Here is a 56,663-nt window from a genome sequence, read left to right on the forward strand (position 1 = left end):
GGATTGAAAGTTAAGGGCCGCCCGCTGAGAGGCGGCCCTCTGAACTGGTCTTACTGCTTGGCGGCCTCGACATAGGCCGCCTTGTCTTCGTCGGACATGGCGCTGAAGGCATCCGCATCGGCCTACGCGAGATCAAGACCATCAATCAAATTGATAATGACCTGAGGTCAATTGAGAAGCGGATGTCAATCCAGCGCATCGCGCAAGCCTTGATGGATGTGCCGGAAAACAAAGGGACGGCCACTCCCCTAGGCGGTCTTTTGGGCTAGGGGTCGCCGCAATGGATGAACAAACTCCTTGAGCCGGATCGCCCATCCCGCCCCGCGGTCTTTCGCCCGGGGTTATGCTGGTTGAGCAGCCGCTGACAATCTTCGCATCCCCCTGCCCCGATCAGCGCGGCTATCTGGTCCATTGTCCCCAAATCGTTCAGCGGCGTCTAACAGTCAACTATGCTGTTCCAAGGAGGCGGGCCATGGTGCAGGGCGAACCGAATGGCGTTTGTGTCAAGTTTGTCGGTGAGCGATGGGCAGTGCGCGTAACCGAAGACGGGAACGTGAGGCAGGAGTTCTTCAACGACAAATCCACCGCCGAGCGATACGCTGAATACCAACGCGATCGGTTGAAACTGCCGGGGAAGCCTCCGGTTGCCGACACTCAGTTCTAACGCTGCCATCTCCTAAGCAGCCTTCCTTATGGCGCTTTCGCCTCATCCCTTCGCGTGATTGGAACTCGATTTGCATCCGCGAGTTTACGTGCGTTCAACTCACTGAGGAAACCATGAAAAAACTATTTCTCGCGTCCATGATCGCCGTTGCATCAATCTCGTTCGCCGGCATCCCTGCCGAAGCGAAGACCGTGATCAAGACCGACCACGGACGCGTTGTCATCAAGGATCACCATCGACGCCATTGCCGTACCAAGGTGGTCAAGCATTGGAAGCATCACCGCATGATTGTTGAAAAGATTCGCGTCTGCGGATGATCTCATTGGAACCCGCCTGATTACTGGGGCGGGTTCCCCTCCAAGCAGCTTTTGCTTCTGTGCTCGCTGAGGGCTGTCGACCAGGAGACGCCGCCATGAACTTGTTCCGCACTGCGCCGACCATCATTCTTGCCTGCGCGATCGCTCTTTCAGCCTGCGCCAATACCGTCCGCGGCGTCGGCAGGGATGTCAAATCGACAGCCAATGCAGTTGACGACACTGTTAACAAGCCCTGATCGACGCAGCGGACCGTCACAGTCATCGAGAAGACTACGGGCAGGGTGATCGGCGCGTTGCCGATCGACCTTTCCAACCAGGATCACCAGGTCTCGGATGATCAGTTGACTGAGGTCAGGTATTACGTGTCGAAAGACGCGGATCGATGGAAGGTCCGCTAAGACGACAAGGACTATCCCTTTGACTCGCAGGGTTCCGCCGTCCTGGCCGCCGTCAAGGCAGCAAACAGCGAAGCTTCTCTGGGACATGAGGTAGAGGTACTGGTCCAAGGAGTAGATGGGAAATGGCGCACCGAATGGCCTTCAGAGTGAAGTCCTACTTCTTTCGCTCATATGGAACGTGGCGTCGCCGTCCTCCTCGCCGGATATCACGCGAGGATTGGCGCTAGACACGCCGTCGCTCTGTCCACCTTTGTGGTTTTTCTCTGACTGGCCCTTGGCGTCCGCTTCGGGTCCAGGCTTGGCGGACGACTTTTTAAGGTCGTGATCGACTACCGAACGGCTGCCTTCGGCCGGGTCTTCATCAAGGCGGGTTCTTTTGGACATGGCTCTCTCTCCACTGAGGAAATCGCGCATGACGGGCAAAGTTCCCTTGATTATGCGGCTTTCCGCCTCTGCGCTTCTCTCTGTTGACGCAATTCTGAATTCGGCAGTGATGCAGCAAAAAGCCGGAACCTTGATGCAGTAGCGAAGTTCGAGGAGCTGAAAAGCTTCGAAACAGGCGCGCAGATGAACGGGGTCGTAAACGATATTCTAGCCGAGGTGGCAGAGATGCTGCCTACTCATCGGCCGGACGAAAAGGATTCGTTGCCGAGATTACCGGTCGACGACCCGAACTTCCCGAATGATTTAGAGCCGGTCATCCGCGCCAACCCATATGACATTGCTGCGTCGACGAGGGCGCGCAAATCCTGGAAGGAATTTCGATGAAAGAGGTCCTCTCTCGTAAACAAGAACAACAAGGTACTGGCAGGATCCTTATGTGGGGCGCCGCAGTAATCGCGGTCATCTTCCTATGCCTGCTAGCCTTCTTTGTATTTACGCCCTTAAAGAATGGTTCGTGGCAAACGGCGCCATTCAAGCGCGCTCCTGAGCAGAACCAAGGTGGAAATGCACCAGCGGAGACGTCACCTTCTCCGGGCGTGAATAAAAACCCCAAGGAAAATACCGAAATGCCTGGGTAGCAATAGGAGGTGCTTCCAAATTGCGCAATTACTGATCCGAGCCCACGAGGAGGAACAAAGTCCGCTGGCGGGAAGTTAATATTAGCGGATGCTCATATTCTTGCAGCGGCCTCCGCACCGTTGAGCACATGCGGGTGCTTTGCTGGTCTCGTCAATTTGGGAGGTACTATGTGGCTCACACTCACAGAGAAAGATCTGAACACACCTATCGCGGTCAACTTTGATCAAGCCATTTCGATGAACCCGCACCATAGCGGACGCGGCACTGAAATCTTTTGCGGGCCAGGAGTTGGATATCTTGTGGCCGAGCGAATGACGGACATCGTTAGTCGCCTTGGTCAACTTCGAGACCCATCAAAGGAGCGCCAGGAAGATTTCGGTGCAGGGCTTAACGCCGGGATGAACATGCCGAACGCAGAATACGAATAAACTTCGTGCGCGAACGGGGCGGTCATTCTCCCCTCATCGCCCCGGCTGGTGACTGTGGAGCCCCGCGCAGACAGGCAAAGCCGCCTTCCGGCTCTGCGCTTCCCGCCGCCGACGGCGATGTTCGGCGCCAGATGGACCGGGATCGGCCTGTCATTTCAGGGCGCGCAAATCCATGTCGGTGACCTGCCGCGACCTCGCACTCGTTGCGGAAGGGCAACAGGGCCTTCTGGATATCGAGTAGAGCGGACACTGCAGCGATCGGAAAGCGCGATTACAGGCTTTGAAGCTCTTGACGGTAAAGCGCGAGGTTCGGCTCCTTCTCCTTGATGAGGGCCATTAGAGTGCAGGCTCGTTCCTTTGTTGAAGAAAGCCGTGACCTCCCCAAGATTGCGCCGGCCGCGGTAAAACACGCCTTCGTTGATGTAGCTGATTGCGCCGGCCTGTTGGGCGGTCGCCTGCCAGATCGAATTTTCCGGGTCGACGCTTTCCGGAACCACAATGGTGGCGATATTCTGGATATCGGTCGTGCGGTCACCGCGGTCGGGGCGGATGTAATCCAGCGGATTGTAGCGGTGGGTTGGGTCCGACCCCGGCCACTTTGATTCACACCGCCAGCACGTCGGCGGAAGGGCATGTGGCACAAACTAACGAACCTCGCCCGACTGTGTCAGCAGTGAAACAAGCGAAACAATTCGGCGGCGTTGCGGAAAAACGGCTGAAACAGGGATGGCTTAAATCAAACAGCACCGCCGTTCGAAGCGGTCTCGATCAATGGAGTTCTGCAATGTCTTCGCTTACGCCGAGAATTCGGGCAGCTTGTCGCTCTTTCCAGGGCTACCAGGCCCGTCGTCTGGCGGAACGGACGCTCGCGGCAATGGAGGATGCTCTCCTGAAGGATATCGGGATCAGCCGGTCCGAGATTAGTTTGGTGGTCCGCGGCTTGAGGCATGGCCATGAAGATAAAACGGGTTAAAGCCAAGAAACGTCCCTTGCTGCTCCACCTCCTGGCCTATTCGAGCGTCGATACCGCCATGCCCGATCTGACCTGTGGCGGGAAAGGCAAATGATGCGGTCTTCTATACATACCATCGAAAGAGATTCCGATCATGATTATGGATCAGCAAGGCAATGTGTTGTCAGGATCGACAGCCGAGGCATCTAGGCTGTACGACCAGGCCGTCGAGGCCTTCAACATCTATCGCGGCGATCCTCTCGGATTGCTTGACCAGGCTATCGAAGTCGCACCCGACTTCGCGATGGCGCATATCCTCAAGGCGCATCTGTTCGGTCTCGCCACGCAGCCCGACGCGACACGGGATGCCAAGGCGATCCTGGGCACCGTGAAGTCGTTGCGGCTTTCGGACCGCGAGGCGTCGCATGTCACGGTGCTCGACCTGGTGGTCGAGGGGGAATGGACGGCAGCGGCCACAGCGCTCGACCGCCATAACGCCGACCACCCGCGCGATATCGTCGCGCTTCAGTCGGGCCACCTGATGGACTTCTTTCGGGCCAATGCGCGCAGCCTGCGCGACCGCATAGCCCGCGTGCTGCCGAAATGGTCGGAGGACATCCCTGGTCATTCGATCCTGCTCGGCATGCATGCGTTCGGCCTTGAGGAGACTGGCGACTACGGCCGCGCTGAGGAAATTGGCCGCCTCGCCGTCGCCCTTCAGCCGCTCGACTGCTGGGCTCACCACGCCGTCGCCCACGTCATGGAGATGCAAGGACGCGCTGAGGACGGAATCGGCTGGATGATCGCCCGCGAGCCGCACTGGTCCGCCGACGACAATTTCTTTAGGGTCCACAACTGGTGGCACCGTTCGCTCTGCCATCTCGATCTCGGCCAGGCCGACGAGGTTTTCGCGCTCTATGACGGGCCGATCCGGCAGGACCGCAGCATGGTCGCCGTCGACATGGTCGATGCATCGGCCCTGCTGTGGCGGCTGCATCTGTCCGGCCACGACGTCGGCGACCGCTGGAACGAACTGGCGGCGGCCTGGGACAGTCATGCCGACGGCCGCACCTATCCTTTCAACGACTGGCATGCGGTGATGGCCTATCTGGGTGCCGGCAGGCACAAAGAAGTCGACCACATCATCGACGCCTACCGCAGCAGCGCCGAGGTCTCCGAGGCCGCCGAATGGGGCCGGCGGACCGCCCTGCCTCTGGTGCAAGGCTTCGCGGCGTTCTGGCGTGGCGAGTATGAAGCGGCAGCGGGCCATCTGCATGGCGCGCGTTTCATTGCGAATTCATTCGGTGGCAGCCACGCCCAGCGCGACATCATCGATTGGACCTTAATCGAGGCGACGGTGCGCGGGGGCCTGACCGGAATGGCCGAAGCGCTCGCCAATGAGCGCCTTGCGCTGAAGCCGCACAGCCCGGTGAACCGTTCGTTCCTGCGCCGCGCCCAGACGAACGCGCCAGCAAGCCGGAAGGCGCCCTGAGCGATGCCGGTTTTCCTGCAATCCACGTTCGGCCGCTGGCGCACCATCCGCAGACGCAGGCGCGCCGCACGCGATCTGCGCGCCGCGCTCTTCGAGCTTAACGAACATCTCCTGAGGGACGCCGGGCTTCATCGCTCGCGATCCGCCGGCGATCCCTGGCCGTAAGCGCACCTTCATAGATCTCCCGGGCGGCCCTGCCCGGGGCGAGGGCAGGAGAACCGCATAAGGCGATTTCGGACTTGAAGTTGGTTTGCGAACGGATCGTTCGCGAAGGCAGTCCACGAAGGAGTGACTGCCACTTCCACCAGCCCTGAAGCGCTGGTCCAACCGGGCGGCCCGCTCAAGAGTAGAGGTAACCCATACCGCGGATTGTCCTGATCACCTCCGGCTTGGAGGGATCAACCTCGATTTTCTTCCGCAGGCGCGAGACGCGAATGTCGATGCTGCGATCGAAGGGATCCCACGCGCGGTCATGAGCGAGTTCGAGCAGTTGGTCGCGGTTGAGCACTCGTCCGCGATGTTCGTTAAATACTTTCAGAAGCCGGAACTCCATGGCGGTGATCGCTATTTCGACCCCCTCGGCGTTGTATAATTTGCGTGCATCCGGGTCGAAGCGGCACTTGCCGAACTGGACCTGGTGGCCAGGAGAGCTCGGTTTCTTCGCGGCACTTTCGCTCGTCGAGGTCCTGCGCAGCACGGCCTTCACCCGCGCCAGCAGCTCCCGCAGGTCTACGGGCTTGGCGATATAGTCGTCGGCGCCAATCTCCAATCCGACAATGCGGTCGACGATTTCCGCCGATCCGGTCAGCATGATGATGGCAACGTCTGAGTGCTCTCGCAGATATCGCGCCAGGGAGAGGCCATCCTCACCTGGCATTCGGATATCCAATATGACCACATCGACGTGCTGGTTATCAATAAGCTCACGCAGGGCAGGTCCCGCGTTGGCCGGCGTCACGGCATAGCCATGATGCTCCAGATATTCCGCCACCGTGTCGCGGATATCCGGTTCGTCATCGCAGACAACTATGTGTGCGTGCGTCGTCAAAATCGATCACCGAGCAACTCGCCAATGGACAAGTTGCCCCCTGAAGTGAGGTGCAAATCGATGGATCTGTCAAGTATTCTTGTTGACCAAATTCGAGACAAACGAACGGAGCTCGTTAGGTTTTATCGGTTTCTCAAGATAAGGCCGTTTCGCGGCGCGCAGGAACATCTGCGCGTTCGGGCTGATCGTGTCCCCCGTCAGGAAGGCTAACCTGCCAAGCTCGGCCGGATGGAGCTTGGCAATCTGGTTGAACAATCTCCGTCCATCCATGTTCGGCATTTTCAGATCGCTGAGGATCAGCGCGAAAGTGCGGTTCTGGAGGTGCAGCAGTGCTTCTTCGCCGGATCTGGCAATGGTGACGTTGAACCCGTCTCGCCTCAGCACCTCAGCGACCAGCTCACCCACTTCCTCTTCGTCGTCCACCACCAGACAAGCAATGCCGGTTGAATTCGGGAGCTCGTCCTCCGCCGTTTCGGCTCGTTCATCGAGACGGTCCGAAGCAGGCAGCGAAAGTATGAAGGTCGAGCCACCCCCCTCGGGCGATTCGACCTCGATGGTTCCTCCATGGGATTGGATGATCCGATGGCAGAAGGATAGCCCGATCCCGGTCCCTGCCCCAATCTCCTTCGTCGTAAAGAACGGCTCGAAAATGCGGGGAAGTATCTCTTTGGGAATTCCCGGACCGGTGTCGGCGACGCTGACGACTACGTTGCCGGTCGTGGAATGAAGCCGCGCTGAAACCGTGATTGACCGTCGCCCTTCCCAGCCGTGCTGCGCCTGTTCTGCATTGACAAGCAAATTGATCAACACCTGGCCAAGCTGATCGGGATCCGCCCAGATCGGCGGAAGCCCAGGTTCAAGATGAACTGAAAGCCCGATGTCCGACGATCGTATCGAATAGCTCGCCACTTCCACCGCTTCTGAAATGATGTCAGCGATCGCAACGTTTGAGGTTCGCGTCGGCTGCTGTCTGGCCATAGCGAGGAACGTCTTGACGATCCTGGCGCAGCGTTCGGCTGCCTTGCTCATCTTGTCGGCGCGTTCAACGACCTTGGCATCGGTTGCGGTCTCCTTCAACAGAGATGACAGGCCAAGCACCACCGAAAGCGGATTATTGAGCTCATGCGCCACTCCCGCCAGCAATCCGCCGAGCGCCGACATCTTTTCGTTCTGGTGCAGCGTCTCGCGCTGTCGCTCCAATTCCTGCTGCATTTCGATACGGTCGGTGAGATCATAGGTGTGGGAAACGATCACCTTCTCGCCGTGGTAATCGATCAGTCGAGACGAAATCGAACACCAGCAGGTTCCACCGTCCTTGCGTTTGAGCCGGGTCTCGAAATCGTCAACCAACCCCGTCGCGAGCAGCCGCTCAACATATCGCATCCGCTCTGACGGATCGACATGGTAGTCGACGGCGCTGGTGACGTCGCCCAGCAACTCGACGGTGGCGGGACTGCGGTAGAGCAGCCTCCCGTCATGCGCTCGGGTCATCTGGACGCTAACGGGGCAGGCTTCGAGGACTTTACGGACCATTTCATCCGCTTCCTTGGCGGCCTCCTCGGCCCGCTTGCGCTCTGTGATGTCGACTCGAGTGACCACGAACCCACCTTCGCGGGTCGGACAGTTCGAGACGAAAAACCATCCGCCGTCCGTATGTCGGAATTCCTGTTGCCGGAACTCGCGGCGGTCCCTTGCCCTTTCGGCAAGCCAGTCGTCGATTTTGTCCTGTGGAACCGGAAACTGGTTGCGTTTTGCGGTCACGCGAAGGAACTCGAGCCAGTTCACGCCGGGAACGAGCACATCCGCGCTTATCGCGTGCATCTGGCGGTATCTGCTGTTGGCCAGCACCAGACAATCGTTCTTGTCGTAGAGGGCAAACCCTTCAGCCAGAGATTCAATCGCGTCGATCAGCCGCTCGTTTGCCTTGCGTGTTTCTTCCTGGGCTGCGAGCATGTCGGTGATATTCGTCGTGTTCGACACGATCACCTGTCTTCCTTGGAAATCGATCAGGCGAGCGGAAACAGAAGCCCAGAAGACCCTGTTCTCGGTGTCGTACTGCTGGACCCGAAAATCATCGATCCTGCCCTTTTCGATCAGGGTGCGCTCCAATATCGCGCTATGATCTGGATCGACATAGTAGTCGGTTATTCGAGGGCGATCGTCGTAGAGATCTCTGGTAGCAGGATTGCGGTAGAGCGTTTCTCCCTCGAACGTGGTCATGCGTATAGGCGAAGGGCAGGCATCGAGCACCTTTTGCAGCAGTGCCGTGGCGTCCCGCTCGGCAGCCTCGGCCTTCTTGCGCTCGCTGATATCGGCGCGCGTTACGACGAAGCCGCCAAGATCGGTGGGATGTATCGATACCGAGTGCCATTTGCCGTCGGAGAGAGGGACCTCGATAGGGGAGTGGAACTCGATCCGACTGCGAATCTGTTCGTCAAGCCATTTATCCTCACGCCCAACCGCATTGCGGTACACGCCGCGCTTGGCGGATTCGCGAAGGAGATCGGCCCATTCCACACCCGGTTCAACGAGATCCCTCACCGGATGGTTCAACTCGCGGTAGAGGCTGTTGCACATGACCAGGCGGTGATCTTCATCGTACAGTGCGAAACCCTCGGAGAGTGATTCAACGGCGTCTGCGAGCATCTCCCGTGCCGCAGCGACTTCGCCGTCACGCTTCTTCTGCTTGGTCACGTCGGCGATGCCGGCGAGAACCACGCGCCGGCCCTGGAACTCGACGATCCTGAGATTGCCGGTGGCCCAGAACTCTTGGCCATCGGGTCTTTTAAGAAGCACCTCGCAATTTTCGACGGCACCCTTTTGCATGAGCTCCCGATTGATTTCCCGGTATTTCTCGGGGTCGACGAAATAGTCGTCGAGCCGCACCGTCTCGCGTTGCGCCTTTTTGCTCCATCCAAGCAGCCGTTCGGCAGCATTGCTCTGGTAGATGAGTTCACCCGAACCTGCATCGTTCATCCATACCGGCAGCGGATGATGCTTGATCAGGAAACCGAACAGGTCCTCGCGCTGCTTTCGTTCCGTGATGTCCAAAACCCCGATGATGAGCGAGGGGCGTCCGCCATAAACGCCGCGACGGCAGTTGGTCGAGCACCAGACGGTCGATCCATTTTTGTTTCTAAGCTGGATTTCGTGATCCCGCACAATGTCGCTGGTGTCGGCGAGAGAACTGATTTCATCGAAGTCGCCACTATTCACGAAATGATCCGGCAGGAATTGAGGTTCGTTCGGTGGCCATTTCCGGCCGAGCAGGTTCGACGCATCGAGGCTTTCATAGAGGATTTGCCCGCTTCCCGCGTCCACCACCCAAACGGGCAGCGGGTGACTGTCCGTGATGCAGCGGAATATCTCGGCGTTTTCCCGGTACGCGATCTGCGCTCGCTTCATGTCGGTAATGTCGACGCTAACCAGGGCCATGCCACCATCCGGCCGAGGATGTGCCGTGAGCAACTTCCATTGCCCATCCAAAGTCTCCGCCTCAACGGGCCCTTCGTCGATTTGCGTCCATCGTGCCGCAGCACTTTCAGCGAACGCGTTGCCTGGCTCGATGGGGCGGCCGTCGAAACTTTTTAGATATAAGAGGGCTTCGGCGACTGCGGCAATGGCGTCCATCGGCTGCGTCTCGCGGCGATCGAACCGCTGGCTTCCAAACATTTCCGGATTGCTACCAACGAGGACATTGTTGGCGTCGAAGAGGGCATAGCCTGTGTGTGTGGATATAGCCGGATTATCAGGCTGCATGGTCGTCCCTTTGTTCGCGTGATCTCCCAGGGGCGGATATTAGACCCTTTTTGTTTCAGCACGCATTCAGACGCTGCGTGATTTGTTTCAAGTGTTTCGACGCGTGGAGGTCTTTGGCCGGCGCTGACGTGCAAACAAGCTCTATCTGGTGCTCCAGAAAACGGCCGAGACACGAATGGCCTAGATCGGACAGTGCCGCCATGGAGCGGCTTCATCTGGCCGATGAACCCCGGACGAACGGAGTTCACCCGCTGAAACAAACGAAACAGTCCCATGGCACTACAGAAAAACGCCTGAAACAAAAGCGGTATATGACAATAAGCACCGCATATGCGGAAAAGCCAACGGGAAAACGCAAATATCCATCTCGCTCGGCGAACATCTATTCTTGGCGAGGTGCCAACGCGTCTTGCTCCGGAATCTGAGGTTAGAAATGCATAAGCCAGTTACTTCGTACGATTTCGGCCACCGGCTCCGCACGAGTCTTACCGACCAAACCATACGGCCTATGAAGAGGCTCGCGGCTCTACAACGCCATGATCGACAAAACGCAGACATTGACCCCACCACGCGACGGCTGATCGGGAACAGCCGTCATTCGTACGGGCCGCGTTGACGCAGCCCAACTGTGATGATTTCGGCTGCGATCAAGCAGCCCTCCGAACAGCGGACGAACGCAACGAAACGACCGTGCGCTGAACAACCTGCCGTCGCATATCCAGAAGGATAGCGGTTGGTCGGTTTGCCCAAAGGGCATGAAGAGACGGGCTCATCAATGCGGTGCGGGGCACGGCGCGGTGAGGCCAAATGCCAACCTTTAAAGATGGAGAAATTGAAATGAGAAAGATCGTTCTTACCACTGCCAGCTTCTTGTGTGCCTCCGGCATGGCTTTTGCAGGCAGCGACCACTACGGCTCGGACTTCAACCATGGCTCCGGCTATCAGAACAGCGGTTACCATGCGATGGTGTCCGACCACGGCTACGCGGTCGACCTGATCGGCACAGCGAGTGTCAACACTGCCGACAGCGCGCAGACCTTAAAAGGAAATTCGATCTTCGATATTCCCGGGCCCGGTTATGGACAGGGAATCTGGGGCCGCTGATAACAGCGTTCGGCCGGCACGATCGAGAATCGACCTCCAAGCGGCGGGCTCGCCCGCCGCTTGGAATCACCTCACGGCCACCGGCGGAAGTTCTTGCCGATCTCTAACTTGTGGCTGGAGCGATCTGGGCGCCCGTAAACGTCTTTCGCTGCCAAGCCCATCTGATGATAATGGATCGTCCCCAGCGTTTCTGGCGCAAATGCGACTTCTAGGGTGGCCGGCGCCTAATCCGCTTCAGGCGGTGGCAAAGCTGACCGTGACGACCGAAACGAAGGCGCATTTCGGACAGTCGATATTTTCGTTCCGCATGTAATCGTGACGTGCCGATGACAACGCCATTGGTGGCAATGCCTCGATTGAGGCAGGGTTGATCGACATGGCGTTTCGGCCAGACATTCCCTTCAAGGACCTGCCGCCGTCGTCCAAGCATGGCTACCGCCGACGCCCCCAATTACCGGCGTCCCTTGCCTTTTGTTGAATTGGCATGATGTTTCTCTCGGGGCCGAACAGTGGAACATGCAGTAAGATTCCCGTTGCGCAAGGCTTCACCGGGTCGTGACCGCTGCCGCGATCAAAACGGGCGACGCTGTTTTTTCAGGAATCGGGCTTCGCGCAGTAAAGAACTCCAGTTGGTGCCGATGAGCTTGATCAGGCCGCGCGCCTCTGCTTCGGGGATGCCGACCTCTTTAGCCAGCCGCCGGGCAAGGAACTGAATGCCCGGATCAGCTTCGCCTCCGTCGGCGGTAGTCATCGGAGCCTCCTTGAGCTCCGAACTTGCCTGAGATGGTTTCGTTACGTGGGCAAATAAAAAAAGCCCCGCTGGCCGAGCCAGCGGGGCAGATGCATCAGGAATGCGGCCCGGCGTCAGAACATTGACGCTGTACGCAAATTTAACGGCCAGGGAACAAGGCTAGAAGGCGCAAGTTCGGGCTGCCGTTATGCCACGCTTTTTCTTTGACACGATCGAGGATGGTCAGATCACCCCGGATGATCAGGGCCTCGAAATGTCCGTGTCCGACATGCGCGAGGCAGCGAAGCACCTTCTCCCAGAACTCGCGATAAACCATCCCCTTCCGGCAAACCGTCACGAATTCGTCGTGCGGGTTCGGGACGAGAATGGGCAGCATATCTACGAGGTGAAACTGACGCTGGCCGCGAGGTCGCGGTTGGTATCGATTTGAAGCCGGGCAGGATCACAGAGGCAGTCTCGTAGCTGCCCCAACGCGCACCACTGGACCGCTGGCCCGCCGCTCCATTCACGGCAGCGGCGGGCGTTCCCCCAGGGTTAGAGGGGACACAAATCGGGAGAGTTGGGTCAACCCGAGTTGCGCGGCGAACCATGTGGGATCGATGGAAGTTCCGCCACGCGCAAAAAAAGCCCTGGTCGGCCGGAGCCGAGACCCGCCTTGACCCGACGTCGCTTAGCCTCTTAGCCGTCGCCTCGTTCAAGATGTTGCTTAACAGCGAGATCAAGGAGGATCGCGAGAAGCAGTATACGAGCCGGGACAGGTGATGGGCAGTCAGGCATCGCCGGTATAACAAATGTTAAGCCGGAATGTTCTGTACTGGCGTCAGGCTGATTGAATTACCAGCTCGGCGGTGAGCCAAAAGCCGGCCGCCATAAACACCAAGATCACCGTCGCGAAGATAGATATGCGCATGTCCGCCCCCAGTTCACGGTCTGGCCTTAGCACACAACAAAAAAGCCCGCCACCGTAACCTAGCGGGCGAGTTCTGGAGTAGCTGGTAGAACCAGCACAGGTCAACTACGGGGCGGCGCGGTAGGTTCCCGAAGCGGGTAAGGCGCCGCCTCATCGACTTTGGGGCGGCGCCCCTTTTGTTTGTCACTGCGGCTGCACCTGCTTGCGCCGCAACGCGTCTATCTCCCGCTTCATGGCCTGGATGGCGTCGTGGGTACCATAGACCGCACCGAAGTTGTTGACTCCAGCTCTATGGAAAGCGTACGTCGCGGCTCGCTCCCCGCGTCCAGGGCGCTTTCCACCCGATAGAGGTCAAAAATGGACGACAAATACACCAATGCTCGTGAGCACTTCTTCGCCGCGATCCGAGCGCTAGCGGCTTCCGAACATAGCATTCAGGCGAGGCTGATCGAGGCGAATGGAACCATTCTGAATGTGACGATCGACGAATTCAACGGCGACCGCGAACTTAAAATCAAATTTGCAAAATTGCTGGACCTTCTGGCCATCGATCAGGATGATTTGGAAACCGTTGCTGTAGAGAACGCGGCGCACATGACTGACTTCGAAGCAGTGAAAGTCGCCGATCTGATCTGCGATTTCTATTCCGAGATAACCTAGCTTGGGTGCAATGCCTAGCCCCCCGCAGCTCGCGCCAGATGTCCGAGCAGTAGGCGACCTCGTCATCAAGTAACAGTGACATGTAACGCAGGGTAACATTTCTAGTACGCTTCCACCTGCTATGCAGAGAGTAGGACGCGGTGTGGTTCGACGGGAGATGGGGCATCACTCGGACGACCCGGGCTCAGGCGGCTACCGCGTCCGGCTCCTTTCTTCCGCCGAGGTTCGGCGGCAACAAATGCGGCGGACCTGCCTTACCTCCCAAGGAAACGGCCCGCAACAAACGACGTCCGGTCCCCCGCCGGGCGTCGTTTTTGCATTCGGAAAAGGCTCTCGACATTCATGCCGGCGGATCACCCTCCCCGCAACACGCGCCAGATATCGGCCCAGTAGGCGATGATCAGGGAAGCCAGTGCCGCCGCCCCATGCCGGTTACGCCCAAGGTATCAAGCCCCATCAGTTTCCAGCGCGTCACCTCAGCCGTGACTTCCTTGACGCTGGTCATGTCGGCGTTGAGCTTGCTGACCGCGCTTTCGGTGGCGGTTACACGCTCAACCAGCTCGTCGGTCTTCTGATACATTCTCGCCCGGCTGGAGGCCGCGCGCTGCTCTGACTGCTCATAGCTCAGAGCGGCTCGTGCATCGCTGTCCTTGATGTCGCGCCTGATCTCGGTAATGTCTCGCTGCATGTCCAGAGTGGCTGGCAGCTGGCCGCCGATCATCATTTCCAAGCTTTTCGTTTCCAATGTCGGCATGCCCCTGCCCTCGACGCGCTATTTCAGTTCGGCGGCGTTCCACGCTCGCCTTGGTGTGCCTGTCGCATTCAGCCGCGGTGTAGAGCTTGACGGCGCAGCCTCGCGCTATGGTGCCGTCGATCTTGTTCTGATCCTCGACTGTCTTGCCCTTGGCGCCGGCGAGGCTGCTACCGATCGCCGCCCGCAGGACTGGAACACCGCTGACGTCGGAAGTCGTACACCCCGCCAGCGGCCATGCAGTCGTCAAAAGACATGCGAGAATCGTTGCCCTTTTGAATCGCATCCTGGTTGTCCTTCTCAATCTGGGTGCGAACCTCGTCGGCGCCCCAATGTGTAATGTTTGATGAGTTCGTAGCCGCCCCAGACGGCTCCCGAGACGGCCACGGCAATGGTTGCCCATGCGATGATGCCCGCCAGCGGGCGCGGCACGCTCACCAGGCCGGCGACGAGGCTGATAAGCCAGGTTCATGCCGGCACCGTGCCAAGCGCTTCAGCGAGGCGCTTTGCCTTGGGTTCGTGTTATCAGCGATAGGCGGCGCCGCCGAAGACCAGGACCGCGCTTCCGATGGCGAGAACGACAACGACCCTCGTGATCCACTCGTTTGCGTAGGACAGGGGCGAGAGCTGGTTCTGAAGATCTGTCAGCGTGCCGGCGACGCCACCGCCGCCAATGCCCGCGCCGATCGCCACGTCTGCCGGCGCGGTCGACGGTGCTGTCTTCGCATCCTCGACCATCGCCTTTGCGTCTGGCAGGCTGAACTGATTGGCTGGTTCGCCTGGCCTGCCTGGCACTCATCCATGTCTACCTGCTCGTCGGTTTTCAGCACCGCGTTCAGGTCTCAATCCAGTGGCTCTGGCGCTACCTGACCTATGAGCGCGGCGCCCGGCTGATCACCGAGCAACGGATCGAGCCTGGTTCACCGTCGTTTCCTTCAGCGGAACTCTCAGCCCCAAGCGAAGCATCGCCGCCGCAGGACAGAGTTCTCCCCCAGCATAGCCCGCGCGCGCTGAGTAGATTGCGGGGTGCTCATTCGGTGACAATGGCGATCCGGGCGCTAAGCTTTGGATTCCGCGACGGCAGGGGGTCTCGTCGTCCTCGACTGCAGCCATGACCGAACTCCATTTCATCATCCACATTCGGCGAGACGCCAAGCGACACCTTGCCTGTCGTCCTACGTTAGCCCGCCCGAACCTTGATGGACGCGGGTGGTTCCCAGGTTTGTCCGGTGCCGACCTGATGGATCCGAATGGCACCAGCGACGTTGGGTCCCTATATGGAGGGAGGCTCTTCGAACGGGAGCGGTCCAGCCCTCCGCTTCAGAGCCAGCTTGTCATGACGTCACCTGCAACCGCTGAACAATCCCGATCCATTCAGATGCAGTTTCCCGCCCTGCGCAACAGCTATGCGCAACTGCCGGAGCGCTTCTTTGCGCCAACAGATCCGAAGCCGGTGTCCGCACCCCGGCTGATCCGGTTCAACCAGCCACTCGCCGAGGAACTCAGGCTTGACGCCGATCAGCTTACCAGCCGGGAGGGAGTGGAGATGCTTGCCGGCAACAGATTTCCGGAAGGCTTGCAAGCAATCGCCCTGGCCTATGCGGGCCACCAGTTCGGAAATTTCGTGCCTCAGCTCGGCGACGGACGCGCGCTGCTGCTTGGCGAAGTGGTGGACGTCAACGGCACTCGCCGCGACATCCAACTGAAGGGATCGGGACCGACGCGGTTCTCGCGCAACGGCGACGGCCGCGCTGCCCTCGGTCCTGTACTGCGCGAATATGTCGTCAGCGAAGCGATGGCCGCCCTGGGCATTCCGACGACGCGAAGCTTGGCGGCGGTGCTCACCGGCGACCCGGTCTATCGCGAGGTCCGGCTGCCCGGCGCCGTCCTGACCCGAGTTGCGGCAAGCCATATCCGGATCGGCACCTTCCAATATTTCGCCGCGCGCCACGACGCCGACGGGCTCAAGATCCTCGCCGACTATGCCATCGACCGTCACTTCCCGCAGTTGGCGGGGCAAGCACGCCCGTACCGCGCCTTGCTGGAGGCCGTTGTCACCGCACAGGCCGGTCTGGTGGCGCGCTGGATGCTGGTCGGCTTCATCCATGGCGTCATGAACACCGACAACACGGCGATCTCGGGCGAGACCATCGACTATGGCCCATGCGCCTTCATGGACGCCTATGACCCCAGCGCGGTGTTCAGTTCGATCGACCGCGCCGGACGCTATGCCTATGCCAACCAGCCTCGTGTCGCCACATGGAACCTTACGCGCTTTGCCGAGACGCTCCTGCCGCTCATGAGCACGGATGAGAATGATGCCGTGTCCGAAGCCGAGGATGTGCTGAGGTCGTTTCAGTCCTCCTATGAGGCTGTGTTGCAGCGCGGTTTTCGCAGGAAACTCGGATTGCTGACCGAGGCGGAAGGCGACCTGCAGCTCGCGGCTGATTTTCTGGATGTGCTGGCTCGCGGCGAAGCCGACTTCACGCTCGGCTTCCGGCGGCTTGGCGACGACCTCGACGCAGCGGAAGGTCAAGGCACGGCGCGGCCGTTGTTTCAGGATCCCGGCGCATTCGATGCCTGGTCGGCGCGGTGGCGCGAGCGCGTCGCAAGCGAGGCAGCCGACACAGCCACGCGGCGGGCCGCTATGCATGCCGTCAATCCCAAATTCATTCCCCGCAACCATCGCATTGAGGAGATGATCCAGGTGGCACTGGGCGGGGACTTCACACCTTTCGAGGAGATCCTGGGGGTCGTCAGCCGTCCCTTCGATGAGCAGCCGGAAATGGAACATTATGCTGACCCGCCACGATCGGACGAGCGCGTCCTGCAGACATTCTGCGGTACATGAGACGTTCATGACGGTCGCTTAACATGTGCGAATGCGGACGACCCATTTGCAAGCTATCGTCGAGAGTACTCTCGTAAGGGCTGAGCTATGACGATTATAGAATTAGCATTCGAATTGCTGGCACGGAAGCTGGTAGACCATACCGGAATATCCGACGAGGATGCTCGAGACCTTGTCGCAGCCATGGGCGCGGACTGGTCATCGCTCGTGCGAGCAGCGAGGGTGATCAAAGAGAATTAGTAGGTCTTTCGACATTCAGCTGCAGGCTGCTGCCGCGAGCGGCCTTTATCGCAGGTTCGACTGCGCGTCCTGTCGCAAACCTGCACGACCTGCGCGGTGAAATGAACTGCGTCGCTCGGGACGACTTCGATGGCGTAAAGTACGGTATATCGGTGATTGCCTCCACGCGCTGATCGCCGAGGGCGACGGGCGCAACACGGATGAGCATGGCACGGTGCGTTCTGCGGTATTGGCGGCGGCTGCAATCCGGTCATCGTTCGATCTGTGCCGAACGATCCTGCCCAATATCAGCGAACTAGGCATTACCATCGGTATTGAACTCGGCCCGACTCGAATTGCCCGGTTGGGGCTGGTGGGTGATGCCAGTGTCCGCTGCGCCTCAAAGCCGCGCCACATTGCAGGCGTGCCCGATGGCTCGCCATTCTGTCCCCGGGTGGCCTCGAAAGCTTTTTCCCCGTGGTTGCCGAACTGGGATTGGAGATTCCACGCGACCTCACGCAAATCAAAGCGACTGCGGCCCGGTTCGATATTAGGTCACCGGGCCACCCTTAGCCGTCGCTGGACGACAGGCGCCACGCTAAAGCGGCGGTTGCCGTCCTGGCCTTACCGGCCTTTCGGCTTGTCCTGTTTTAGCGGGAAGGTAGCGTCGCCGTCCTTTTTCTCCGAAATGACCCTGGGATCTGCGCTTGAGATGCCGTCGTTCGACCCACCTTTGTGCTTCTTTTCCGTTTGGCCCTTGGCATCGGCTTCGGGGCCCACGGAGGCGCGTTCTGTTTCCTTGGGCATGGTGTTCTCCTTCGAGAACAATTCAACACGCGACGCTTGCCGAAGTTCCTGATGGTGCAAGGGTCGCAACTGTCCTTTCACGGCTCCGTTCTCGAACTGGAGAGCCCGCAAGTGCGGTGACACCATCCACCTTACAACCCGGCTAGCACCGGGTCCCCGGCAAGAGCAGGTTGCATCGCAGCCCAATCCATGCGCATGCCAACGCTCATCGTCGCTCCATTTTCCAGCGGCGCCAGCCCCTCGCCCGCGCCATTGTGCGCGTCGACGCTGTGCGAGACCGGCTCGAAGCAAAAGAAGCCCGATCCAGGCGACGGCGAATAGAACAGGAACACGTCCAAACCCGGCGTGGCGGTGAGCGAGATGGAAATCCCCTCCTGAGGCTGGACGATCATGGCGCGCCGGTCCCACCCGTCGAAGCCGTTGTTCACCCAGCCTGTTGGCAGCGGCGAGCCCATCGAGAAATCCCATGCAGGGCGGTCGCTTACTGGTACCGCGCCAACGGGAAGATGGCGTTCATCCTCCAGCCAAACGCGCTCGGCCTTTGCCTGAAGCGTGGTCGCCGCATCGCGCGGGAACCAAGGGTGGAAGCCGAGGCCGTAAGGCAAGCGCATACCGGCACGGTTCTCCACTGTCAGGCGGGCCTCGAGGGCGCCGTCGCGCAGCGAATAGGAGACAGAGGCCAAATAGCGGTAAGGCCCGATCGCGCCATCGTCGAGCACCAGCTCCGCCTCGCCGGCGGTACGGGCGCCAAGCCGCCACGGCCGCTGGAAGCCATCGCCATGGATCGGAAAGGCCTCGCCTGGCACGTTAGGCTCGATGGCATGAAAGCGGCCGTCGAACGCGAAGCCGCCACCCGAGATGCGGTTCGACCATGGCACCAGCAACTGACAGCCGGAGGTGCCGCCTCCATCGCCAGGTCGAAGCAACGGAACCGGGGCGCCATTGGCGACAAGCGCGTCGAAGCGGGCGATCGCAGCCCCTTTCCCGGGTGCCAGGATGAGCCTCGACCGACCGTCGTTCACTTCCACGAAGTCGGCCATGGCCTCACCAGCCGCCGTCGACGGCGATGTTCTGGCCGGTGATCATGTCGGATGCCGGCGATACCAGGAACAGCACGAGTTCGGCGACCTGATGCGGCTCGATGCGCGCCTTGATGCTCTGGTTCTCAAGGATCCAGTCATTGTATTGCTTGAGCCGGTCGCCGAAGACGCGCTCCTCCGCTTCCGAGACGACCGCGCCGGGAGAGACCGCATTGACCCTGATGCCATGCGGGCCGAGTTCGCGCGCCAGCGATTTGGTGAGACCCAGCATCGCGCCCTTCGACGCGACATAGGGGACATAGCCGTCCCAGCGGCCGTTGAGCGTGATCGAGCAGAAATTGACGATCTTGCCATAGGCCTTGGCCTTCATGCCCGGCGCGCAGGCCCGCGCCAGCGCAAAGGCGGCCGACGAGTTGACGCGGATCTGATCCTCGTACTCGGTCAGTGAGAACTCCTCGAAGGGCCGGTTGATGATCAGCGCGGCATTGTTGATCAGGATGTCGATGCCGCCTTCGCTTGCCGCCAGCGCTGTCACGGCTGCTTCCGCCGCGGCGAGACTGTTGAGATCGCAGCCGACGAAGGCGATGTCGCCGCCCGCCTCCGCGGCGAGCTCCGCAACCGTCGCCGGTGCGCTCTCGATGTCGGGACGGTCGAGCACCAGCACGCGCGCGCCGGCCCGCGCCAGAGTCACGGCCTGGGCCCGGCCGAGCGAGCCGAGCCCACCCGTCAACAGCGCGATACGACTTGCAAGCACCGTCATTGCCGCCCTTTCCTAGATCCTTCGTTTGTACGCAATTCCAGCCGGTAGACCGCTACGCGCTGTTCCTGGAACTGCTTTAGAGCACGCCATGCACTTCATCGATCGAGGTGTCCTCGATGCGCTTGTCCAGCACCACCTCGCCGCGCGCCATCGCTACGATGCGGTCACAGCATTCGAAGACGTGGTGCATGTTGTGGCTGATGAAGACGCCGGTGACGCCCTGCTCCTTCAGGCCGCGCACGAAGCCGATGACCTTCTTGGTCTCCTTGACCGAGAGATGGTTGGTCGGCTCGTCGAGGATCATCACCTTCGACCTGAAATGCATGGCGCGCGCGATTGCCACGCCCTGCCGCTGACCGCCGGAGAGCTCACCGACAAGCGCCTCGGGCGAGCGCAGATGCAGGTCGACATTGGCGATGGCGCGGACGCTCTCCTCAGCCATCTTCTTCTGGTCGAGGATGCCGACGCCGAAGGCCGCGCAGCGGGTCGGCTCGCGGCCGATGAACAGATTCCTGGCGATCGACATGGTCGGAACCATGGAGTTGTACTGATAGATGGTCTCGATCCCCAGATTCATCGCATCCTGCGGCCGCGCAATCCTCACTGGCTTCCCCTCGACCCGGATCTCGCCGCGATCCGCCATATGAACACCGGAGAGGATATTGATGAGGGTGGATTTGCCCGCGCCGTTGTCGCCGACCAGTCCGAGCGCCTCACCGCGCTTGAAGTCCAGCGTGATGCCCTTCAGCGCATGGACGCCGGAATACCATTTGTGAAGATCGCGCACTGAGATGATGGCGTCGGTCACCGCTTTAGCCCTCCATCTTGATGGCCTTGGCGCGCTTGCGCATCCAGGCATTGGCCACGACGGCGAAGATGGTCAGGAAGCCGATGGCGAACTTGAACCAGTTGGCATCGACATGGCTGAGCACGAGGCCATTGTCGATGACGCGGATGAGCGTCGTGCCGATGAGGCCGCCCATGACGGTGCCGATGCCGCCGGCGAGCGACGCCCCGCCGATGACGGCTGCCGCCACCGCCTGAAGCTCCATCCCCTCGCCGATCGACGGCAAGGGCGATCCCAGCCGCAGCACCTGCAGCATGCCGGCGAAGCCGGCGAGCATCGAACACAGTATGAAGCAGGCGAGCTTGACCCTGGCGGTCGGGATGCCCATCGAGGCGGCGGCGGGCAGGAAGCCGCCGGTGGCCTTGATCCAGTTGCCGAAATTGGTGCGCGAGAGCATCAGCGAGGTCAGCACGGCGATGGCGACGAACCATAGGAACGACATGCGGAACATGTTGCCCGGCCCGACGAAGGAGGTGAACAGCCAGTTCGGCAGGTCGGCGGGCAGCAGCGGCGGGAAGCCGCCCGAGACGACGACGGTAAGCGAACGCGCCATGAACAGCATGCCAAGCGTGGTGATGAAGCTCGGTATGGCGAAGCGGATGGTGACGTAGCCGTTGATGAAGCCGATCGCCGCGCAGACCAACAACCCGGCAAGCAGCGCAAGCGGGAACGGCCAGCCGTGCACCATCAGCACCGCCATCGTCATCGGCATCAGCGCGAAGACCGAGCCGACCGACAGGTCGAACTCACCACTGATCATCAGGATGGTGACGCCGATCGCGACGAGGCCGGCCTCCGGCAGGATGCCGAGAATGCCGCGCAGATTGTCGGCATTCAGGAACACGCCGTGCGAGCGGACCTGGAACAGGATGATGAGCAGCACCAAAAGGATCAGCCCGGCCAGCTCCGGTTTTTCGAGATAGGTCTTGAACAGGCGCTTCAACGAAAGGCTCCGGCGTTCGAGATCGTCCATCACATCGGCGGCACCAGCCGCCGCCGATGCAAGGGTTCAGTGGTTGATGCTCAGCGCAGCCCTTGAGCGGAGAGCGCCATGATGCTGTCGGCCTCCTTCGGCCGCACAATGCCCTGGCCGGTGTCGATGTCCGATGGAGCAAGACCAATCTTCTTGTTGAGATAGGCCTCCATCACCGGCATGAAGCCCTGCATGTAGGGCTGCTGGTCGACCAACGCCTGGACATAGCCCTTCTGCATCTGCTGCAGCACCTCGGGCACCAGGTCGAAACCGCCGAGCAGGACCTTGCCTGGCGCTACGCCGCGATCGGCCAGGACGCGCGCCACGCCGGCGCACCAGAAGCCGGTATCGAAATAGGCTGTCGTGTCCGGATGGGCGTTGAGATAGGCGCCGACGCGGTCGGAGGTGATGGCGAGGTCGGTGCCGCTGTCGATGCGCTCCCACGACACGTCGCGGTCGGCATGAGCGGCCTTGTATTCCTGGAGGAACTGTATGATGCCGGCGCCCCGGCTTTCCGACCAGTTCTGGCCGGGAGCGGAAATGCCGACCAGCATCTTGATCGGGCCGTCCTTCGGGAAGTTTTCTGAAATCGCCTTGGCCAGCGAATAGCCGGCCGGCTTGAAGCCCTGGCCGACAAAGGCCTGCCGGGCATTGCCCTTGGCGCCCTCGGTGTCGTCGACATTGACGGCGATCACCAGCACGCCGGCGTCGCGCGCCTCCTTGATGACGTCGTCGAAAGCATGGTCGTCGACGATGGAGGTCAGCAGCGCGTCGGGTTTGGCGGCAAGGGCGGCGCGCATGTTGGCGACCTGCTGCTCGACCGAGCCCTCGGTCTGGGTGAAGACCATGTTGCAGTTCGCCTCGACCTTGGCGCAGGCATCGTCAAAGCCCTTCTTCACAGCTTGCCAGAAAGTGTTCGAGGCCGACGAATGATGCGTGAAGACGATGTTGAGACCGTCGGCGCGGGCGGTCGCCTGCCCGCCAAGAAGAGCCGCGCTAAGCAGAAGCATTGCAGTGAGTTTTCTCATGTCTATTCCTCCCTTTGGATCTTTCAGATATCCGCCTTGTCGCTGACGCGGCGCTGGACGGTGTAGGCGCGATCAAGCTCCGGATGGAGCGCCAGACCAAGACCCGGCCCCGGCGGCACGGTGATCATGCCGTTTGTCACTTCCGGCAGCGCCGTCACCAGGTCGCGGTACCAGGTGCGGTAGAAGGCGCGCACACTTTCCTGGACGAGCGCATTGGGCGCATTGAGCGACAGATGCGTGGAAGCGGCGAGCACGACCGGCCCCGTGCAGTCATGCGGCGCCACCGGCAGCCGCCAGGCTTCCGCCATCGAGGCGATCTTGCGCGCCTCCGACAGGCCGCCGCACCAGGAGATGTCGAGCATGACGACGCCGGCCGCTCCGGTCTCCAGCAGGTCGCGGAAGGCCCAGCGGCTGCCCAGCGTCTCCGATGCCGAGATCGGTGCGGGGCTAGCGACTGCGTAGCGCTTCAAGTCGCCGAGGCTGTCCATGCGGATCGGGTCTTCGTGCCAATAGGTGGCGAAGGGTTCCAGCGCGGCTGCGATCTTCATGGCCGGCAGGAGCTGCCACATCGAGTGGAACTCGACCATGATGTCGATCTTGTCGCCGACGGCTTCGCGTATCTTTGCAAAAGGCTCAAGCGCGGCCTTCAGGTCGGCCGGCGAGATGTCATTACCGCGCGTCTTTTCGGCCGCGTGATCAAACGGCCAGATCTTCATGGCGGTGATGCCGTCCTCGAGCAGCTCCTGGGCCAATTCACCGGCGCGGGTGAGGAAGCCGTTGAGGTCGTCATAGTCCCGCCTGGAGCCGATGCCGTAATTGGCCGTCGTCTGTCCCTTGGCGTCCTTGATGTATTCGGTGCCGGCGCAGGTGTTGTAGGTGCGGATTGAGCTGCGGCTGAAGCCGCCGAGCAATTGGGCGATCGGCTGGCCGGTGGCCTTGCCGAAGATATCCCACAGCGCGATGTCGAAGGCGGAATTGCCGCGCACCTCGGCGCCGCTGGAGCGGAAGCCGAGATAGCCGACGAGATCGGCGGCCAATAGATCGATCTGCAGCGGATCGCGGCCGATCACGCGCGGCGCGACATATTCATGAAGGTATTCCTCGACGGTGCGCGACAGAAAGAAGGTCTCGCCGAGCCCGGTAAGGCCCTCGTCCGTATGGACCTCCACCCATAGCAGGTTGGGCCGTTCCTCGATGCGGATGGTCTCGATGGCGCGGATCTTCATGTCAGGCAATCCCCATCTCAGGCGATACCGGCGTCGAGGAGCGCCTTGACGCTCTTGTCGAAGTGCCGCGCCATATGCTCGGCCGCAAGCCGCGGATCACCCTTGAAGATCGCGTCGGCTATGTCCTCGTGCCCCTTGATCATCTTGAGCTGGTCCTCGGGGGTCGAGCGGGTTCGCCAGCCGATCACCCAAGTGCGGCGCGTGACGCCGCTGAAGGCAGTGACGATCAGCGAGAAGACCGGGTTGTGCGATGCGGAGGCGATCGCCTCGTGAAAGGCGATGTCGTGCTCCATGACGATCTCGGGGTTCTTGAAGCTCTCGCGCATCAGCTTGGCCGCGTTGGCAATGGTGGCCGCTTCCGCATCGGTGCGGCGCAGGGCGGCGAGCCCCACGGTGCGCATCTCGATCGTGCGCCGCACGTCATAGACCTGATGCACGCTGATCTGATGCGTGGTGATGCCGTGTTCGATGACCATCGACATCGCGCCGGTATCGAGCTTGGCGACCGTGGCGCGACGCCCGGCGCTCATGTCGATCAGGCGCATAGCAGAAAGCGAACGGAAGGCCTCGCGTACCACCGTGCGGGAGACATTGAGTTGGCGGGTCATGGCCGCCTCGCTGGGCAACGGATCGCCTGGCGCCAGCCCCTCGGAGCGGATGTGCTGGGTGATCGCCCGGATCGCCGTGTTCACCAAGCCAGGGCTCGGCTCAGCCGCTGCCTCTGTCGGATTCTGCATGTCGCTTCCCCAACCTGTATGACAGGTTATAATCTAATTGCTCATATTCTGACCAGAAGATATATGCAAGCGGATTTCTGGACGCCGAACTGGAGGAGCCCCGTGCAAGAAACGCATGCAGCCCTGATTTTTGACGCGCGCGATGTGGTCGGCGAGAGCCTGGTCTGGGACGACCGCCGTGGCAGGCTGGCCTGGGTCGACATCATCGGTCGCCGGATCCATCGGTTGGATCCGATGACCGGAGCTCATGAAAGCTGGGCCACGCCTGACCTCGTCACCTCAATTGGCCTGCGCAGGGACGGTGGCGCCATCGTCGGCCTTAGGAAGGAAGTCGCCTTGTGGGAATTCGGCGGGCCGTTCAAAACGATCGCCGAGATCGAGCCGGACAGGCCCGAGATACGGCTGAATGAGGGCGTCGTGGCGCCAGACGGTTCGTTCTGGGTCGGCACGATGGCCAATAATATCACGCCAGACGATACGCCTCTCGCCGTCACCCAGGATGCCGGACAGCTGTTCCGGATCGGACCGGCCGGCGACGTGACGAAACTAAGCGAAGACCGCTTCGGCATCACCAATACGATGGCGTGGACCCAGGATGGGCGTTTCATCACCGCCGATACGATGAAGAATGAACTCTACAGCTATACTTGGAACCAGAGCTCTTCGAGGATCGCCGAGCGGCGGCGGTTCTTCGGCGGTTTCGAGCGAGGACTGCCCGACGGCTCCTGCATGGACGCCGACGGCCATGTCTGGAACTGTCGGGTCGCCGGCGGAAGCTGCCTCGTGCGCATCTCGCCCGACGGCCGGCTGGATCGAACTATCGAACTGGCTTGCACCTGGCCGACGAGTTGCGCCTTTGGGGGCGTCAACCTCGATACACTCTTCGTCACTTCCGCGCGCTTCACGATGACGGCGGATCACTTGCTGGCAAACCCGAATGAAGGCGGCGTTTTCGCGTTGCGGCCGGGGATGCGAGGTTTGCGGGGCAACCGCTTCGGGTAGGCTGTCCAATTCCCTAGCGGTGCGAAATTGTCGGTGGGTTCAAATGACAACCGTCTCAAGCAACGGCCGCTGGCAGCTGACCTCCGACCGGTCGAGCGTTCGAAAACCGCCGTAGACATCACCGGCCGCATCGAGATCCGGACGATTTCGGCGCTCAGGAGCCGGAGCGATTCAGATGCTTCCGACATGCGTCATGCAATTAATGCAGATCGCCGGCTGGCACGGGGAGGTTCTGCCTGACCGGGCGGTCGCGGTGCGCGCCGTCGGCGATGGTCAAGAGGTCGACCGATGCTATCCCAATCAGCGCCTTCATCTGCCGGTAGGCGTCATCGGCCCGTCGCATGCGGATGGCTTCCAGGACGTCGCCATGCGCGCTGAGCGTGGCCTGGAAATTGGCCGTGGCCGAGGTCGTCAGCCGAAAGGAGAAATTGAGCGCCGCAGCCAGCATATTGCCGAGGTTTGCGAACACCGGGTTGCGGCTGGCACGCAAGATTCCAGTGTGAAATCGCACATCGGCGTCGAGGCAGGCAGACAGGTCGTCTTCAGGCGCGTCGCACATCGCCTCATAGGCGGCCTCGATTATCGCCAGATCACCGGAGCTCGCCATCTTGGCCGCGAGTTGGGCGGCTGCCGGTTCAATCACCAGGCGCGCTTCGATGAGCCCTCGCACGAAGCCGAGGTCCGGCTCGATCCCGCTCATCCAGTCGAGCACTTGGGCATCGAGCCTGTTCCAATCGCTTGGCAGCCGGACATGCGTCCCCGCGCGCTTTCGCGCTTCGATCAGTCCTTTGGCCGCGAGCGTCAGAAGCGCATCGCGCAGTGCGGTGCGGCTTGCGTCATAGGCGGCGCAAAGTTCGGCTTCGCTGGGCAGGATGGAAAGAGGGGGATAGCGGCCGGAAAGGATGCGCTGGCCGATGTCCCTCGCGATCCTGTCCTTCAGCGACGCCGGGCCGATAGTGGTCGCGACCGGCACGTCTTCGGTCTTCGGAAGGGGCTTAACTGCCATTGCTAGGTCCTGTTGAGGTGATACTCGGCGACAACCACAGCAAGGATCAGGAGCGATCCCTTTGCAAGCAGTTGATAGAAAGTCGGCACCGAAGTCAGGATCATGCCGTTGTTCAGGATGCCGATGATCGCAACCCCCAGCAGCGCCCCGACAATCGTCCCTTTGCCGCCCTGCAGGGCGCATCCGCCGAGAACGGCGGCGGTGATGGCCTCGAGTTCCAGCCCTTGCGACCCCGAAACCGGCTGCCCCGAACCCGTGCGCGCGGCAAGCAGGATGCCGGCAAGCCCCGCCGCCACGCCGCTCATGATATAGATGCCGACGCGGTAGCGCTTGACGTTGATCCCGGAAAAGCGCGCCACGACCGGATTGCCGCCGAGCGCATAGATGTTGCGGCCGACTATCGACCGGGAAAGAAAGACCTGGAACAGGATCGCCGTCGCGATCAGGATCCACAAAAGCAGCGGCAGGCCGAGGATTTTGCCGATACCGATGAACCGAAACGTGTCGCTGAAGATGGCGATCGACTGGCCATCCGACATGATGAAGGCGATGCCGCGGAAAATGGCCATCGTGCCGAGCGTGGCGATGACGGCATTGACGCGCCCGTAGGTGATGATGATGCCGTTGACCAGGCCGGCCAGCCCGCCGACGACCAGACCGGCGACGATGCCGAGCCCCGGCGAGCCCGTCGCCTGGATGGCCATGGCGGTCGATACCGTGGTGAGGCCGACGACGGCGCCGACCGCGATGTCGAGCCCACCGGCCACGATGACGACGGTCTGACTCATCGCCAGCACGCCAAGGATGGTGATGCCGAGGCCGATATTGAGCATGTTGCGCGCCGAAAAGAACACGTCGCCACGCAGCGTGCCGAAGATCACTATGAGGATCGCGAGCGCGAGAAGCAGGCTGATGTTGTGGACACCCAGGCGTTCCGCCAAGGCGGCCATGGAGCGTCTTTCCATGGCATCGCGGGGATTCGTGAGCTGATCGGCGGTGTTCACGGGGCAAGTCCTTCGCGCTGGAGGGCGGCCCTCGGCATGGCGTGCCTGAGGATCGATGTCTCATCGATATGCGGGCGGTTCAGTTCGGCGGTGATGCGGCCTTCGGCCATGACGAGCACGCGGTCGGCCAGACCGATCAGTTCGGGCATTTCGGATGAAATCAGGATGAGCCCGATCCCACCCGCCGCGAGTTCCTCGATCAGGCGATAGATGTCAGCCTTGGCACCGATGTCGATGCCGCGCGTCGGCTCGTCAAGGATCAAAAGCATGGGCTGTCGCGCCAGCCATCGCGCCAACACCACCTTCTGCTGGTTGCCACCTGAAAGTTTTGCCACCGGCACGTCCAGATCCGGTGCCTTGATCGCCATCTTGGCGGCAAGTGGCGACACCACGTCGAGCGCCTTGCGCCTGCTGAATAGACCGAAGGACGATGTCCGGTCCGCAACGCAAAGGGCGGCATTGTCGAGAATGCTGCGAAACATCAGCAAGGCCTCGTGCTTGCGGTCCTCGGGCGCAAATCCGATACCGGCGACGATGGCCGCATGCGGGCTGTCGGGGGGGACGGGGATGCCGTTCATCGACACGGTGCCGCCGAGACGGCGGTCATAGCCGACGATGGCTTTTGCCAATTCGGAGCGTCCCGCGCCCATCAGGCCGGCGATACCGAGGACTTCGCCCTTGCGCACCGAGAGATCGATGCCGGTGATGCGCTCCGTCGTCAGCCCCTTGATCTCGAGCAGGTTCTCGCCCGAAGGCCGGCTCTCGCGTTTGAACAGGTCCGCGATGTCGCGACCCACCATGAGCCGGGCAATGCCCTGCTCGGTGGCGCCCGCCGCAGCCGAGTCATCGACGAGACGGCCGTCACGCAGGACGACGATACGGTCGGCGAGCTCGATGATTTCGTTCAGCCTGTGGGAGATGTAGACGATCGACGTTCCCTCGGCGCGCAACCTGCGGATGACCGCGAAAAGCCGCCGCGCTTCGTCATTGGTAAGCGACGATGTCGGTTCGTCGAAGGCGATGAGGCGGCCGCCGGCGCGCACCGCACGCATGATTTCGATCATCTGCCGTTGCGCGGGGCCGAGCGTCTCGCAAGGCTGGCGCGGACGCATGTCGCCTTGCGTGCCGAAGGCAGCAAGCACGCGAGCGGTTTGCGCCTCCAGTGTCTTCCAGTCGAGGAACACGCCGGCTGTTCTGGGCATTTCGCCGATGAAGATGTTTTCCGCGATGGTCAGGCTCGGAACGATCTCCGGCTCTTGGTGGATGACCCGGATGCCGGCGTTGTGGCTGTCTTTCGGTTCGGAAAAGACCACAGGTGCGTCGGCGAATCGGACCGAGCCGCTATCCGGTTTGAAGACCCCTTCCAGGATACGCATCATCGTCGATTTGCCGGCGCCATTTTCGCCCACCAGCGCCAAAAGTTCGCCAGGCCGGAATTTAAGCGACACGTCGTCGAGCGCCTGGACGACGCCGAAACGCTTCGAGACATGCTCGAGCGCGAAGAAACCGTTTTCCGTCACATCGGGCTCCCGATCGTTGCTGGGGCAAGCGACGGGACCCACGGGGGGCCCGTCGCATCGGACTGGTCAGTGGCAGAGTTTGGCCTTGTAGTCGGACGCGAAGTTGGCAGGCGTGATGTATTCGGGGTCGGTGAAGGATTGCACCGGAAGCGGTGTCTTGTCCTTGATCGCGGCCAGCAGCAGCTTGACGGCCAGCGCGCCATGATTGGCCGAATTCAGCCACATCGTGCCCCTGAACGCCGAGGGCTCGGCCGAGCCGAACGCATCGCAGGCCCGGCTGCCGTCAATGCCGATGCCCATGCCCTGATCGGCCTTGTAGCCGGCGTTTTGCAGGGCACGCGCGGCGCCTAGAACGCCATCGTCATTGCAGGAGTAGAAGATCCAGTTGGTCACGTTCGGATTGGCCGTCAGCGTGGTGGTCATCACGTCGATGGCGTTGACCATGGTGTTGTCATAGGCAACGCGGATGATGTTGTTCGGCTTGAAATCAGGGACCGCCTTGAGGAAGGCCTCCTCGGCGCCCTTGTTGCGCTGCATGCAGGTGTCCGCCTTGCGGTCCTCTATGGACGCGATGCGCACTTCCTTGCCGGCCCATCCATCGGCTTTGTAGAGCTTCGCCAGTTCTTCACCGACGCGCGCACCGATATTGTGGGCGTTCATGCCGACATATGGAACCTGCGACCCGTCCTGATAGTAGATGTCGTCGTCCACGGCGACGAGCGGAATACCGGCGGTCTTCGCCTTCTGGGCGATCACCGGGCCGAGGGCCTTGTCGGGAACGACGATGGCGATGCCCTTGACGCCATCTCCAACCATGGTGTCGAACGTGGTGACTGCCAGATTGGCATCGAACTGGACGTCCTGCGAAACGAAGGCGGCGCCGGCAGCTTCGGCAGCCTTCTTGGCGCCGCCGACTTCAGCGACGAACCATGGGTGTTCGCCCATCTTGTTGATGTAGCCGATCTTGATATCGTCGGCACGTGTGGCACCGGTCAAGGCAAGTCCGGTGGCGAGTGCGGCGCAGGCCGCGATTGCTGTCAGTCTCGAATTCATATCTTCCTCCCTTGTGCAGTCCTGGTTGAACGTCAGTCGTGGTAGAGAACCGAGCGTCCGCCATCGATGGTGATCGTCTCGGCATTGATGAACGGCGCTTCGTCCGAAGCCAGAAAAACCGCCGTCATCGCGACCTCCTCCGGTCGGCCGATCCTTTTGGGCGGATGCAGGTCGTAGGCGCGCCTCTTTTCCGCTGCCGGATCGGCAAATGTGTTCCAGTAGGCCTCCGCTATCGGCGTCTCGATGTAGCCCGGCGCGATGGCGTTCACGCGGATGCCGCGCGCCGCGTATTCGATGCCGAGCGCTCTCGTCAGCCCCAGCAGCGCGTGCTTGGCGACGGGATAGGGGAAAGTGTGTGGAATGATGCGGAAGGCGTGGCAGCTGGCGATGTTGACGATCGAACCATATTCTCGCTCCAGCATTGAGGGCAGCACCGCCCTGGCGCAGATCCAGGCTGCCTCGAGATCGAGCTTGAGACAGCGCTCCCACTCGCTGTCGGGCATCTCCAACGGCTCATGGAAGACGTTGGCCCCGGCATTGTTGACCAGGATATCGACGCTCCCAAAGCAGCCAAGCGTGCGCACCACCAGGTCGGTGACGGACTGTTTGTCGGTCACATCGGTTTCGCAGAACACCGCCTCGCCGCCGGCCTGCGCGATTGCCCGCGCGACCGCGGCGCCGGTCATCGTGTTCTTCTCGGCAATGACGACGCGGGCTCCCTGCGCCGCAAACGCGGTGGCGGTGGCGGCGCCAATGCCTTGGCCGGCCCCGGTGACGATCGCGATCCTGCCCTGCAGACGACCCGTCATGGCGATCACCAATCCACGATGGTGCCGTCCGGCATGACCGCATTGCGGGCATGCAGCACCTCCTGCTTGAACGGGTGGCGGGCGATCACGTCTTCGTTGACGGTAACACCGAGGCCGGGCAGTTCGGGGGCGTCCCAACGTCCCGGCTGGCGCCTGATCGGCCAGCTCACCACATCGTCGTACCATGGAACGGCGCCCGACATTTCCTCCTGGATTATGACGTTGGGCGTCGAAATGCCGAAGTGCAGCGCGGCGACCCCGGCCAGCGGTCCGAGTGGATTGTGCGGCGCCAGTCCGATGCCGGCGGTTTCGGCGAAGGCGGCAATCTTCTTGGTCTCGAGCAGGCCGCCGGTGTGGCAGATGTCGGGCTGCGCGATGTGGAAGGCGCGGCCAGCGATGGCGTGCGAAAACTCGCGACGGCCGATGAGACGCTCGCCGGACGCGATCGGTACCGGCGAGCGGGCCGTGATATGGGCGAGGCCAGCCATGTCTTCCGGCGGCAGCGGCTCTTCCGCGAACATGATACGGGCGGGCTCTATGACTTTCAGATAGTCCATCGCTGCATTGACGGAGGCCGGCCGGCCGTGGAAATCGATCATGATGTCGACCGCGGGGCCTACGGCTTCGCGCAGCGCGCCGACCATCTCCGCGACGGCATCGACGTCGCGCGCCGGCGACACATAGTGCGTATAGGGGATGCAGACGATCTTGACCGCGTCATAGCCCGCCTGCGTGACGATCCGGCCCCGCTCGACGATGCTGTCCGCCGAATTGCTTTCGTAGACGGCCTTCATGTCGCCGAGACCGAGATGGGTATAGGTGCGCAGATGCGTGCGCACCTGGCCGCCGAGCAGGCGCCAGACCGGGACGCCGAGCGATTTTCCCAGAATGTCCCACAGAGCAATCTCGATGCCGCTGACGGCCGACATGCCCTCGACGCCGAGACGCCAGAAGCCGTGGCGCGTCATGATCTGGTGGCACTGTTCGATGTTGCGAGGGTCCTGCCCCAGCAGCAGAGCCTCGAGATCCTCCAGGGCGCCCACGACGGCGCGGGTTTTCCATTCCAGTGTCGCCTCGCCCCAGCCGAAGAGACCGGGTTCGTCAGTCTCGACCCGGACAAACACCCAATTGCGCATCTCTGCGTTGCACACGCGCGCGCTGATCGACGTGATCCTCATTCCAGCCCCTCAGCTTGTCGTTTTATATCGACATTAAATATGATTTATTTATCAATACATGTGAGGAGTCAAGAGGAGACACCGCACGTCTCGATAACCGCCACCCTCCAGAAATTGACCGCTGGAATAACCTGGCTAGTCATACGGTTGGGGCGAACGGAACATAAACTGTGCTGGAGCTCGGATGGTCAGCCTCCGATCTCTTTGGATTGGCAGCGTGCATCGAGGGCACATTTCAGCGTTTGCATGCGCGGGAGCACTATTCGACGGCGACGTAGAACGGTTGGCATCGCGCAACCTTGCACAGCGACAGAAACGTGCTGGTCGATACGGGCTTCATCCAGCATGACGACAGTTTTTCACAAAAATTCGGCATTCCTTATTGGGTCTCCCCGGTCCGAATGCTGCAGGAGGCAGGCGTCTCCGCCGATGCAGTGACCGGCATCGTCCGATGTGGATCATGTCGCCCGGCTCGTCATGCTCATAGCGGCGCACCGGCGCTGCTGGCTCAACGTCCTTCAGCCGCGACAGTCCGGCCCGCGCCAGCACCCGGCTCACCTTCGCGGCGAGACAGCGACCGCACTTGCAATGTGCTTTGCCGTGAGGCGCTGGCGCCGCAGCCCAACGATCCGATCGGCCACAGCCCGTTCGGTCGCATTCGGACTGCGCCTGGGCTGCGACGAGCGGTCGGCCATGCCGGCACGGCCTTCAGCCTTGTAGCGCTCGACCCATTGGTTCACGACCTTCGCCGTCGCCGCGAAATTCAACGCTGCTTGGGATTGGGAAAGGCCGCCTTCCATGACCGCAAGCGCCACCTCCTTTCGATTCATTCGGGTCCTCCAACGAATCTGAAGCGTGGTAACTCCAGTCTCGTCGCTCTGGCCCGAATGGACAACCTGCCAAAACCTCACATCTGGCCGAATGCTCGAAGGCACAAGTCCTCCATGATCGGCTGAAGTTTGTTTTGTGGTGCGCCGTGGCTACCAGCTCCAACCCGCCAATATCCGCCTTCGAGTAGCGGTGCACTGGCCGTGACCGAACAGCTATTGGGCGCAAACGGCGGCGGCTGGAACCGACCTGACACCGCAAGGCCGTTAAGATCATCCGGTCCAAGAGAACCGATATCGAGCCAACCAACCTGGCTAATTTCGCAAGATCTTCTCCATCGTCCGCCCCTTGGCGAGCTCGTCGATCAGTTTGTCGAGGTAACGAATTTCCTGCATGAGGGGTTCTTGGATGTCTTCCACGCGGATACCGCAAATTACTCCCGTAATGAGCGACCGCGATGGATTCATCCGAGGCGCCTGCACAAAGAAAGTCTCAAAAGATGCGTTCTTCGCCAATTGATCCTCGAGCATCTCCTGGCTGTACCCCGTCAGCCAACGGGTGATTTCATCCACCTCCGCTTTCGTGCGCCCCTTTTTCTCAGCTTTCGCGACATAGTGGGAATAGACGCTCGCGACGCTGACTGAATAGATTCGATGCTTCGTCATCCGTCCCCCTGTGTCCAAGGCATTTCGCCTGGGAATATCGTACAGCAGCCTCTAGGGGCGACAGCAAGCCGGCGAATACTCTCATATCCGTGTCTGTGTTGGCACACGAAGGTATGCTGGTTGACATCGACGTGATCGCTGGGTTCCACAGCAATCCCCGTGACCAGCATAGGAAGACGCCTTCGGATCCGCTCGTCGTCGCGTTCGCAAACGATCTCATTCATGGCGGCATTATAGCAATTTTCCCCAAGCCCGGAGCACCGCAACGCTGCAAGTTGTGGCGGCAATGCTCCGGTACCGACACGAGCTTCCGTCGCAAAATTCCACAAGGCGACCGGGCTCTGTCGCTGGGCGAACTGCGTTCGCTGCGCCGGCAATAGACGCCACCTCATTTCTTGAAAGGATCAGGATCATTATAAAAGTTTCGACAGCGATCGGCGCAGCGCTGCTTGCCATTTCGGCCACCGTTAAGCAGGCCGGCGCGATGCCGCTTCAGCCTTTGCCGGATGCCACCGTTCAGGCGAGTGGCACGACGGAAGTCTATTTTCGCAGGGGCTTTTATGCCGCCGGCGGTTTCTACTATTTCAACGGATACAGAGGATATGTCCGCTTCCGGCCGGGCTATCGCTATTATAACGGTTACTGGTTTCCGGTTGGCGCCTTCGCGGCGGGCATGGTGGCCGGCGCGAGCATTGCAAATCCGTTTCCGCCTGCACCCCGACCAGACGCACGTCTAGCCGCCGCCCATGTCAGGTGGTGCTACGCCCACTACGTCTCCTACCGCGCCTGGGACAACACCTACCAGCCCTATGGCGGATCGCGCCGGCAGTGCTGGTCGCCCTACAGCTGATCTTGGCGTCAAAAACGCCGGACAGCTACCTTTGTCGATATCATCCCTGTTCGGCACTTTTTTTGGTGACGGACGAGGCCATGCGTCATCATGCGGCCTCGTCGTCCAAGGAGCGCAGATTTGTTACGCAATCGCCCGATGCCCGTCAGTGCGTTCATACCGGTATCGTCTTATCCTGATGTCGAAAAGGCCAGCCTTCGGCGTTGCGATGCATTCGGTTTCGAACGCCGGCTGCTGGTCGGCAGCCGGCGTTGCAACTTTCACATATTCGACGCCAAGTATCTCAGCCAAGTATCTCAAAGGCAACTTCAAGGTTTCATAGTTCGTCGTATGATCACGGGGAAGTCGGACGGGCCTCTGCCGACGGGGCCGGCGAGCCGTGGTAAATTCCAGCGGGCCTGGTCATTTAGGTTCTCGCAGCTTCCGAGCTTCCTTGACGAGCACGGCAAGATTGCCTCCATGGGTTTGGATCAGTTCTTGTGCCTGTTGCTCTGTGAGCCCATTTACCGCAGCGAAATAGCCGAGCTGATCTGCATCGCTTGGCGAAATGCGATTTGGATGGCACACATCACTTTGGGCGCTGTTACGTTCGAAATTGAAAATATTCATACGGCGGCGCACGACGTCCTCGCATCAGCTTGTGGGTCCAGCCCGCCTGGCGACAGGGTTGCGCAAGGAATGAAAACGGGCCCGGTCCGCCGTCGGGGCGTGGGCCGCATCCCGGTTGTTTGCTGTAGACACATGGCTGGCCGCTCTCCGCACGAACGCGACCGAACTATGCCGAAGAGACATTGTTCCCGACGGCAATGTTACCGCGAGCCGTGGGAGGCCAAGCGGAACGAAACTCTCGCAATAGGTCCGCAAGCTGGTGAAAAGGCGGTCAGGCAACTTCCGACAGGAGAGACACATCGAAGCTCGCCAAACCATAGCGCCAGCGATGGTCCGTCGCGGCAACCCGACTTTGGTAAAAAAGGGTCAGCCGCTCGCCGTCGATCATCACCGTCGAGTGGCCGTTTTCCCCAGGCCCGCCCGGATCGAGCACTGGACCAAGCGAGACGTAAGGCCCGGTAACGGCGCCCGCAATGGCGAAAAATACCCGCTGACGGCTACCCCGCGGTCCGTGCGGAAGGAAGCAAGTGGCGTTGAGGAGCACACGACCATCCGGAAGCTCCACCAGTTGAGCGCCTTCAATTCCCCATTCGTAGTCGGGATCTTCCCGCGTGTTGTGGTGGGGGATTTCGTTGTGATCCAGGATTTTGCCCAACCGCTTCCAAGGCCCGAACCATGAATCGGACTGGCTTCGAGCCAAATAGATATCCGGCTGCGGGACGCGGGTGAATCTCGGCATGCCGGAATAAACGATGTAGCGCTTACCGCCGATGAGAGCCGGATGCGGATCATAGATGCCGTCTTCATCCGTCCCCGGCAGGGACAGGATTGCCGGGTTGAGCACCACCCAGTTGAAACCGTCGTTGGACACTGCGTGTTCGCAACGGCCGCCGGATTTCATGAACTCGGTTTGGATGAACATGTGGAAGACACCGTCTTCGTGCACGACACCCGGGGCCGCAACGCCCGAACCCTTGACCGGAAGCCCGATGGGCGCGTGCTCCGTCCACGGTCCATGCAGTTCAGGCGCGGTTGCGTGAAGGATCTTCCAGGCCTCGCTCGTTACCGTGCCGCTCGACCCGAACACATGCCAGAGCCGGCCGTCGTGAACCGGGCATGGATCCTTGAGATCGTCTACCACCTGCGGGTGAAACAACGGGAACACATTCGTCTGAAAATCGATCTTCATCGTCTGTCCCAGCGATTGTCGGCCGTGAGAGCTCTCACGCTTCAGCCCGACGAAACAGTTCAAGCGTCAGCTATTTTAGCTGCTCATTCAACCAAAATGCGGCGTCCGCGCGGCCGTCCCCAGAAAGCTGCCCGCAGCCATGGCCGCTCTCTTAGGCGCAGCCCACGCCTGTCTAGATATCGCTCGCTGGAGCTGGAACAAGTTATTCAGCGGGGTGTTAGACATGTCGCAGGAACAGCTTCCTGCAAAACGCGATTAACAAATGTTATACGCAGTCTAAACGGCGATGTCATCAAGGGAACTCTTTATATGGACGCAGCGATAAGACTACCGGCCCTCACAAAAACCAGAAACGAACAGGATTTACTGATATGTTTTTCCCATTTGCGCTGGAATTTCGTCCATCAGCGCCCACAGCACATTCTCACCCTTGCCTCGGGAGAACACCAGATCGTCTACTTCGAGGAACCTATCTTCGAAGAATGCTCTCACTCATCCATTCGGTTTTGCGAAGCGGCGCCGGGCATCCGGATCGCGACCCCCCTGTTACCGATCGGCACCAGCCCCGCGAGGGCGGATGCGATCCAGCGCAGATATCTTGACCGGATCATCGCGTCGACACCGCACGCTCAGTTGACCGCCTGGTATTACACCCCGATGGCGTTGCGCTTCAGCGCGCATATCAATTTCGACGTGTGCGTGTATGACTGCATGGACGAGCTTTCGGCATTCAAGAATGCGCCGGCCCAACTCGCGCTAAGGGAACGGGCGCTCTTCGAGCGTGCCGATCTGGTCTTCACCGGCGGCCTAAGCCTGTTCGAAGCGAAGCGCTGCCAGCATCGGGCAATCTACCCTTTCCCCAGCAGCATCGACGTCAGCCATTTTCAAAAGGCGAGGAAGCCCGGCGAGGAGCCAGCGGATCAACTGGCCATCCCACATCCTCGGGTAGGCTTCTTCGGCGTCATCGACGAGCGCCTCGATATCGATCTCGTGGCGCAGGCTTCAAGGACGATGCCAGACGTGCACTTCGTAATGCTTGGTCCGGTCGTGAAAATCGATCCTGACCTCCTGCCGAGAGCCGAAAACCTGCATTGGCTCGGCAACAAAGCCTATATGGACCTGCCCGATTACCTCCGGCATTGGGACGTGGGCTGGATGCCCTTCGCGCTCAATGAAGCCACGCGTTTCATCAGTCCGACGAAAACTCCCGAGTTCCTCGCCGCGGGTCTGCCCGTGATCTCGACTGCAATCGTCGATGTCGTGCGGAGCTACGGCGCCGCAGGACTCGTGGATATTGCGGATGCCGACGATATCGAGCCCAAGCTGCGGTCACTGCTGGCGCAGCCGCGCGACACGCGGCTGCCGGCGGTCGATGCCTATCTCGCCAACATGTCCTGGCAGCGAACATGGGAAGCCATGACCGTCCACATCAAGCAAGCCAGTGCAAGCAAGAAGCTCGTGCCCTTCCGCAGGAGCGCATGACATGTTCGACTGGCTGATCGTCGGAGCCGGCTTTGCCGGCAGTGTTCTCGCGGAAAGGATCGCCTCGCAAAGAGGCGAAAGCGTTCTCCTCATCGACCGTCGCAGCCACATCGGCGGCAACGCGTATGACTGCTACAATGAAGCGGGCATACTCATCCATCGTTATGGACCACATATATTCCACACGAACGCGCAATCGATCGTTGACTATCTTTCGCAATTCACCGCCTGGCGGCCTTACGAGCACCGTGTGCTCGCTTTCGTGGACGGCAAGCTTCTCCCGATCCCGATCAACCTCGACACGATCAACCGCCTCTACGGCCTGGAGCTGAGTTCGGCAGAGCTGGAAGAGTTCTTCGCGTCGCGTCGGGAAACCGTCGAGGAAGTACACACCGCCGAGGATGTGGTTGTCAGCACCGTTGGCAGAGAACTCTATGAGAAATTCTTCCGCGGCTACACCAGAAAGCAGTGGGGGGTCGACCCCAGCCAGTTGAACAAGTCTGTCACGGCCCGCGTTCCGACGAGAACGAACCGCGACGATCGTTATTTCGGCGACAGCTTCCAGCAGATGCCGGCCGGCGGCTATACGCGCATGTTCGAACGAATGTTGGACAATCCCAATATCAAGATCATGCTCCAGACTGATTATCGCGATGTCCGAGAGCGGATTCCTTTCCGGCGGATGATCTACACCGGACCGATTGACGAGTTCTTTGACTGGAAGCTTGGCCCTCTGCCCTATCGCTCATTGCGCTTCGAGCATGTCACCCTCGACTGCGAGCAGTTTCAACCGGTCGCGGTGGTCAACTATCCGCAAACGGAAGCCTATACGCGCATCACCGAGTACAAGCATTTGACGGGCCAGAAGAATGTCCGGACCAGCCTCACCTACGAATACCCGACAGATATTGGTGACCCATACTACCCTGTGCCGCGTTCGGAAAACGAGGCCCTCTACAAACAATATGAGGCGCTTTCTGCAAATTGCCCGAACGTCTGGTTCGTTGGCCGTCTAGCCACGTATCGCTACTACAATATGGATCAGGTCGTAGGACAGGCTTTGGCCACTTTCGCACGTATCCAAAAGGAGCTTCCGGCTACGCCCGATTTGCAGACGGCTATGGCGGCGCCCGCTTAGACGCCCCTCCCTATCCGAGAAAGCAAGGTCGCGCGCGTCAAGAATGGAATAGCTTCTGCTGCCTCGCGAGTTCATCGGCTAGCGGACGGCGGATGCGGCGCGAGCCGTCCGCGTGGACAACGGAAAACAGGCCAACTTCGGCGTGGCGGGAATTGTCCCATCCGGGATAAGCGGTGATTGGATAGAGGCAGATACCCTCGATCGGGACACCTTGGCTGATCGCGGTCCGAACTTCATCGCATACGTAGTGAAGCCATGCGGGGCCGGCGGAACCCTCGGCGCCGGTTTCTGCAATGTACATGGGCCTGGCGTAGCGTCGGGCGACCTCGACTAGCATCTCTGATAGAGCCCGGTATTCATGATGGCCCATCGGGATTGTCGGCCCATGCAGATACCATTGGTTGTGTGGATAAAAGTTAAGGCCAATCACATCGATCAGATCCTCGGCTCCTCCTAACTCAGGCGCGATACGGCCCAACAGCATGTCATACGCTTCGAATTGCCCTTGGCGGACCTTCTCCGCACGACTGATCTCCGTGCGGGTGCGGTCGCGCGGGGCGATGTGGATAAGCGGTTCAGCCCAGACGAATACGCACTCGGGGTCAGCTTCACGCATTGCACGGATACCCTGTACAGCTGCCTTGATTAGGTGGCGCTTGAACCAGCCACTCTTTTTAGGTCCGGCTGGCGGAAAATAGCCGACTTCGACTGCCCATGCGAAGAACGATATCTCGTTGATGGGACAGACTACCGCAGCTTTCCCGGTCACTGCCCGGTGTAGTCGGATCGCTTCGGCTGCGAAAGACGCATAGCTCTGGATCATCTGTTCGCTGCCCTGGTCGAGGTGGTCGGGAGAGCCATAGTGAAAAACATCCCAGATGACCTGAACGCCGGCGGCACTCGCGGCGTCCAGCATGGATTTCCAATTCGACCAATCGTAGACACCCGGCGCCGTTTCGATCAGATGCCACCTCAGTCCATCACGAATGGTTCTCAATCCCAAGTCTGAGCATCTACGGTAGTCGTCCTCAGCATGAATGTCGTGGCTGGTTGCGCGGACAAGGTCCAGACGCCGGCCATCTTTGCGACGATGCGAAGAACATTCGAATCCCGCCATGAAGAAGCTGTCGAAATGGATTGGGAGAAAGTGGTCACGCATCAAACTTTTCTTTACCCCTCTTGGCGTTTTTCTGTCCACCTCACCCGGGCACAATGCCCAGGAGGGCCGCGAAGCCCGCAAGCAGATGGCCGCGGCAGAGCAGGTCCATCGCCTGCAGGTGCGCGACGCTCGGCTCCCCGGAGCACGCAGCGGTAAGGCTTGTTGGTGCCGTCCGCGGCCAAGCCGCATTGGCTCAGCTTTTTGCGCGAAGCAGGCCTATGTGAGCGAGCTCGAGCGCAACGCGAACGACGCCGTGCGCCGCCGGATGCTGCGGCCCAAAATTGATATTGAAATCCCTTCCGGCGCTCTCGGCCATGAACGTTAGTTCCCCCATGACGGTGCCGAACCCAGAACGGAGCAGGATGTTCCAAGCTTGCTTTTTTGCGGCCCTGCGGGCGGTGCTCCGCGCCGCCGCGACGTGACGCGGCTTTGCGGATTGGCCAGATCGGTCTTCGATTTTGTTCAAGCCTACTGTCGAGCAGCACGCGGCCTGCAACGCCGACAGCGCCCTTGGTAGCGGCTTCGCTATCGGGTCACCTTTGCCGCTCCTTTCAACAAATGAGATTTCCGCCTTCTTCTTGTTACGATAGCTTCTGGTGACAACAACGTCAGACGGAGTTGAAATCAAGCCGATCGATAAGTGGGCTGATGCCTACGAACCATCTGAATTCGCCGCCAAGCATGGTCTCACGCTCGATCAGGCAAAGGCAGTCATTAGCTCCAATGGGCCCTCCAGGCACAGCTGTGATATGGGGGCCAAGGCGTTTCTAAGAGCTCTCGAAATCAAGCGTGATAGACAGTCCGGTGCAGGAAAATAGAGGCGGTCCGCAATCCTTGGCGCGCGAACAGCGCCTTCCAATATATGGGCACGATACGCCCCGAGGGTCCCCCACGCTGTTGGATCGGGCACCCCACCCTGCGGGCCGGTGTCGCGCCTTCGCAAACGCAATCCACAGTCGCTACGGATCATTCAGGCTTCGGTGAGCTTCTTGTTCAGGTCGGAAAGAGTTCCCATGGGCATTGCTCCTTGCCGTCCAACAGCCGTGGGCGCCCCACGCGCTTGCCTCGGCCGACTACATGGCAATTCGATTGCGCGGGCATAATACCGCCCAAAGGAACAATCGGTTCAACCGGATGTTCGGCCGAACCACTCAGGAGGATCGGATGGGAAACGGGAAAGTGGCGGTCGTCACCGGCGCCTCGAGCGGCATGGGCAAGAAGCTCGCGAAACTTTGTGCCAAGGACGGCTATGACCTCTCGTCGCCGCCGACGAGCCTGCAATAGAACAGGCGGCCGAGGCGCTCCGGTCGCATGACGTCTCGGTTGACACAGTGGAGGCCAATCTTGCAGGCGAGGAAGGCGCCGACAAATTGATCGCCGAAATCGGAAACCGTGACATCGATCTTATGTTTCTCAATGCAGGGCGCGGCCTGGGCCGGGGCTTTGTCGACCAGGACTGGGGCGAGGCACGCCGCGTCATCGAATACCAACGTCACCGGCACGGCCTATCTCGCTCAACGGCTCGTCCGCAAAATGGTCCGGCGCGGTCGCGGCAGGATCCTGTTTACCGGCTCGATTGCCGGCTTCATGCCGGGCACCTTCCAGGCGGTCTACAACGGAACCAAGGCATTCATCGAGTGCACTGCGTCATGAGCTGAAGGACAGCGGCGTGAGTGTGACGGTGCTGATGCCGGGCGCCACGCAGACGCGTTTTTTTCGAACGCGCCGGCATGATGGATACCGAGATCGGGGCGCAAGAGAAGGACAATCCCGTCGATGTAGCCAGAGACGGCTACGACGCCATGATGGCGGCGAGGAACAGGTCGTCAGCGGTTGGACGAACAAGGTGCAGGTCGCCGCCGCACATGTCACCCCGGCCGGCACGCTGACGAACAGCACCGCAAACTAGCCGAGCCGGGCTCGGCGAAAGATCGCTGAGGGCGCGGAGGCGATCCGGGAACATTCAAGCCCAGCGCCAGTTCGGCCATATCCGCGAGTATTGAAACTCATAGAGAACCGCCCGATGAAAGCTCTGACTTGGCACGGTAAAGGCGACATTCGTTGCGAACAGGTCGCCGATCCCACGATCGAGGACGACCGCGACATCGTCATTAAGGTGACCTGCTGCGCCATATGCGGCTCGGACCTGCATCTGATGGACGGCTACATGCCGACGATGAAATCGGGCGACGTGCTGGGTCACGAGACCATGGGCGAAGTGGTGGAGGTTGGTCGCAACCACACAAAGTTCAACAAAGGCGATCGCGTCGTCGTTCCCTTCAACATCTCGTGCGGAGAATGCTGGTTCTGCCAGAACGGCCTGTTTTCGCTCTGCGACAGGTCCAACCCTAATGCCGAGCAGGCCGCCAAAGTCATGGGCCAGTCGCCCGCGGGCCTGTTTGGCTATTCGCATCTGCTCGGCGGTTACTGGGGCGGACAGGCCGAGTATCTGCGCGTGCCCTTTGCCGATGTCGGCCCCATCAAGGTGCCTGACGGCATCGATGACGAGCAGGTGCTGTTCCTCTCCGACATCTTACCCACCGGCTACATGGCGGCCGAAAACGCCGGAATCCAGGAAGGCGACACCGTCGCCGTCTGGGGCTGCGGTCCAGTCGGTCAGTTCGCAATCCAGAGCGCTTGGATGCTCGGCGCTGGGCGCGTCATCGCCATCGACAAGGTGCCGGAGCGGCTCGCCATGGCACGCGACTACGGCAAGGCAGAGACGCTCGATTTCAGCAACTCCGATATCTATGATGCGCTGATGGCCATGACCGACGGGCGCGGTCCGGACAGTTGCATCGATTGTGTCGGGACCGAGGCCGATGCCACGGCCACGGCCGATTCCATGCTCGATAAGGCTAAGACGACCGTCTATCTCGGTACCGACCGGCCACATGTGCTGCGCGAGGCGATCTATTGCTGCCGCAAGGGCGGCACCATCTCAGTGCCTGGCGTCTATATAGGCCTGGTCGACCACATCCCGTTCGGCGCGGCGATGAATAAGGGGCTGACGTTCCGCATGGGCCAGACCCACACGCAGCGCTACCTCGATCCGCTCCTTCAGAAAGTGCTGAAGGGCGATATCGATCCGGCCTTCGTCATCACTCACCGCGCCGGTCTCGACGAAGGACCCGGCCTCTACAAGACATTTCGCGACAAGCAAGACGGCTGCATCAAGGTGGTGATGCGCCCGCATGGCTGATCGCGCGGACACTCAGGGGTCGGGCCTTGCAGAGGGTCCGGGTTTTCTAGCCGATCAGCAGAACAATGCGGCAATGATGCGCCAGGCATGTTCCTCATCGGTGTGCCGTATTCATCGATGTCCGGCGGCGATCACGAAACCAAAATTGCCGCGCTGAAAGGGACGCTGCGGACCACCGAAAGCCTAGCAAAAATAAGCTACATTCCTTCATAACCCGGCGCTTTTGCATTGGCTTGTTCTGGATTGAAATCTGTACAAAAGTTGTTGGGGGATGCAAATGCGAGTGGCCCGCGCTAGCTCGTCGCGATCGAGTCGGCGCGTATCTCGACGCATCTCGCCCTTACAGACGAGCTTAGCGCCGCCGCCTCAACAAGAGGCATTCTTGTGCTAGCTAAATTGTCCTTGGACCGGAACAAACGGGTCGGACGCTTGTTGAGTGACACCCATTCAACAAGGAACCTATTGATGAACCACCGCCTTCTAATGACAGCGCTGTCTACCTGCGCGCTCCTGACATTTGCCGCGTCCTCCTACGCCGCCGATAAAGCTCAGGAGTTCGTCGACAAGGCCGCCGCCGGCGGCATGTTCGAGGTCGAGTCGAGCAAGATCGCACAAGGCAAGGCTCAGGATCAGGCAGTCAAAGACTTCGCCCAGAAGATGATCAACGATCATGGCGCGGCGAACGCCAAGCTCGAGACAATCGCCGGCGAGCAGAAGCTGAAGGTACCCGCCGAGACGGACGCCGCGCACAAGAGCGACCTCGACGCCCTGAACACCGGCAAGGACTCGTTCGACAAGTCTTACGTGCAGATGCAGCGCGACGCACATGTCGACGCTGTGAAGCTGTTCGAAGGCTACGCCAAGGACGGCGATAATGCTCAGCTCAAGACATTCGCGCAGGAGACATTGCCGACGCTCAAGATGCATCAGGAAATGATCGAAAAGATCGCATCCGGCACCAACGACAAGTCTTCCGGCACGAGTTCGACGACGCCAGCGGTGTCGACGAGCGACACCAATAACCCGGCGGCGCCCGTACCTGGCGCCAACAGCTTCACCGAAGCGCAGGCGAAATCGCGCATTCAGGATGCCGGCTTCGCCAATGTCAGCGCGCTGACGAAGGACGACAAAGGCATCTGGCGTGGCACTGCCGAGAAAGACGGAAAGCAAGTGACCGTAGCGCTTGATTTCCAAGGCAACGTGGTTGCCGGAGCTCAATAACCGAACTCAGAAATGGAGTGAAACAATGACCACTGTCACCGGACTTTTCGATGACTATCAGGACGCCTCCGACGCCGTGAGCGAATTGGAAGCGATTGGCGTGCCGCGAGACGACATCAGCATCGTGGCCAATAATTCCGACAATTGGTATCGGCAGGACGAGACTTCAGAAGCCGGCGAAGATGCCGCCACAGGTGCGGGCCTGGGAGCGGTCGTCGGCGGCGCGGGCGGGCTCCTCACCGGGCTCGGGATGATGGCCATACCTGGCGTCGGACCCGTGGTGGCGGCCGGGTGGCTCGCTGCGACAGCGGCCGGCGCGGTGGGTGGCGCCGTGGTCGGCGGAGCAGCCGGCGGGATCATCGGGGCACTTACAGAATCCGGCGTCTCGGAACGGGATGCACATGTTTATGCCGAGAGCGTTCGCCGCGGCGGCAGTCTGGTGACTGCCAAAGTCGACGATCGGCTGGCGGGCGAGGCTGAGCGCATTCTGCGCGGCGGGCGTTCGGTCAATCTCGATGAGCGGCGTAGCAGTTACGAGGCTGCCGGATGGACTGGATTCGACGCCAGCGCAGAGCCCTTTGACGACATCGAGGCGGAACGGGATCGCGTTCGCCGAACCACACCGCTTTGAGAAATGCGGCCCCGCCGAACTCTCGACGGGGCCTTTTCTTCTCCGGCCGCGGGAGCGAGGCACCTAAGCATCCTGTTTGGCTTCACTCTGGGACGATTTCGGCGACGCATCGACGGGTGGATGTGCGTTGAAAAATCCAGGATCGTTTGAGATTCTGCAAGACGCAAGGTGCCTTGCGACTTTGGGTGCTCTCCAGGAGTTGGAGGCTCAAGATTCCAAGTGCCACTCCGTTTCGCCACCCGCTGAGACCTGCTGCTGGCATCGGCCAATTCGGTTCCATGGCCGCCAATTGCACGGCATCGATGCCGGGGAATTGTTGCCGCCTTGAAGGATCGGCCAGCGGGGATTTGGCGTGAGAATTATGAAGTCGCGCGCGTGCGGAGCTTCACACTCCCCAGCGCAATCATCTGCTTCGCAATCTCGACAGGAACGACCTGTCGAAGCAGACCGAAGATTTTGAACAGGACGGCGCAATCGCTTAGAAGGTCGAGGGCTGCCGGGCAGATTCCTCCGGGAAGCCCCCGGTTCATCAGGTCGAAGTTGTCCGGCTTTGCAGGTGCTGTCCTGTATTCGAAATACTTACCGTCGACCCGATCCAACAGGGGCTCTGGCGCAACGGCCTTCAGCCGTCAGCAAGTCTCAAAAAAGTCTATGGCCAGCAACTGGCGGAACGTCTCCACGACGACGTCCAAGCCGCTCGCGCGCTGCGGCTGCTTCGCGAATGAAAAATCGGAGATTTTCATTTTGCTTGTTCAAGCTCTCTCGCCAGGCTCAAGCAGTTGACGGTCGAAGGCCGCTTCGCTTCGGTTGCGCCACAAAGCCTGCGCCCAGGCGCTTTCCTGGCGGGCTAGTGCGGGCGTGTTAAGTGTTGCGCGATCGTTCCAAGACGGGGAGTGCCCACGGATGTCTGGGCCACAAAGAAGCGAACTTTAAAATAGTCCCCGCCTCCCAGGAGGATTTTCGAACGGCCGATCCGGGCCGAAATGGGGACAGCGGCTTTTGTATCCAATAAGAAAGGGTCGGCCGAGGCGACAGCTGCGGAACGTTCGGCTTCTTCTTCCAACTCGCTCCCAGAAAGACGTTTTCGACCTGCCAATTCGGCGGAACCTACGGGGGACATTGCCGTTCTCTCATGTCAATCAGGAGCGCTCAATGTTCAACCCATGGGTCGATCTCTCTCTTTCGATACTGGAGGCGCAGCAAGTGATGTGGCTCCGCGGTATGCGAATTGCTAATGGCGGCAAAGCGGCTGAACGCGAAGCTAAGTTGATGATCAGTGAAAAAATCGAGGCTGCCGGCCGCGCAACTATGATGCTCGCCATGGGTGCGCCAGCAGACAAGCTTGCAAGTTACTATGGCGGCAAGATCAGGGCCAATAGAAAGCGGCTGTTGCGGTCGCCTGCTTGACCTAGCAGCTTGCGATCCGCCACAATGCAGTCGACCAGTTTGCTATCTGACTAGTGGCTTGCTCAACCAACGCGGCGTAGGCTCTCGTGCCACCAGGCCTCCATGGTTTGTTTTCAATATGAACGACGGGACCGAGGGCAAGGACGATTCGGGCATCGAAGGTTCCTTGCTGGCAGAGCCGTGTTCCCCTCTGACCTCTGCCCGGTTCGCGGGGCATTTTTTTATTCTGAATGCGGCCTGACTTAATCGAGAAGCCGACGTCTTAGCCGCTGCCCGATGACGCGGCGCCGCGGACTGCCGAAGGACATGGGCGAGCGAGCGGCAGTGTCGGACAATCTCCTTGACCGCGCCTTCGAGGCATCGGCCCCCAACCAAAAGTGGATCGCCGACTTCACCTACATCTGGACCGCTGAAGGTTGGCTTTAGGTTGCGGCCGTCGTCGACCTGTTCTCAAGGCGCGTCGTCGGCTGGGCGATGAAGGCGGAGATGACGGCGCAGCTCGTCACCGATGCCCTGATCATGGCGATCTGGCGCAGAGGCAGGCCGGACAGCCTGCTGCATCACAGCGATCAGGGCAGCCAATACACCAGCGAGCAGTTCCAGCGCCTGATGGCCGACCACGGCATCACCTGCTCGATGAGCCGGTCGGGCAACGTCTGGGACAATGCAGCAATGGAGAGCTTCTTCTCGGCGCTCAAAACTGAGCGGACAGCCCGCAAGGTTTACAGAACGAGGGATGACGCCAGGGCGGATGTGTTCGATTACATCGAAGCGCTTCTACAACCCTCGGCGAAGGCACTCGACACTGGGCTATCTCAGCCCCGTCGAGTTCGAGGAACAAGCTATGCTAGCTTAACCTCGTGTCCGAAAAACCGACAGCAGGCCAAACATTCGTATCTTAATTAGCCTAAAGGTCCTTTTTGCACCTTAACTCGGTCATCCAACGCACCTGAAAGCTGCCATTCATCGCGGCGCCACCGATGACCAACTAGAGGTGGAAACGGACGGACAGAACAATACCGTTGCGCATGGAGGATCAACTGCAAACGATAAGCAGAAAGACAAAGGCGATGCCCGCGACCGAACAGAAGGGTACGGCGGCCTGAGGGCAATGGTTGCGAATTACCCGTGCCTGCCGCATGGGCTAATTCCCGGCATTGCGCTCTATGAGATCTGCGACCATTTCGGGATTGTCGGCTATCACGAAGTGACTTGCGTCGGGAATTCGTGCACCCTCTACGCGAGTCATACCCTTGGCCTGATAGCCCTCGACGAAGGTGGCCAAGTAGGCATTGAAAAATGACTTCTCACCCACCGCGACAAGGAGCGGGACAGGATTCGGCGTGATCTGGGCGGCATTGAATGTCGCGTCCTGCGGAAACGCCCGGTAAATCTCGAAGGCAGCGTGAAGCTGCGGCGCGTCATAAATTTGAGCGTAGTAAGCGCGCTGGGCCGGCGTAAACCTTGCGCTGGTGAGGTCTTGATCGAAATAGATCGCCTGCCGCCCCGTAATCAGCTTCTCGGCCAGTTGGCCCGGAGCCTGAATGAAGCCAATATGCCAAAGGTCCGCGACCGACTCTTCCCAGCCGGCAATGCCGGGTACAGGCACATCGAGGATCATCGCGCCGCGCAGGGACTCGGGGAACCGGCGGACATAGGCATAGGTCACGATACCTCCGAGGTCGTGGCCTACGACATACGGCTTATCCAGGCCCAGCGCCTGAGCCATTGCCTGCAAATCGGCCGCCAAGCTGGCGGCCTCATAGCCGCCGGCCCGGCGCCGACTTGCCGATCCCAGGCAGGTCAACCGCCACGACGGTGAACCGCTTGGCCAGTCTGGGCATGATCGCCTGATACTCCGTCCAATCTTCGGGCATGCCGTGGATCAGGATGATGGCCGGTCCCTCCCCGCCACGCACATAGTGCAGGCTCGTCCCGTTGACGCGCACCTTTGCCGACGTGAAGCCCAGCGGTGGCGCGCCAAGCTGCTCTGCAGGCAGAACCTTTGGCGTGCTTACGAGGAGCGCGGTGGAGGCGGCGAACCCGAGGAACGAGCGGCGATGGAGGGTTTGGGACATTGGGGTTCTCGTTTCAAACTTCGACATTCGTCTGGACTGTCGATTCCGCTTTCAATGTGCCGCTCAACCGGTCCCGAGCAGAAGCAGCCAAGTCATCCTCAACACCATGTTGCTGAGGCCATGGCCAACCCTTCCCGGTCTCACATAACGATTTCCGACTTCGCAGGAATCGTCCCCACGTATAGCTGCACTCTGCGAACATGGGCGTGTATTCTCGCCGAATGTCGTGACTGAAATTGAGGAGCGTTTGTGTGTCGGACCCTAACTGTGTTATTTGATCTTCTGCTTCAGGATGAGAATGCAAAAGGTCATCTCGACCTCCGGTCTCAAGACCGAAAGAGATTTTTGTCCCAACCCACTCATCGACGCCGATAATGCAATTCCATTTGAGTAGCTTTGACGGCAACGCCAGATGCTATGAGGCTCGGGCTTTGCCTTTACGTCGGGGGGTCCACCATGCCGATAGGCCTTGCTTGCTAGAGACAGCGTCGCCGCTTCACTCGCGGCTGCGATAAGCACTGTGTGACGAATATCTGGCATCGTTCATCTCCGATCATCCTGACCTCAAGCCTTTGGACGTATGCGTAGTTCGCGACTTTGCCGATCCCGCGCGCGGCTACTCGTAGCGATCGTGACGGCGCATCCAGTCTCCCATTCCCTCCGTCTCGTTGCGCCCCTTCGGCATAAGATCGAGCATTGCGTAGGTGCCCATCATAACCTCCACACCGCGGCCGAAGGTGGAATAGGTGTGAAAGACATCGCCCGCCTCGTCCTTGAAGAAAGTGCTGACGCCAGGAAATTCCTCGTCGGTCTCGTCTGACTCGCCGAAGTTGTAGTCGACGTGCCCGGCGGCGACCTGCTCGGGCGTGAAGCTGACGCGGAAATCATAGTTGAACGAGTTGCCGTTCGAGGACACCCATTTGAACTTCCAGCCCATGCGTTCGCGGTAGCGCTCGATCTCGGCAAGCGTCGCGCGCGACACGGCGACCACAGTGACGTCGTGGTGGGACAGATGCAGGTTCATGCCGTCGGTATGATCGGCCATGAAGGAGCAACTCGGACAGCCCTCCTCCCATCCCGGCGCGAACATGAAATGTTGCAGCAGAAGCTGCGACCGGCCATCGAAAAGCTCGGCCAGCGTGCGCGGGCCATCAAGCGTTTCGAACACATATTCCTTCTCCATCCGCACCCATGGTAGCGCACGCCGCTTCTGGGCGACCTTGTCGCGAAGATGGGTGATTTCCTTCTCCGCTTTCAGAAGATCCCGGCTGGCGGTCAGCCAGTCGTCGCGTGAAGCAACTGCGTGTTGCATTGTAAGTCTCCTTTAGTTCGGACCATGCGGCGATCGGACTGGTGGGAAAGAAGCTTTAGCCAAGGGGTGAACTACCCTCATCAGCAGATGCATGTTGGCCATGTCGTTATCGGCGCCAAAGGCGAAGCAATGGAGCGCGTGGCCATGCTCGTATCGCTCACACACGTCTGTCATCTAGCGATAAATACCACGACCGATACCCTTGACCTAGAGCACAACTCGATGACTTCATGTGCATATGACGCACACCTCAGAATCGCTGCCTCCGCTTGGATGCCCAACTACTACCTCGTTGCTCGGCCGCGTAGCGCAATTCCTACAGACAATCCGTCACCTGCTCACCTATGCGATTACAGGAAAGACTATCTTTATGATGGTGCCGTTGGCAGAGCTATCCTGCTGAACTTTGCCGCCGATCTGGCCGGTTAGTGCCTGGATCAGCTTTTGTCCCGACCCACCCGGCCGGGGACTTTGAATGCCGTGCCCGTCATCTGCCACTATGAGTCGCGCCTCGCCATAACCAATGCCGGATTCGAGTTTCACATTGATATGCCCTCCGCCCGGGCCAAAGGCATGCTTGACCGAGTTCATTACAGCCTCGTTCATAATGAGACCGAGCGGCACCGCACGTTCAATCGCGAGTTCGATCTCGTCGGCCTCGATCTCGATCGTGGCATTTTCCATCTGAGCCTGAAGCGATGCGCACAGTGCTCGCAGGTAACGCGCTACATCGACAGCTCGCAATCCTTGACCGGGTGAGAGCTGATCATGTGCAAGCGAGATGGCATTAACGCGGTTCGCGACATGTTCCAGGACGCGGTGCACTTCGGCGCTTTCAAACCGTCGTTTCTGGACGGCTATCGATGACAAGATGAGTTGGAAGTTGTTCTTTACGCGGTGCTGCATTTCTCGCAGCAGCACCTCGCGTTCCTGCGCTTGGACGATAGCTGCCGCCGTCGCTTGCGCATCGCTGGCATCAAGGGTTGGCCTTTGCACCGTAGAAGCGATGACGGCCGCAGCAGCCGTCATGAATTCGATAGTATCCTCGCCGAAATCCCGCGTGGTTGCTGAATCGACCTCCAAAACTCCCCAGGCGGCGCCCTTGATGAGGATGGGCACGTTGGCGAGTGATCTGATACCGTGGTCTTTGAGCACATCGGAAAAAGCATAGTCGCCATCCCGCTGCGCAGCGGCCCCGTCTAAGATCGCCAAGGGCTCGCCGGTCTGGTAGGTTCGTCCAGGCGGCGACCGCAGATCCGCAGAAAAGGTCGCCATGCGGACCACGCCGACCTTCCATCCGAAACCTGCTTCCATGAATAGGTCAGCCGTACGACGCCGGTAGCGCAGCACCTTCACGTGGTTGATCTCTATAGCTCGGGCAACCTGCACACAGGCTTGATCCAGGAAGCGACTGACCGGCGTTTCTTCACCGGCCAGGCGGCCGAGGTCCACAAGAATGCGAACATGTCGACGCAACTTGGCAAGGTGGTCGGTACGGTCCACGTGCGATCCTTTCCAGATCAAGGTCCGCAGTAAACGTGCGCGCCTTGAAATTGCTCCGCCGTCGTATCACGTGCCCGGCATTCAAGCCGGCTTGGCCGCAAATCGCCTGCAAAGAAGCCTCGCAAGGTCGCGGGAATGCTAGGCTGCGCGCCTATCAGTCGTCCGGTTGCTGCTGCGCGGTCAAAACGTCAGGACTTGATCAACGGCGCCGTCACTCTTTGCGGCTGCCCGCCGGGACGGAAAGCGTCCTGTTGCACGAACAGCTGGTCGGGTTTGGCTGGCTCCCGAGGGGTCGGTGGCAACATTGGCCCGACCCAGAGTGCATCGTGGAGAGAGCTGGGGAAATCTGAGGTTATGATCGAGCTGAACTTGCCTCGTCCCTTGCCTCCGCGATCTTATCGAGGACAACTTCAGGCGCCACGTCGCGCTTCAACTCCGCCAACTCGTCGTCTGTTTCTCTGCGGACATGCAAGTGTCTGGCTATTTCCTCGACCATCTTGATCAGCTTCGTGGTCTCGTGTTCGTTCAGCAGGCTCACCTGAAGGTCTAAGTCTGCCCGCGCATCATCCTGAGCCGCCATCCGGTTCTGGTTTATCAGCACGAAAGTGGAGAGGAAGATTGCCTCCACCGATGCGAACATCGCCAGAATTACCAAGGACGGATCCCAAGGCTCAATTAGGCCAACAGGTGCAACGTTGAGGAAGATCCACACGCCAAAAAAGACGAGATGAAGGTAGACGAACATCATGCTGCCGGCGAATCCGCTAAGCGCCGCTGCCGCCCGCTCCTCGATCGAGGCTTGCTTTGCCTCCTGCTTCCTTCGTTCGACAATTGCTTCAATGTTCCGGGCCAGTGCCGGAGCGAGTCCCTCGGCAGGGGGCCTGGTTGGGGTGATGCTATTCCTATCCGCATCCGAGTCGCTGAGGTTCATAGGGTTCTCCCTTCGCAGTCAGCCCCACCTCAAAATTCGGCGCTGCATGCTCCCTGAAGTTGGCTAATCGAATCGAGGGGAGACCACCATGTCGCCAACCATCTCTTCGGGCCTGCAGGTTTGCATCAGCCGATGTCTCCAATGGAACGCGGATTCAAACTTGGAGCGGTGCTGCTTGTTCCTCATCAGGGCCGTTCGCGTAACAGAAGGTTAAACAGCCGCCTACCCTTCGATTCGTGCTAACCGCCACCACCTTGATCCGGTGTCCAATCAATCAAAACGGAACCGATCAGGTGCCTTGACGCTTTTCATTTTGAAGGGACTGGAAGGAGCATCATCGTGAACCGTGACTTTAGTGTATTGGAAGCTCGCTGGCTGTTGGCCGTCCCTTTTTCACTCGCAATCGCCGTGCTGCTGGTAGGGCTCGTGTTGAGTTAGGGCCATGGCATTCAAGACCCGACCGCATACTCCTAACCTTGCGATGCTCGCCGGCCGGCAAAGGAACCCAAGGGCGCGTTTGCGGCGGTGCAGGATCAAGGCGGGCGCTATCGGCGCGCCTTCCGGCACCCTGCGGAGCGAGCTTCAGCTTCGCTGCGCAATCACCGATCGCCGCTTCCTGTAGAGATCGCAATCCGGACGTAACCGTTGGGTATGATGCTTGTCGTCTGTGTTTCGGCTTGGCATACGTTAAACCTCCGGAGAGACGTGTGTCTGAGCCCGCACTCCGGTGGGCTTGAGAGGGACCCTCTCTAGAGCCGTTGCCGAAAGCGAGATGTTGTGAGTTTAGTCTAGGCCCAGTTGGAAGGGCTGTGTCTCTCTCCATGCACGCCTATGTCGACGCAGGATTCGAGAAGATCCATCTGGACACGTCGATGGGGTGCGCTGGGGAACCGGTGGCGCTCGATGATTCGACGACGGCCGCGCGCGCGGCCGACCTCGCGGTGGTTGCGGAGGCCGCCGTCGGCAACCGCAAGCCAATCGTTTATGTCGTGGGCACGGAGGTGCCACCGCCCGGTGGCGCGACGGGCAAGGTGCACGATCTGTCCGTCACCACGGGCGAGGCGGCGCGGCAAACGCTGGCGGTCCATCACGAGGCTTTCCGAACGGTGGGTATCGACAGCGCGGTAGAGCGTATTATCGGACTCGTGGTTCAGCCAGGCGTCGAATTCGGCAACGACTCGGTGGCCATCTACGACAGATTAAAGGCGCGCCGCCTGAGCGAGGCACGCAACTCGCTCGGTGGCGTAGTGTTCGAGGCGCATTCGACGGACTATCAGCCGGCGGCGGCTCTTCAAGCGCTGGCCGAAGATGGTTTTGCCATCCTGAAGGTTGGACCCGCTTTGACCTTTTCCATTAGGGAAGCTCTTTACGGTCTGGATCACATCGCACAGATGCTGGGGCGCCCGCGCAGCGCGTCGCTGCGGGAGGTGATGGAGCGTGAAATGCTTGCGGCTCCCGATCACTGGCGTCCCTACTATCCGGGTTCGGAGGCGGAACAGCATCTGCTTCGCCATTTCAGCTACAGCGATCGCATCCGCTACTACTGGGCGGACAAGACGCCTTCGCTGGCCGTAAAATCCCTGCTCGCATTCTTCGGCGAGCGCCCTATCCCCGAGACTCTCATAAGCCAGCATCTCGGACGCCTCCATGGCGCGGTCGTTGAGGGCCTGGTTGAACCTCGTGCGGAGGCCCTTCTACTGGCGGCCGTGGATCTGGTTGTGAAACCCTATGCCGATGCTTGCAGGCCCGGTGTGCTGATAGGGAGGCGTGAAGAGTTGCCGCATCGGTGAGACGCGCACTGAGGTGACAGAAGAAACAACGGTGCGAATGGCATCATTGGAATGCGGGCGGCGCGATGCTTTGTCGGGTATGGGGAGAAGAAGCATGTTGAGAATTGGACTGCTGGGCGCTGCCCGGGTCACGCCGATGGCCATGGTCGAGCCGGTCGCAAGAAGGAACGATGTCTGCCTCGTGGCGGTCGCTTCGGCTCGGCCCGACAGCGCAAGGGCATTTGCCGCCGCGCACAACATCCCCCGTTTCTATGACCGCTACGAGGATCTTATCGCGGATGCGGATGTCGACCTCATCTACAATGCCCTGGCTCCGCAAAATCATGCGCAATTCTCGATCGCCGCACTGGAAGCCGGCAAGCATGTGCTCTGCGAGAAGCCGTTCGCGATGAGCGCAGCTGAAGCGCGTTTGATGGTTGCGGCGAGCCAGGCTCACGGCCGGCGCCTGATCGAGGGCTTTCACGACCGTTATCATCCCGTATTTGATTATCAGGCCGAACTGATCGCCTCCGGGCGGCTCGGCCGGATCCTTTCGCTGCGAGCGGTCTTCAACCACGCCATCGGTCACGACAAGGTGGAATTCAGACACATAAAAGAGTTTGGCGGCGGCGCACTGATGGATCTCGGTTGCTACCCCGTCCACTGGTGCCGCTCGTTTCTCGGCGAAGAGCCGATCGTCGAAACGGCCGTTTGCAAGATGTCCGACGTCGACGTCGACGAGGAGACAACGGCATCATTGATATTTCCATCTGGTGTTACCGCCGAGATCGAAACCCGAATGACTCAGCCCTGGAACATGCATGCGAGATTCGAGATCTTGGCAGAGCGAGGAAGGGTGACGCTGATCAACTGCCTGGTCCCGCATAAAGGACATTCCATCCATGAACTCATAGATGGCGATTTTCGCGAGTTCACAATCGCGGGAGACACCAGTTTCGACTATCAGTTGGAGGCTGTCGTTTCTGCGATCAACAACGGAACGCCGCTTCCGACCGAAGGGGACGACCCGATCGGCAATATGGCGGCGATCGATTCCATCTATGCCGCGGCAGGCGTGGACCGGCCCTGGTGTGGCGGACGTTAGTCCACCCTGCGGAGATGCGGTGAAAGAGAAATTATATCGGCGTCGCTATAGCGATCAGGACCGATTGAGCATTCTTTTTCTCAATTCCACGAAATCCCCGACCTCGACTGTCATCACGTCCTGATGGCCGGCACAGTGGTTACCGACGCCGCTATCGCGGGCACAAAGGACACAGTTCAAGGCGTGACGGCATGAAGCGCGACTCTAGACCATAGGTGCGGCTTCAGACGCCCCTCCGCTGTGTCGAACCCGCACGGATACACCAACAACGAACACTCTTGGTCGACGATATCTTCGTCACTCAAAGGCGGCGCCAACGATACCGTTTTGCGGCTGCCAGTTATTATTTCGGCTTCATCCGCAAATAGGCTCGCGATTTGTGCATCGCCGTTGACCGCACCTGGTTGCCATCTATTCCTCGGACGTACGTCCACTTCACGAAGAATGGTCCGGACTGACAATAGGTTCCCTGAGCGGAGCGAGGTCACCGAGGGCTCAATCCAACACGTCGATGCGGATGCTACTAACAAGGAGTGTCATCCCGCAATTCGTGCGCGGTCCTATAAACGTGGAGACGCCACCGATGCGGCGCCGAATTGCTGTTCTTCGGCCGGTGCGGCAGAGCTGCCCCGCGCTGAGGTTCTTACTCGGCGGCCTGAGGCTGCCACAGGCTCCGGACAAGCCGTCGACGCGTTCTTTCCAACTTCCATGTCTTGTTGTTGCGGGATTGAACCCGAAGAGACCGGCCGCGTTGTGAAGCATTGAAGCAGCAAACTAGGAGGAAGAGATGTCCAATAGTCAAACGGCGCGTGGCCGCAACCAGGATCGGGCCAAGGTTGCAGGCGGTCAGGATCACGAAGTGAGGTACGAGGCTGGTAAGACCGGCGCCAGCAACGACGCCGTTAAATCGGCAGTCAAGTCGGTGGGCAACAGCCGCAAGAAGGTCGAAGACAAGCTCGGCAAGAAATAGATCAAGCCGACGATGCCAGCCATCCGCATCGCCACCTTCAACGTCAACGGTGTCAATGGCCGGTTGCCCGTGCTCCTGAAATGGTTGGCTGAGAGCCCCTGTGACATCGTCTGCCTGCAGGAACTGAAAACATCCGACGAGAAATTTCCGATCGAAGCGATCCGCGCCGCCGGCTACGGCGCGATCTGGCACGGCCAAAAATCCTATAACGGGGTGGCGATCCTTGCACGTGGCGTCGAACCGGTCGAACGACGGCGAGACCTACCAGGGGATCTGGACGACACGCACAGCCGCTAT

Annotated in this window: 57 protein-coding genes and 6 pseudogenes (2 of these 63 only partly in view); 29 read left to right on the forward strand and 34 right to left on the reverse strand. The window is 60.3% G+C overall.

What is annotated here, in order from left to right:
* The 4 genes from LB533_RS13815 to LB533_RS13830 all read left to right on the forward strand — a co-directional run.
* Positions 1–7, forward strand: partial view of a CsbD family protein gene (locus tag LB533_RS13815; protein WP_140642223.1) — the 3' end only. Its footprint begins 176 nt before the window's first position; the window shows 7 of its 183 coding nt (coding positions 177–183); the start codon falls outside the window, past its left edge; the stop codon is at positions 5–7.
* A 465-nt stretch (positions 8–472) separates the two neighbouring features.
* Entirely contained in the window at positions 473–664 is a 192-nt protein-coding gene (locus tag LB533_RS13820; protein ID WP_140642225.1) for a hypothetical protein, read from the forward strand.
* Positions 665–777: 113 nt separating this feature from the next.
* Positions 778–981, forward strand: a complete 204-nt coding sequence (locus LB533_RS13825; protein ID WP_140554091.1) for a hypothetical protein — start codon at positions 778–780, stop codon at positions 979–981.
* A gap of 95 nt (positions 982–1,076) precedes the next feature.
* The gene (locus tag LB533_RS13830; RefSeq protein WP_140554092.1) at positions 1,077–1,217 is read left to right on the forward strand and encodes an entericidin A/B family lipoprotein; all 141 of its coding nucleotides are present in this window, start codon (positions 1,077–1,079) and stop codon (positions 1,215–1,217) included.
* Between the two features lie 303 nt (positions 1,218–1,520).
* On the opposite strand, the gene LB533_RS13835 is transcribed toward LB533_RS13830, so the two are convergent.
* On the reverse strand, positions 1,521–1,763 hold the full coding sequence (locus tag LB533_RS13835) for a hypothetical protein (RefSeq protein WP_224677375.1): 243 nt from the start codon (positions 1,761–1,763) through the stop codon (positions 1,521–1,523).
* Positions 1,764–1,946: 183 nt separating this feature from the next.
* On the opposite strand from LB533_RS13835, the gene LB533_RS13840 reads away from it, so the two are divergent.
* The 3 genes from LB533_RS13840 (at position 1,947) to LB533_RS13850 (ending at position 2,830) form a co-directional block, all read left to right on the forward strand.
* A complete protein-coding gene (locus tag LB533_RS13840; protein ID WP_224677376.1) occupies positions 1,947–2,147 on the forward strand; it encodes a hypothetical protein in 201 nt (66 codons plus the stop codon).
* Entirely contained in the window at positions 2,144–2,401 is a 258-nt protein-coding gene (locus tag LB533_RS13845; protein ID WP_140642229.1) for a hypothetical protein, read from the forward strand. Before LB533_RS13840 ends, LB533_RS13845 begins: the two co-directional genes overlap by 4 nt.
* Before the next feature lie 168 nt (positions 2,402–2,569).
* On the forward strand, positions 2,570–2,830 hold the full coding sequence (locus LB533_RS13850) for a hypothetical protein (protein ID WP_181169453.1): 261 nt from the start codon (positions 2,570–2,572) through the stop codon (positions 2,828–2,830).
* Positions 2,831–2,946: 116 nt separating this feature from the next.
* Here LB533_RS13850 and LB533_RS13855 read toward each other — a convergent pair.
* Positions 2,947–3,423, reverse strand: a pseudogene (locus tag LB533_RS13855) (type IV secretory system conjugative DNA transfer family protein); the annotation flags it as partial.
* Positions 3,424–3,614: 191 nt separating this feature from the next.
* Between LB533_RS13855 and LB533_RS13860 the strand changes: the two are divergent.
* Entirely contained in the window at positions 3,615–3,803 is a 189-nt protein-coding gene (locus tag LB533_RS13860; RefSeq protein ID WP_224677643.1) for a DUF1127 domain-containing protein, read from the forward strand.
* A gap of 133 nt (positions 3,804–3,936) precedes the next feature.
* Complete coding sequence (locus LB533_RS13865; RefSeq protein WP_224677377.1) at positions 3,937–5,274, forward strand: tetratricopeptide repeat protein; 1,338 nt, start codon at positions 3,937–3,939, stop codon at positions 5,272–5,274.
* Between the two features lie 340 nt (positions 5,275–5,614).
* Here LB533_RS13865 and LB533_RS13870 read toward each other — a convergent pair whose 3' ends face one another.
* Positions 5,615–6,322: a response regulator gene (locus LB533_RS13870; protein ID WP_224677378.1), complete on the reverse strand. Its 708-nt coding sequence runs from the start codon at positions 6,320–6,322 to the stop codon at positions 5,615–5,617.
* Positions 6,323–6,391: 69 nt separating this feature from the next.
* The gene (locus LB533_RS13875) at positions 6,392–10,081 is read right to left on the reverse strand and encodes a PAS-domain containing protein (RefSeq protein WP_224677379.1); all 3,690 of its coding nucleotides are present in this window, start codon (positions 10,079–10,081) and stop codon (positions 6,392–6,394) included.
* Positions 10,082–10,918: 837 nt separating this feature from the next.
* On the opposite strand from LB533_RS13875, the gene LB533_RS13880 reads away from it, so the two are divergent.
* A complete protein-coding gene (locus LB533_RS13880; protein WP_224677380.1) occupies positions 10,919–11,185 on the forward strand; it encodes a DUF680 domain-containing protein in 267 nt (88 codons plus the stop codon).
* A 571-nt stretch (positions 11,186–11,756) separates the two neighbouring features.
* Here the strand turns inward: LB533_RS13880 and LB533_RS13885 are convergent.
* Positions 11,757–11,936, reverse strand: coding sequence for a hypothetical protein (locus LB533_RS13885; RefSeq protein WP_224677381.1), 180 nt, complete (start codon positions 11,934–11,936; stop codon positions 11,757–11,759).
* A gap of 187 nt (positions 11,937–12,123) precedes the next feature.
* On the opposite strand from LB533_RS13885, the gene LB533_RS13890 reads away from it, so the two are divergent.
* Complete coding sequence (locus LB533_RS13890) at positions 12,124–12,366, forward strand: DUF6894 family protein (RefSeq protein ID WP_140554104.1); 243 nt, start codon at positions 12,124–12,126, stop codon at positions 12,364–12,366.
* A gap of 837 nt (positions 12,367–13,203) precedes the next feature.
* Positions 13,204–13,506, forward strand: a complete 303-nt coding sequence (locus LB533_RS13895) for a hypothetical protein (RefSeq protein ID WP_224677382.1) — start codon at positions 13,204–13,206, stop codon at positions 13,504–13,506.
* A 400-nt stretch (positions 13,507–13,906) separates the two neighbouring features.
* Here the strand turns inward: LB533_RS13895 and LB533_RS13900 are convergent, their stop codons facing one another.
* On the reverse strand, positions 13,907–14,260 hold the full coding sequence (locus LB533_RS13900) for a DUF1515 family protein (protein ID WP_224677383.1): 354 nt from the start codon (positions 14,258–14,260) through the stop codon (positions 13,907–13,909).
* A gap of 522 nt (positions 14,261–14,782) precedes the next feature.
* Entirely contained in the window at positions 14,783–15,052 is a 270-nt protein-coding gene (locus LB533_RS13905) for a hypothetical protein (RefSeq protein ID WP_224677384.1), read from the reverse strand.
* Positions 15,053–15,629: 577 nt separating this feature from the next.
* On the opposite strand from LB533_RS13905, the gene LB533_RS13910 reads away from it, so the two are divergent.
* The gene (locus tag LB533_RS13910; RefSeq protein ID WP_181169466.1) at positions 15,630–17,108 is read left to right on the forward strand and encodes a protein adenylyltransferase SelO; all 1,479 of its coding nucleotides are present in this window, start codon (positions 15,630–15,632) and stop codon (positions 17,106–17,108) included.
* A gap of 843 nt (positions 17,109–17,951) precedes the next feature.
* On the opposite strand, the gene LB533_RS13915 is transcribed toward LB533_RS13910, so the two are convergent.
* From LB533_RS13915 to LB533_RS13950, 8 genes are all read right to left on the reverse strand, one after another.
* Entirely contained in the window at positions 17,952–18,215 is a 264-nt protein-coding gene (locus tag LB533_RS13915) for a hypothetical protein (RefSeq protein WP_224557390.1), read from the reverse strand.
* A gap of 50 nt (positions 18,216–18,265) precedes the next feature.
* On the reverse strand, positions 18,266–19,174 hold the full coding sequence (locus tag LB533_RS13920; protein WP_224677385.1) for an aldose 1-epimerase: 909 nt from the start codon (positions 19,172–19,174) through the stop codon (positions 18,266–18,268).
* A 4-nt stretch (positions 19,175–19,178) separates the two neighbouring features.
* On the reverse strand, positions 19,179–19,934 hold the full coding sequence (locus LB533_RS13925) for an SDR family oxidoreductase (RefSeq protein ID WP_224677386.1): 756 nt from the start codon (positions 19,932–19,934) through the stop codon (positions 19,179–19,181).
* 76 nt (positions 19,935–20,010) lie between these two features.
* Entirely contained in the window at positions 20,011–20,742 is a 732-nt protein-coding gene (locus LB533_RS13930) for an ATP-binding cassette domain-containing protein (protein ID WP_224677387.1), read from the reverse strand.
* 4 nt (positions 20,743–20,746) lie between these two features.
* Positions 20,747–21,724: an ABC transporter permease gene (locus LB533_RS13935; protein WP_140552577.1), complete on the reverse strand. Its 978-nt coding sequence runs from the start codon at positions 21,722–21,724 to the stop codon at positions 20,747–20,749.
* Positions 21,725–21,804: 80 nt separating this feature from the next.
* Complete coding sequence (locus tag LB533_RS13940; protein ID WP_224677388.1) at positions 21,805–22,782, reverse strand: sugar ABC transporter substrate-binding protein; 978 nt, start codon at positions 22,780–22,782, stop codon at positions 21,805–21,807.
* A 23-nt stretch (positions 22,783–22,805) separates the two neighbouring features.
* Positions 22,806–24,008 (reverse strand): mandelate racemase/muconate lactonizing enzyme family protein, encoded by a 1,203-nt coding sequence (locus LB533_RS13945; protein WP_224677389.1) that lies wholly within the window; start codon positions 24,006–24,008, stop codon positions 22,806–22,808.
* Between the two features lie 17 nt (positions 24,009–24,025).
* Complete coding sequence (locus LB533_RS13950) at positions 24,026–24,745, reverse strand: FadR/GntR family transcriptional regulator (protein ID WP_140642260.1); 720 nt, start codon at positions 24,743–24,745, stop codon at positions 24,026–24,028.
* Positions 24,746–24,847: 102 nt separating this feature from the next.
* Between LB533_RS13950 and LB533_RS13955 the strand changes: the two genes are divergently transcribed.
* Positions 24,848–25,747 (forward strand): SMP-30/gluconolactonase/LRE family protein, encoded by a 900-nt coding sequence (locus tag LB533_RS13955; RefSeq protein ID WP_224677390.1) that lies wholly within the window; start codon positions 24,848–24,850, stop codon positions 25,745–25,747.
* A gap of 199 nt (positions 25,748–25,946) precedes the next feature.
* Here LB533_RS13955 and LB533_RS13960 read toward each other — a convergent pair whose 3' ends face one another.
* The 9 genes and pseudogenes from LB533_RS13960 to LB533_RS13995 form a co-directional block, all read right to left on the reverse strand.
* Positions 25,947–26,753: a FadR/GntR family transcriptional regulator gene (locus tag LB533_RS13960; protein ID WP_224677391.1), complete on the reverse strand. Its 807-nt coding sequence runs from the start codon at positions 26,751–26,753 to the stop codon at positions 25,947–25,949.
* A 2-nt stretch (positions 26,754–26,755) separates the two neighbouring features.
* Positions 26,756–27,703 (reverse strand): ABC transporter permease, encoded by a 948-nt coding sequence (locus LB533_RS13965; protein WP_224557396.1) that lies wholly within the window; start codon positions 27,701–27,703, stop codon positions 26,756–26,758.
* Positions 27,704–27,753: 50 nt separating this feature from the next.
* The gene (locus tag LB533_RS30125) at positions 27,754–28,557 is read right to left on the reverse strand and encodes an ATP-binding cassette domain-containing protein (RefSeq protein ID WP_263487537.1); all 804 of its coding nucleotides are present in this window, start codon (positions 28,555–28,557) and stop codon (positions 27,754–27,756) included.
* 210 nt (positions 28,558–28,767) lie between these two features.
* A pseudogene (locus LB533_RS30130) lies at positions 28,768–29,202 on the reverse strand (ATP-binding cassette domain-containing protein); the annotation flags it as partial.
* Between the two features lie 141 nt (positions 29,203–29,343).
* On the reverse strand, positions 29,344–30,330 hold the full coding sequence (locus LB533_RS13975; RefSeq protein WP_224557399.1) for a substrate-binding domain-containing protein: 987 nt from the start codon (positions 30,328–30,330) through the stop codon (positions 29,344–29,346).
* Between the two features lie 32 nt (positions 30,331–30,362).
* Positions 30,363–31,139: an SDR family oxidoreductase gene (locus tag LB533_RS13980; RefSeq protein WP_224677393.1), complete on the reverse strand. Its 777-nt coding sequence runs from the start codon at positions 31,137–31,139 to the stop codon at positions 30,363–30,365.
* 5 nt (positions 31,140–31,144) lie between these two features.
* Complete coding sequence (locus tag LB533_RS13985) at positions 31,145–32,317, reverse strand: enolase C-terminal domain-like protein (RefSeq protein WP_140552585.1); 1,173 nt, start codon at positions 32,315–32,317, stop codon at positions 31,145–31,147.
* A 450-nt stretch (positions 32,318–32,767) separates the two neighbouring features.
* Positions 32,768–33,147: pseudogene (locus LB533_RS13990) on the reverse strand (helix-turn-helix domain-containing protein); the annotation flags it as partial.
* A gap of 312 nt (positions 33,148–33,459) precedes the next feature.
* On the reverse strand, positions 33,460–33,810 hold the full coding sequence (locus LB533_RS13995) for a DUF2200 domain-containing protein (RefSeq protein ID WP_140642271.1): 351 nt from the start codon (positions 33,808–33,810) through the stop codon (positions 33,460–33,462).
* Positions 33,811–33,923: 113 nt separating this feature from the next.
* On the opposite strand from LB533_RS13995, the gene LB533_RS14000 reads away from it, so the two are divergent.
* Together LB533_RS14000 and LB533_RS14005 are read left to right on the forward strand one after the other, a co-directional pair.
* On the forward strand, positions 33,924–34,190 hold the full coding sequence (locus LB533_RS14000) for a hypothetical protein (RefSeq protein WP_224677658.1): 267 nt from the start codon (positions 33,924–33,926) through the stop codon (positions 34,188–34,190).
* Between the two features lie 104 nt (positions 34,191–34,294).
* Positions 34,295–34,660: a BA14K family protein gene (locus LB533_RS14005; protein WP_263487502.1), complete on the forward strand. Its 366-nt coding sequence runs from the start codon at positions 34,295–34,297 to the stop codon at positions 34,658–34,660.
* Positions 34,661–35,062: 402 nt separating this feature from the next.
* Here the strand turns inward: LB533_RS14005 and LB533_RS14010 are convergent, their stop codons facing one another.
* Together LB533_RS14010 and LB533_RS14015 are read right to left on the reverse strand one after the other, a co-directional pair.
* Positions 35,063–35,269: a hypothetical protein gene (locus tag LB533_RS14010; RefSeq protein WP_224677394.1), complete on the reverse strand. Its 207-nt coding sequence runs from the start codon at positions 35,267–35,269 to the stop codon at positions 35,063–35,065.
* A 271-nt stretch (positions 35,270–35,540) separates the two neighbouring features.
* On the reverse strand, positions 35,541–36,458 hold the full coding sequence (locus LB533_RS14015) for a hypothetical protein (protein ID WP_140642279.1): 918 nt from the start codon (positions 36,456–36,458) through the stop codon (positions 35,541–35,543).
* Between the two features lie 309 nt (positions 36,459–36,767).
* On the opposite strand from LB533_RS14015, the gene LB533_RS14020 reads away from it, so the two are divergent.
* Positions 36,768–37,940 (forward strand): glycosyltransferase, encoded by a 1,173-nt coding sequence (locus LB533_RS14020; protein WP_224677395.1) that lies wholly within the window; start codon positions 36,768–36,770, stop codon positions 37,938–37,940.
* A gap of 1 nt (position 37,941) precedes the next feature.
* The gene (glf, locus tag LB533_RS14025) at positions 37,942–39,078 is read left to right on the forward strand and encodes a UDP-galactopyranose mutase (protein WP_224677396.1); all 1,137 of its coding nucleotides are present in this window, start codon (positions 37,942–37,944) and stop codon (positions 39,076–39,078) included.
* Between the two features lie 37 nt (positions 39,079–39,115).
* Here the strand turns inward: glf and LB533_RS14030 are convergent, their stop codons facing one another.
* Both LB533_RS14030 and LB533_RS14035 read right to left on the reverse strand, forming a co-directional pair.
* A complete protein-coding gene (locus LB533_RS14030; RefSeq protein WP_224677645.1) occupies positions 39,116–40,195 on the reverse strand; it encodes a beta-glucosidase in 1,080 nt (359 codons plus the stop codon).
* An 82-nt stretch (positions 40,196–40,277) separates the two neighbouring features.
* Positions 40,278–40,419, reverse strand: a pseudogene (locus LB533_RS14035) (NADH-quinone oxidoreductase subunit D); the annotation flags it as partial.
* A 982-nt stretch (positions 40,420–41,401) separates the two neighbouring features.
* Here LB533_RS14035 and LB533_RS14040 point away from each other — a divergent pair.
* The 5 genes and pseudogenes from LB533_RS14040 (at position 41,402) to LB533_RS14055 (ending at position 45,291) form a co-directional block, all read left to right on the forward strand.
* A pseudogene (locus LB533_RS14040) lies at positions 41,402–42,175 on the forward strand (SDR family NAD(P)-dependent oxidoreductase).
* 85 nt (positions 42,176–42,260) lie between these two features.
* Positions 42,261–43,439, forward strand: a complete 1,179-nt coding sequence (locus LB533_RS14045; RefSeq protein ID WP_224677397.1) for a zinc-dependent alcohol dehydrogenase — start codon at positions 42,261–42,263, stop codon at positions 43,437–43,439.
* Positions 43,440–43,526: 87 nt separating this feature from the next.
* Positions 43,527–43,652, forward strand: a complete 126-nt coding sequence (locus tag LB533_RS29865; RefSeq protein ID WP_263487503.1) for a hypothetical protein — start codon at positions 43,527–43,529, stop codon at positions 43,650–43,652.
* Positions 43,653–43,904: 252 nt separating this feature from the next.
* Positions 43,905–44,660: a DUF4142 domain-containing protein gene (locus tag LB533_RS14050; protein WP_224677646.1), complete on the forward strand. Its 756-nt coding sequence runs from the start codon at positions 43,905–43,907 to the stop codon at positions 44,658–44,660.
* Between the two features lie 25 nt (positions 44,661–44,685).
* A complete protein-coding gene (locus tag LB533_RS14055; protein WP_140642285.1) occupies positions 44,686–45,291 on the forward strand; it encodes a general stress protein in 606 nt (201 codons plus the stop codon).
* Positions 45,292–45,650: 359 nt separating this feature from the next.
* Here the strand turns inward: LB533_RS14055 and LB533_RS14060 are convergent, their stop codons facing one another.
* Entirely contained in the window at positions 45,651–45,890 is a 240-nt protein-coding gene (locus tag LB533_RS14060) for a hypothetical protein (RefSeq protein ID WP_224677398.1), read from the reverse strand.
* Positions 45,891–46,443: 553 nt separating this feature from the next.
* On the opposite strand from LB533_RS14060, the gene LB533_RS14065 reads away from it, so the two are divergent.
* Both LB533_RS14065 and LB533_RS14070 read left to right on the forward strand, forming a co-directional pair.
* Positions 46,444–46,698, forward strand: coding sequence for a hypothetical protein (locus tag LB533_RS14065; protein ID WP_224677399.1), 255 nt, complete (start codon positions 46,444–46,446; stop codon positions 46,696–46,698).
* 282 nt (positions 46,699–46,980) lie between these two features.
* Positions 46,981–47,554, forward strand: a pseudogene (locus LB533_RS14070) (IS3 family transposase); the annotation flags it as partial.
* Positions 47,555–47,842: 288 nt separating this feature from the next.
* On the opposite strand, the gene LB533_RS14075 reads toward LB533_RS14070, so the two are convergent.
* From LB533_RS14075 to LB533_RS14090, 5 genes are all read right to left on the reverse strand, one after another.
* Positions 47,843–48,505, reverse strand: a complete 663-nt coding sequence (locus LB533_RS14075; protein WP_263487504.1) for an alpha/beta fold hydrolase — start codon at positions 48,503–48,505, stop codon at positions 47,843–47,845.
* Entirely contained in the window at positions 48,459–48,776 is a 318-nt protein-coding gene (locus LB533_RS29870; RefSeq protein WP_263487505.1) for an alpha/beta fold hydrolase, read from the reverse strand. The genes LB533_RS14075 and LB533_RS29870 overlap by 47 nt, the downstream gene beginning before the upstream one ends.
* Before the next feature lie 616 nt (positions 48,777–49,392).
* A complete protein-coding gene (locus LB533_RS14080; RefSeq protein ID WP_224677400.1) occupies positions 49,393–50,088 on the reverse strand; it encodes a DUF899 domain-containing protein in 696 nt (231 codons plus the stop codon).
* 342 nt (positions 50,089–50,430) lie between these two features.
* Positions 50,431–51,591 (reverse strand): sensor histidine kinase, encoded by a 1,161-nt coding sequence (locus tag LB533_RS14085; protein WP_224677401.1) that lies wholly within the window; start codon positions 51,589–51,591, stop codon positions 50,431–50,433.
* 352 nt (positions 51,592–51,943) lie between these two features.
* Positions 51,944–52,522, reverse strand: coding sequence for a DUF1003 domain-containing protein (locus LB533_RS14090; RefSeq protein ID WP_224677402.1), 579 nt, complete (start codon positions 52,520–52,522; stop codon positions 51,944–51,946).
* 821 nt (positions 52,523–53,343) lie between these two features.
* Between LB533_RS14090 and LB533_RS14095 the strand changes: the two genes are divergently transcribed.
* The 4 genes from LB533_RS14095 to xth all read left to right on the forward strand — a co-directional run.
* Positions 53,344–54,312, forward strand: a complete 969-nt coding sequence (locus LB533_RS14095) for a class II D-tagatose-bisphosphate aldolase non-catalytic subunit (protein ID WP_224677403.1) — start codon at positions 53,344–53,346, stop codon at positions 54,310–54,312.
* 94 nt (positions 54,313–54,406) lie between these two features.
* Positions 54,407–55,396, forward strand: a complete 990-nt coding sequence (locus tag LB533_RS14100) for a Gfo/Idh/MocA family protein (RefSeq protein ID WP_224677404.1) — start codon at positions 54,407–54,409, stop codon at positions 55,394–55,396.
* 787 nt (positions 55,397–56,183) lie between these two features.
* Complete coding sequence (locus tag LB533_RS14105) at positions 56,184–56,366, forward strand: DUF3606 domain-containing protein (protein WP_140642373.1); 183 nt, start codon at positions 56,184–56,186, stop codon at positions 56,364–56,366.
* A gap of 21 nt (positions 56,367–56,387) precedes the next feature.
* Positions 56,388–56,663, forward strand: the 5' end (the start) of a protein-coding gene (gene xth / locus LB533_RS14110; protein WP_224677647.1) for an exodeoxyribonuclease III. The gene runs 501 nt beyond the window's last position; the window shows 276 of its 777 coding nt (coding positions 1–276); its start codon is at positions 56,388–56,390; the stop codon falls past the right edge of the window.

The organism is Mesorhizobium sp. BR1-1-13 (assembly GCF_020165515.1).
Lineage (GTDB): Bacteria > Pseudomonadota > Alphaproteobacteria > Rhizobiales > Rhizobiaceae > Mesorhizobium.

Coding starts and splice junctions, on each gene's coding strand:
- LB533_RS13820 (WP_140642225.1), top strand. CDS start 473: ATGGTGCAGGGCGAACCGAATGGCGTTTGTGTCAAGTTTGTCGGTGAG.
- LB533_RS13825 (WP_140554091.1), top strand. CDS start 778: ATGAAAAAACTATTTCTCGCGTCCATGATCGCCGTTGCATCAATCTCG.
- LB533_RS13830 (WP_140554092.1), top strand. CDS start 1,077: ATGAACTTGTTCCGCACTGCGCCGACCATCATTCTTGCCTGCGCGATC.
- LB533_RS13835 (WP_224677375.1), bottom strand. CDS start 1,763: ATGTCCAAAAGAACCCGCCTTGATGAAGACCCGGCCGAAGGCAGCCGT.
- LB533_RS13840 (WP_224677376.1), top strand. CDS start 1,947: ATGAACGGGGTCGTAAACGATATTCTAGCCGAGGTGGCAGAGATGCTG.
- LB533_RS13845 (WP_140642229.1), top strand. CDS start 2,144: ATGAAAGAGGTCCTCTCTCGTAAACAAGAACAACAAGGTACTGGCAGG.
- LB533_RS13850 (WP_181169453.1), top strand. CDS start 2,570: ATGTGGCTCACACTCACAGAGAAAGATCTGAACACACCTATCGCGGTC.
- LB533_RS13860 (WP_224677643.1), top strand. CDS start 3,615: ATGTCTTCGCTTACGCCGAGAATTCGGGCAGCTTGTCGCTCTTTCCAG.
- LB533_RS13865 (WP_224677377.1), top strand. CDS start 3,937: ATGATTATGGATCAGCAAGGCAATGTGTTGTCAGGATCGACAGCCGAG.
- LB533_RS13875 (WP_224677379.1), bottom strand. CDS start 10,081: ATGCAGCCTGATAATCCGGCTATATCCACACACACAGGCTATGCCCTC.
- LB533_RS13880 (WP_224677380.1), top strand. CDS start 10,919: ATGAGAAAGATCGTTCTTACCACTGCCAGCTTCTTGTGTGCCTCCGGC.
- LB533_RS13885 (WP_224677381.1), bottom strand. CDS start 11,936: ATGACTACCGCCGACGGAGGCGAAGCTGATCCGGGCATTCAGTTCCTT.
- LB533_RS13890 (WP_140554104.1), top strand. CDS start 12,124: ATGCCACGCTTTTTCTTTGACACGATCGAGGATGGTCAGATCACCCCG.
- LB533_RS13895 (WP_224677382.1), top strand. CDS start 13,204: ATGGACGACAAATACACCAATGCTCGTGAGCACTTCTTCGCCGCGATC.
- LB533_RS13900 (WP_224677383.1), bottom strand. CDS start 14,260: ATGCCGACATTGGAAACGAAAAGCTTGGAAATGATGATCGGCGGCCAG.
- LB533_RS13920 (WP_224677385.1), bottom strand. CDS start 19,174: ATGGCCGACTTCGTGGAAGTGAACGACGGTCGGTCGAGGCTCATCCTG.
- LB533_RS13925 (WP_224677386.1), bottom strand. CDS start 19,934: ATGACGGTGCTTGCAAGTCGTATCGCGCTGTTGACGGGTGGGCTCGGC.
- LB533_RS13940 (WP_224677388.1), bottom strand. CDS start 22,782: ATGAGAAAACTCACTGCAATGCTTCTGCTTAGCGCGGCTCTTCTTGGC.
- LB533_RS13945 (WP_224677389.1), bottom strand. CDS start 24,008: ATGAAGATCCGCGCCATCGAGACCATCCGCATCGAGGAACGGCCCAAC.
- LB533_RS13950 (WP_140642260.1), bottom strand. CDS start 24,745: ATGCAGAATCCGACAGAGGCAGCGGCTGAGCCGAGCCCTGGCTTGGTG.
- LB533_RS13960 (WP_224677391.1), bottom strand. CDS start 26,753: ATGGCAGTTAAGCCCCTTCCGAAGACCGAAGACGTGCCGGTCGCGACC.
- LB533_RS13965 (WP_224557396.1), bottom strand. CDS start 27,703: ATGGCCGCCTTGGCGGAACGCCTGGGTGTCCACAACATCAGCCTGCTT.
- LB533_RS30125 (WP_263487537.1), bottom strand. CDS start 28,557: ATGGTGGGTCGCGACATCGCGGACCTGTTCAAACGCGAGAGCCGGCCT.
- LB533_RS13975 (WP_224557399.1), bottom strand. CDS start 30,330: ATGAATTCGAGACTGACAGCAATCGCGGCCTGCGCCGCACTCGCCACC.
- LB533_RS13980 (WP_224677393.1), bottom strand. CDS start 31,139: ATGACGGGTCGTCTGCAGGGCAGGATCGCGATCGTCACCGGGGCCGGC.
- LB533_RS13985 (WP_140552585.1), bottom strand. CDS start 32,317: ATGAGGATCACGTCGATCAGCGCGCGCGTGTGCAACGCAGAGATGCGC.
- LB533_RS13995 (WP_140642271.1), bottom strand. CDS start 33,810: ATGACGAAGCATCGAATCTATTCAGTCAGCGTCGCGAGCGTCTATTCC.
- LB533_RS14000 (WP_224677658.1), top strand. CDS start 33,924: ATGCTGGTTGACATCGACGTGATCGCTGGGTTCCACAGCAATCCCCGT.
- LB533_RS14005 (WP_263487502.1), top strand. CDS start 34,295: ATGCCGCTTCAGCCTTTGCCGGATGCCACCGTTCAGGCGAGTGGCACG.
- LB533_RS14010 (WP_224677394.1), bottom strand. CDS start 35,269: ATGAATATTTTCAATTTCGAACGTAACAGCGCCCAAAGTGATGTGTGC.
- LB533_RS14015 (WP_140642279.1), bottom strand. CDS start 36,458: ATGAAGATCGATTTTCAGACGAATGTGTTCCCGTTGTTTCACCCGCAG.
- LB533_RS14020 (WP_224677395.1), top strand. CDS start 36,768: ATGGACGCAGCGATAAGACTACCGGCCCTCACAAAAACCAGAAACGAA.
- glf (WP_224677396.1), top strand. CDS start 37,942: ATGTTCGACTGGCTGATCGTCGGAGCCGGCTTTGCCGGCAGTGTTCTC.
- LB533_RS14030 (WP_224677645.1), bottom strand. CDS start 40,195: ATGGCGGGATTCGAATGTTCTTCGCATCGTCGCAAAGATGGCCGGCGT.
- LB533_RS14045 (WP_224677397.1), top strand. CDS start 42,261: ATGAAAGCTCTGACTTGGCACGGTAAAGGCGACATTCGTTGCGAACAG.
- LB533_RS29865 (WP_263487503.1), top strand. CDS start 43,527: ATGTTCCTCATCGGTGTGCCGTATTCATCGATGTCCGGCGGCGATCAC.
- LB533_RS14050 (WP_224677646.1), top strand. CDS start 43,905: ATGAACCACCGCCTTCTAATGACAGCGCTGTCTACCTGCGCGCTCCTG.
- LB533_RS14055 (WP_140642285.1), top strand. CDS start 44,686: ATGACCACTGTCACCGGACTTTTCGATGACTATCAGGACGCCTCCGAC.
- LB533_RS14065 (WP_224677399.1), top strand. CDS start 46,444: ATGTTCAACCCATGGGTCGATCTCTCTCTTTCGATACTGGAGGCGCAG.
- LB533_RS29870 (WP_263487505.1), bottom strand. CDS start 48,776: ATGTCCCAAACCCTCCATCGCCGCTCGTTCCTCGGGTTCGCCGCCTCC.
- LB533_RS14080 (WP_224677400.1), bottom strand. CDS start 50,088: ATGCAACACGCAGTTGCTTCACGCGACGACTGGCTGACCGCCAGCCGG.
- LB533_RS14090 (WP_224677402.1), bottom strand. CDS start 52,522: ATGAACCTCAGCGACTCGGATGCGGATAGGAATAGCATCACCCCAACC.
- LB533_RS14095 (WP_224677403.1), top strand. CDS start 53,344: ATGCACGCCTATGTCGACGCAGGATTCGAGAAGATCCATCTGGACACG.
- LB533_RS14100 (WP_224677404.1), top strand. CDS start 54,407: ATGTTGAGAATTGGACTGCTGGGCGCTGCCCGGGTCACGCCGATGGCC.
- LB533_RS14105 (WP_140642373.1), top strand. CDS start 56,184: ATGTCCAATAGTCAAACGGCGCGTGGCCGCAACCAGGATCGGGCCAAG.